Source organism: Wenzhouxiangella sp. 15190, from assembly GCF_003417465.1.
Taxonomy (GTDB): Bacteria; Pseudomonadota; Gammaproteobacteria; order Xanthomonadales; family Wenzhouxiangellaceae; genus Wenzhouxiangella.
The window spans coordinates 1-57,671 of record NZ_QVMV01000042.1; the positions used below are offsets into that span (position 1 = coordinate 1).

The 57,671-nt window shown below is 63.1% G+C and carries 47 protein-coding genes and 3 tRNA genes (1 of these 50 running past the window's edge); 14 read left to right on the forward strand and 36 right to left on the reverse strand.

Features of this window, described 5'->3' with window-relative positions; genetic code table 11:
- Positions 1–109: 109 nt before the first annotated feature.
- The 10 genes from DZK26_RS10725 to DZK26_RS10770 form a co-directional block, all read right to left on the reverse strand.
- Positions 110–185: transfer RNA gene (locus tag DZK26_RS10725), tRNA-Thr, on the reverse strand.
- A 13-nt stretch (positions 186–198) separates the two neighbouring features.
- Positions 199–272, reverse strand: a tRNA-Gly gene (locus DZK26_RS10730).
- 34 nt (positions 273–306) lie between these two features.
- Positions 307–391 (reverse strand) — tRNA-Tyr (locus DZK26_RS10735).
- Positions 392–558: 167 nt separating this feature from the next.
- Positions 559–1,503 (reverse strand): permease-like cell division protein FtsX, encoded by a 945-nt coding sequence (gene ftsX / locus DZK26_RS10740; protein ID WP_147306579.1) that lies wholly within the window; start codon positions 1,501–1,503, stop codon positions 559–561.
- Positions 1,500–2,183, reverse strand: a complete 684-nt coding sequence (gene ftsE / locus DZK26_RS10745) for a cell division ATP-binding protein FtsE (RefSeq protein WP_116896926.1) — start codon at positions 2,181–2,183, stop codon at positions 1,500–1,502. Before ftsE ends, ftsX begins: the two co-directional genes overlap by 4 nt.
- A 22-nt stretch (positions 2,184–2,205) precedes the next feature.
- On the reverse strand, positions 2,206–3,408 hold the full coding sequence (gspF, locus tag DZK26_RS10750) for a type II secretion system inner membrane protein GspF (protein WP_147306578.1): 1,203 nt from the start codon (positions 3,406–3,408) through the stop codon (positions 2,206–2,208).
- Between the two features lie 249 nt (positions 3,409–3,657).
- Positions 3,658–5,136, reverse strand: a complete 1,479-nt coding sequence (gene gspE, locus DZK26_RS10755; protein ID WP_116896916.1) for a type II secretion system ATPase GspE — start codon at positions 5,134–5,136, stop codon at positions 3,658–3,660.
- Positions 5,126–7,081 carry a secretin N-terminal domain-containing protein gene (locus tag DZK26_RS10760; RefSeq protein ID WP_116896915.1) on the reverse strand — a complete coding sequence of 652 codons (1,956 nt, stop codon included), beginning with the start codon at positions 7,079–7,081 and terminating at the stop codon, positions 5,126–5,128. The genes gspE and DZK26_RS10760 overlap by 11 nt, the downstream gene beginning before the upstream one ends.
- Positions 7,078–7,956 (reverse strand): type II secretion system protein N, encoded by an 879-nt coding sequence (locus tag DZK26_RS10765; protein ID WP_116896914.1) that lies wholly within the window; start codon positions 7,954–7,956, stop codon positions 7,078–7,080. The genes DZK26_RS10760 and DZK26_RS10765 overlap by 4 nt, the downstream gene beginning before the upstream one ends.
- A gap of 224 nt (positions 7,957–8,180) precedes the next feature.
- The gene (locus DZK26_RS10770; RefSeq protein WP_181918231.1) at positions 8,181–9,479 is read right to left on the reverse strand and encodes a DEAD/DEAH box helicase; all 1,299 of its coding nucleotides are present in this window, start codon (positions 9,477–9,479) and stop codon (positions 8,181–8,183) included.
- Between the two features lie 204 nt (positions 9,480–9,683).
- Between DZK26_RS10770 and trxA the strand changes: the two genes are divergently transcribed.
- The 3 genes from trxA to DZK26_RS10785 all read left to right on the forward strand — a co-directional run bounded on the left by trxA (position 9,684) and on the right by DZK26_RS10785 (position 12,554).
- Positions 9,684–10,010: a thioredoxin TrxA gene (trxA, locus tag DZK26_RS10775; protein WP_116896913.1), complete on the forward strand. Its 327-nt coding sequence runs from the start codon at positions 9,684–9,686 to the stop codon at positions 10,008–10,010.
- Between the two features lie 253 nt (positions 10,011–10,263).
- Entirely contained in the window at positions 10,264–11,520 is a 1,257-nt protein-coding gene (gene rho / locus DZK26_RS10780; RefSeq protein WP_116896912.1) for a transcription termination factor Rho, read from the forward strand.
- 329 nt (positions 11,521–11,849) lie between these two features.
- A complete protein-coding gene (locus DZK26_RS10785; protein WP_116896911.1) occupies positions 11,850–12,554 on the forward strand; it encodes a response regulator transcription factor in 705 nt (234 codons plus the stop codon).
- 211 nt (positions 12,555–12,765) lie between these two features.
- Here the strand turns inward: DZK26_RS10785 and idi are convergent, their stop codons facing one another.
- The 11 genes from idi to DZK26_RS10840 form a co-directional block, all read right to left on the reverse strand.
- Positions 12,766–13,359: an isopentenyl-diphosphate Delta-isomerase gene (gene idi, locus DZK26_RS10790; protein ID WP_220336975.1), complete on the reverse strand. Its 594-nt coding sequence runs from the start codon at positions 13,357–13,359 to the stop codon at positions 12,766–12,768.
- Positions 13,349–15,628, reverse strand: a complete 2,280-nt coding sequence (locus DZK26_RS10795) for a hydroxymethylglutaryl-CoA reductase, degradative (protein WP_116896910.1) — start codon at positions 15,626–15,628, stop codon at positions 13,349–13,351. The genes idi and DZK26_RS10795 overlap by 11 nt, the downstream gene beginning before the upstream one ends.
- 7 nt (positions 15,629–15,635) lie before the next feature.
- Positions 15,636–16,685, reverse strand: coding sequence for a mevalonate kinase (locus DZK26_RS10800; protein WP_181935622.1), 1,050 nt, complete (start codon positions 16,683–16,685; stop codon positions 15,636–15,638).
- 14 nt (positions 16,686–16,699) lie between these two features.
- Complete coding sequence (mvaD, locus tag DZK26_RS10805; RefSeq protein WP_116896908.1) at positions 16,700–17,671, reverse strand: diphosphomevalonate decarboxylase; 972 nt, start codon at positions 17,669–17,671, stop codon at positions 16,700–16,702.
- Between the two features lie 142 nt (positions 17,672–17,813).
- Positions 17,814–19,139, reverse strand: a complete 1,326-nt coding sequence (locus tag DZK26_RS10810; protein WP_116896907.1) for a HAMP domain-containing sensor histidine kinase — start codon at positions 19,137–19,139, stop codon at positions 17,814–17,816.
- Positions 19,136–20,164 (reverse strand): cyclopropane-fatty-acyl-phospholipid synthase family protein, encoded by a 1,029-nt coding sequence (locus DZK26_RS10815; protein ID WP_116896906.1) that lies wholly within the window; start codon positions 20,162–20,164, stop codon positions 19,136–19,138. The genes DZK26_RS10810 and DZK26_RS10815 overlap by 4 nt, the downstream gene beginning before the upstream one ends.
- On the reverse strand, positions 20,161–20,730 hold the full coding sequence (locus DZK26_RS10820; RefSeq protein ID WP_116896905.1) for a DUF2878 domain-containing protein: 570 nt from the start codon (positions 20,728–20,730) through the stop codon (positions 20,161–20,163). The genes DZK26_RS10815 and DZK26_RS10820 overlap by 4 nt, the downstream gene beginning before the upstream one ends.
- On the reverse strand, positions 20,727–22,013 hold the full coding sequence (locus DZK26_RS10825) for a cyclopropane-fatty-acyl-phospholipid synthase family protein (RefSeq protein WP_116896904.1): 1,287 nt from the start codon (positions 22,011–22,013) through the stop codon (positions 20,727–20,729). Before DZK26_RS10825 ends, DZK26_RS10820 begins: the two co-directional genes overlap by 4 nt.
- The gene (locus DZK26_RS10830; protein WP_116896903.1) at positions 22,010–22,759 is read right to left on the reverse strand and encodes a DUF1365 domain-containing protein; all 750 of its coding nucleotides are present in this window, start codon (positions 22,757–22,759) and stop codon (positions 22,010–22,012) included. The genes DZK26_RS10825 and DZK26_RS10830 overlap by 4 nt, the downstream gene beginning before the upstream one ends.
- Entirely contained in the window at positions 22,752–23,993 is a 1,242-nt protein-coding gene (locus tag DZK26_RS10835) for an NAD(P)/FAD-dependent oxidoreductase (RefSeq protein ID WP_116896902.1), read from the reverse strand. Before DZK26_RS10835 ends, DZK26_RS10830 begins: the two co-directional genes overlap by 8 nt.
- On the reverse strand, positions 23,990–24,901 hold the full coding sequence (locus DZK26_RS10840) for an acyl-CoA desaturase (protein ID WP_116896901.1): 912 nt from the start codon (positions 24,899–24,901) through the stop codon (positions 23,990–23,992). Before DZK26_RS10840 ends, DZK26_RS10835 begins: the two co-directional genes overlap by 4 nt.
- 197 nt (positions 24,902–25,098) lie before the next feature.
- On the opposite strand from DZK26_RS10840, the gene DZK26_RS10845 reads away from it, so the two are divergent.
- Together DZK26_RS10845 and DZK26_RS10850 are read left to right on the forward strand one after the other, a co-directional pair.
- Positions 25,099–25,596 (forward strand): nuclear transport factor 2 family protein, encoded by a 498-nt coding sequence (locus DZK26_RS10845; RefSeq protein ID WP_181918230.1) that lies wholly within the window; start codon positions 25,099–25,101, stop codon positions 25,594–25,596.
- Complete coding sequence (locus DZK26_RS10850; protein ID WP_116896899.1) at positions 25,593–26,114, forward strand: chalcone isomerase family protein; 522 nt, start codon at positions 25,593–25,595, stop codon at positions 26,112–26,114. Before DZK26_RS10845 ends, DZK26_RS10850 begins: the two co-directional genes overlap by 4 nt.
- Before the next feature lie 329 nt (positions 26,115–26,443).
- Here the strand turns inward: DZK26_RS10850 and DZK26_RS10855 are convergent, their stop codons facing one another.
- The 4 genes from DZK26_RS10855 to doeB2 are packed head-to-tail and all read right to left on the reverse strand — an operon-like array spanning position 26,444 to position 31,586.
- Complete coding sequence (locus DZK26_RS10855; protein ID WP_116896898.1) at positions 26,444–27,820, reverse strand: NAD-dependent succinate-semialdehyde dehydrogenase; 1,377 nt, start codon at positions 27,818–27,820, stop codon at positions 26,444–26,446.
- Positions 27,817–29,094 (reverse strand): ectoine hydrolase, encoded by a 1,278-nt coding sequence (gene doeA / locus DZK26_RS10860; RefSeq protein WP_116896897.1) that lies wholly within the window; start codon positions 29,092–29,094, stop codon positions 27,817–27,819. Before doeA ends, DZK26_RS10855 begins: the two co-directional genes overlap by 4 nt.
- A complete protein-coding gene (locus DZK26_RS10865; protein ID WP_116896896.1) occupies positions 29,091–30,359 on the reverse strand; it encodes an aspartate aminotransferase family protein in 1,269 nt (422 codons plus the stop codon). Before DZK26_RS10865 ends, doeA begins: the two co-directional genes overlap by 4 nt.
- A 54-nt stretch (positions 30,360–30,413) precedes the next feature.
- Complete coding sequence (doeB2, locus tag DZK26_RS10870; RefSeq protein WP_258870802.1) at positions 30,414–31,586, reverse strand: N(2)-acetyl-L-2,4-diaminobutanoate deacetylase DoeB2; 1,173 nt, start codon at positions 31,584–31,586, stop codon at positions 30,414–30,416.
- Between the two features lie 272 nt (positions 31,587–31,858).
- Between doeB2 and DZK26_RS10875 the strand changes: the two genes are divergently transcribed.
- Both DZK26_RS10875 and DZK26_RS10880 read left to right on the forward strand, forming a co-directional pair.
- A complete protein-coding gene (locus DZK26_RS10875) occupies positions 31,859–32,332 on the forward strand; it encodes a DUF4442 domain-containing protein (protein ID WP_258870801.1) in 474 nt (157 codons plus the stop codon).
- 218 nt (positions 32,333–32,550) lie between these two features.
- Positions 32,551–33,555 carry a class 1 fructose-bisphosphatase gene (locus DZK26_RS10880; RefSeq protein ID WP_116896894.1) on the forward strand — a complete coding sequence of 335 codons (1,005 nt, stop codon included), beginning with the start codon at positions 32,551–32,553 and terminating at the stop codon, positions 33,553–33,555.
- Here the strand turns inward: DZK26_RS10880 and DZK26_RS14185 are convergent.
- The 6 genes from DZK26_RS14185 to DZK26_RS10910 all read right to left on the reverse strand — a co-directional run bounded on the left by DZK26_RS14185 (position 33,546) and on the right by DZK26_RS10910 (position 41,058).
- A complete protein-coding gene (locus tag DZK26_RS14185; RefSeq protein ID WP_147306575.1) occupies positions 33,546–34,358 on the reverse strand; it encodes a hypothetical protein in 813 nt (270 codons plus the stop codon). The genes DZK26_RS10880 and DZK26_RS14185 overlap by 10 nt on opposite strands.
- 6 nt (positions 34,359–34,364) lie before the next feature.
- Positions 34,365–35,138, reverse strand: a complete 774-nt coding sequence (locus tag DZK26_RS10890; RefSeq protein WP_147306574.1) for a right-handed parallel beta-helix repeat-containing protein — start codon at positions 35,136–35,138, stop codon at positions 34,365–34,367.
- A gap of 177 nt (positions 35,139–35,315) precedes the next feature.
- Positions 35,316–36,770 carry a bifunctional 2-methylcitrate dehydratase/aconitate hydratase gene (locus tag DZK26_RS10895; RefSeq protein WP_116896891.1) on the reverse strand — a complete coding sequence of 485 codons (1,455 nt, stop codon included), beginning with the start codon at positions 36,768–36,770 and terminating at the stop codon, positions 35,316–35,318.
- Between the two features lie 231 nt (positions 36,771–37,001).
- Positions 37,002–38,639, reverse strand: coding sequence for a fatty acid CoA ligase family protein (locus DZK26_RS10900; RefSeq protein WP_116896890.1), 1,638 nt, complete (start codon positions 38,637–38,639; stop codon positions 37,002–37,004).
- Positions 38,640–38,968: 329 nt separating this feature from the next.
- Positions 38,969–39,856, reverse strand: a complete 888-nt coding sequence (locus DZK26_RS10905; protein WP_116896889.1) for an alpha/beta fold hydrolase — start codon at positions 39,854–39,856, stop codon at positions 38,969–38,971.
- Positions 39,857–40,041: 185 nt separating this feature from the next.
- Entirely contained in the window at positions 40,042–41,058 is a 1,017-nt protein-coding gene (locus DZK26_RS10910; protein ID WP_116896888.1) for a 3-oxoacyl-ACP synthase III, read from the reverse strand.
- A gap of 114 nt (positions 41,059–41,172) precedes the next feature.
- On the opposite strand from DZK26_RS10910, the gene DZK26_RS10915 reads away from it, so the two are divergent.
- A complete protein-coding gene (locus tag DZK26_RS10915; protein WP_220336973.1) occupies positions 41,173–42,468 on the forward strand; it encodes a flavohemoglobin expression-modulating QEGLA motif protein in 1,296 nt (431 codons plus the stop codon).
- A 372-nt stretch (positions 42,469–42,840) separates the two neighbouring features.
- Here the strand turns inward: DZK26_RS10915 and DZK26_RS10920 are convergent, their stop codons facing one another.
- Positions 42,841–46,173 (reverse strand): PAS-domain containing protein, encoded by a 3,333-nt coding sequence (locus DZK26_RS10920; protein WP_116896887.1) that lies wholly within the window; start codon positions 46,171–46,173, stop codon positions 42,841–42,843.
- A 266-nt stretch (positions 46,174–46,439) separates the two neighbouring features.
- A complete protein-coding gene (locus DZK26_RS10925; protein WP_116896886.1) occupies positions 46,440–48,824 on the reverse strand; it encodes a TonB-dependent receptor in 2,385 nt (794 codons plus the stop codon).
- A gap of 181 nt (positions 48,825–49,005) precedes the next feature.
- Between DZK26_RS10925 and DZK26_RS10930 the strand changes: the two genes are divergently transcribed.
- From DZK26_RS10930 to ubiB, 6 genes are all read left to right on the forward strand, one after another.
- Complete coding sequence (locus DZK26_RS10930; RefSeq protein WP_116896885.1) at positions 49,006–50,319, forward strand: GntP family permease; 1,314 nt, start codon at positions 49,006–49,008, stop codon at positions 50,317–50,319.
- A 321-nt stretch (positions 50,320–50,640) separates the two neighbouring features.
- Complete coding sequence (locus DZK26_RS10935) at positions 50,641–52,233, forward strand: AbgT family transporter (protein ID WP_116896884.1); 1,593 nt, start codon at positions 50,641–50,643, stop codon at positions 52,231–52,233.
- Complete coding sequence (locus tag DZK26_RS10940; protein WP_116896883.1) at positions 52,230–52,589, forward strand: gamma-butyrobetaine hydroxylase-like domain-containing protein; 360 nt, start codon at positions 52,230–52,232, stop codon at positions 52,587–52,589. Before DZK26_RS10935 ends, DZK26_RS10940 begins: the two co-directional genes overlap by 4 nt.
- 47 nt (positions 52,590–52,636) lie before the next feature.
- Positions 52,637–53,362, forward strand: coding sequence for a bifunctional demethylmenaquinone methyltransferase/2-methoxy-6-polyprenyl-1,4-benzoquinol methylase UbiE (ubiE, locus tag DZK26_RS10945; RefSeq protein ID WP_116896882.1), 726 nt, complete (start codon positions 52,637–52,639; stop codon positions 53,360–53,362).
- Positions 53,363–53,631: 269 nt separating this feature from the next.
- Positions 53,632–54,243 (forward strand): SCP2 domain-containing protein, encoded by a 612-nt coding sequence (locus DZK26_RS10950; protein ID WP_116896881.1) that lies wholly within the window; start codon positions 53,632–53,634, stop codon positions 54,241–54,243.
- Complete coding sequence (ubiB, locus tag DZK26_RS10955) at positions 54,240–55,883, forward strand: ubiquinone biosynthesis regulatory protein kinase UbiB (protein WP_116896880.1); 1,644 nt, start codon at positions 54,240–54,242, stop codon at positions 55,881–55,883. Before DZK26_RS10950 ends, ubiB begins: the two co-directional genes overlap by 4 nt.
- Here the strand turns inward: ubiB and DZK26_RS10960 are convergent.
- The 3 genes in view from DZK26_RS10960 to DZK26_RS10970 are tightly spaced (at most 48 nt apart) and all read right to left on the reverse strand, a layout consistent with a single transcriptional unit that may run on beyond the window.
- The gene (locus DZK26_RS10960; RefSeq protein WP_116896879.1) at positions 55,880–56,614 is read right to left on the reverse strand and encodes a creatininase family protein; all 735 of its coding nucleotides are present in this window, start codon (positions 56,612–56,614) and stop codon (positions 55,880–55,882) included. The genes ubiB and DZK26_RS10960 overlap by 4 nt on opposite strands.
- 48 nt (positions 56,615–56,662) lie before the next feature.
- Complete coding sequence (locus DZK26_RS10965) at positions 56,663–57,364, reverse strand: 4'-phosphopantetheinyl transferase superfamily protein (RefSeq protein ID WP_116896878.1); 702 nt, start codon at positions 57,362–57,364, stop codon at positions 56,663–56,665.
- A protein-coding gene (locus tag DZK26_RS10970) for a Nudix family hydrolase (RefSeq protein ID WP_181918229.1) crosses the window boundary here: on the reverse strand, positions 57,364–57,671 show its 3' end. 658 nt of this gene lie beyond the right edge of the window; only the last 308 of its 966 coding nucleotides appear in the window; its start codon lies off the right edge, out of view; its stop codon occupies positions 57,364–57,366. The genes DZK26_RS10965 and DZK26_RS10970 overlap by 1 nt, the downstream gene beginning before the upstream one ends.

The following is a 57,671-nucleotide window of genomic DNA, read 5'->3' on the forward strand; positions in this document are numbered from 1 at the left end:
AACGTGACCAATCGTGCCCACATTGACGTGCGGCTTGGTGCGTTCAAACTTTGCCTTGGACATGCCTCAACACTCCGTTTTGTTTTACTTTACAAGTTGTCGATGATCGTGGTGCCCACGACTGGACTCGAACCAGTGACCTCTCCCTTACCAAGGGAGTGCTCTACCGCCTGAGCTACGTGGGCGCTCAATAATTGCTGGAGCGGGTGATCGGAATCGAACCGACATCATCAGCTTGGAAGGCTGAGGTTCTACCGTTGAACTACACCCGCTCGGAATAACCGACTTCTTCCAAACCTCAAACTCTGGTGGAGGGGGCAGGATTCGAACCTGCGAAGGCTAAGCCAGCAGATTTACAGTCTGCCCTCGTTGACCGCTTGAGTACCCCTCCGGAAATCCTGCATCACGCCCGATCGGACGTTCCGACTACCCGACTTTCCAGACGAAGCCCGCAATTGTGTCCGATCCAGATTTACAAGTCAACCGCTTTGCACGATCAAAAGGCGCATACCCGGGCGCACGGCACCCCTCGGCGCGCCGGCCGAATGCGGACGATTTTCAAAGGCCTCTCAGGTGCCTGCTGACGGCAAGCCAGGAGCCGACAATACCCAGAATTCCGCTGCCCAGAATCAGGACTGCGATGATCTCCAGCGGCGGCGAGGCCAGGGCGAAATCACTGGCGTAGGCGCCGCTCAGGCGTCCGACCGGCCCGGAGAGCGCAAGCAGGGCGATTTCGATAAGCAGCCAGGCGGTCAGGCCACCGGCCAGGCCGTACCAGAATCCCGAGTAGAGGAAGGGTCGTCGCACGAAACCGTCTGTGGCGCCGACCAGTGACAGCACCCGGATTTCCTCGCGCCGGTTCTGGATATCCATCCGGATGGTGTTGCCGATGACGAACGCCACGGCCACGGCAAACAACACCCCCAGTACGATGGCCAGGCGTTCGAGCACGGCCAGAATGGCCTGCAGGCGCTCGAGCCACTGCAGGTCGATCACCACCTGGTCGACACCATCGGCTTCTTGCAGTCGTCGGGACAACGTCTCGGGATTCTGCCCGCTCTCCGGTGTGACCTCCAGCACCCAGGGAAGCGGATTGGTCTCGATCTGTTCGGATACGTCGTCCAGCCGAAGACGCCCGGTCAGTTCGGCCATGCCCGCCTGCGGGCTGATCGGATCGACGGCGACGATGCCCGGCCGCGCGCTCAGCTTCGAGGCCAACTGCATGGCGTCGCGTTCCTCGAGTTCGGCGTCGAGAAAGACCGAAATGGTGTCGAGCCGTTCCCAGCCATCGCTGATGCGTTCGGCATTTTCAAGCGTCATGTACAGCCCGGTCGGCAGACTCAGGGTAATCGCCAACACGACCACCGTCATCAGGCTGGCCACGGGATGGCGTACCAGAGCACCCAGCGAGGACAGCAGACTGTAGGCATGCCGCCGCGCCCAGGCCCGCAATCCACCCGGCCAGGGTACGCCGCCGGATTGACTGCCCCCGCGCCGGCTCACGAGACCGTCACCTGCTTCGCCGGCACGTCGTCGGCCAGTGTGCCGTCCTTGAGCACCAGCACCCGGCGCTGCAGGCGCCGAATCAAGTCCAGGTCATGGCTTGCGATCAACACGGTGGTACCGAGCTCATGGAGCGACACGAAGAACTGCATCAGCTCGGCGGAAAGCTCGGGGTCGAGGTTGCCGGTCGGTTCGTCGGCCAGCAACAGCGACGGCTTGGCGACGATCGCCCGGGCGATGCCGACACGTTGTTGCTGCCCGCCCGAGAGCATGGGCGGATACGAACGCTCCTTGTCGAGCAGACCGACCTTGTCGAGCGCCGCCCTGACCCGCCGCCGAATCTCCGGGTAGGCCACGCCGGCAATGACCAGCGGCAGTGCGACGTTGTCGAACACCCGACGATCACTGAGCAGCGCGTGCTCCTGGAAGACGATACCGATCTGCCTTCGCAGCCACGGAATCTGGCGGCGTGAAAGACGACCGACATTGCGCCCGTCGAACAGCACCCGTCCCCGGCTGGGACGTTCGAGCAACGCGATGAGCTTGAGCAGCGTGGACTTGCCGGCGCCGGAACGCCCGGTCAGGAACACCATTTCGCCGCGGCCCAGTTCGAAACTGATGTCCCCCAGCGCCTGGATGCCGCCGGGATAGCGCTTGGCGACCTGCTCGAAGCGGATCATGTGTTCACTCGTGACCATGGTCTCAGGAAAGCAGCTGGCTCATGGACATGATCGGCAGCATGATGGCGAGCACGATATAGAGCACCACCAGCCCGACGAGGAGGATCAGCGCCGGCTGAAGGACCGCCAGCAACAGCTGGCTCGCCGCCTGCAGTTCGCGCTCCTGCAGCCGGGCAGCCTGTTCGAGCATCGGGGCGAGTTCGCCGCTGCGCTCGCCACCGGCCAGCAGGCGACGGGCCATCGGCGGCAACCAGTCGAACTGCCCCAGGGCCCGCGTCAGCGACACGCCCTCGCGAACCTGGGCGCCGGCCGTGGCGACGTCAGCCCGGATCTGCCGGTTGCCGACCACTTCCCCGGCCACCCGCAGGGCATCGACCAGGGGCACCGTGCTGGCCACCAAAATAGCCAGGGTGCGCGTCAGCGTGGCGGTCTCCCGCGAGCGCGCCAGTCGACCGAGAACCGGCACGTTCAGCAGCCAGGCGTCAAATCGCTGGCGAATGCCCGGCTGCCTCAGCGCTACCACCGCACCGAAACCGAGCAAGACAAGAACGATCAGCAGCAGCCAGCCCCAGCCGGCGATGAAGTCCGACAGCCCGAGCAAGCTGCGAGTGAGCAGCGGCAACTCGCGCGAGGCCTGATCGAAAACGCCGACCACCCGCGGCACGACAAAACCGATCAGGCCCCAGACCACGGCGATGGCAATGACGGTCAGCACCACCGGGTAAACGAGCGCCAGCGAGAAGCTGCGCCGCATTTCCTCGCGCTGTTCGGCAAAGCCGGCGAGGCGATCGAGGACACCGTCGAGGGCGCCGGCCCGTTCGCCGGCGGCAACCGAAGCGCTGTAGAGCGGCGGAAACAGTCGCGGCTGTTCGGCCATGGCCGCCGACAGGCTCTGCCCCTCCATCACGCGCGCCCGGATGGCGCCGAGCTGGCGCCGCGAGCGGGACTGATCGGCCTGCTCGACCAGCACGGAAAGCGCTTCTTCCAGCGGCAGGCCGGCGGTCAGCAGCGTACTCAACTGACGCAGCAGCAGTGCGCGCTCCCGGCCCTGTCCGCCGAATCCGGCTCTGCCGGAACGCTGGCCCTCGTCGACTCCTTGCACTTCCAGCGGAATCAGCCCGCGCTCGCGCAGCTGCGCTCGCGCTGCGCGCGCACTGTCGGCCTGGACCACCCCGCGGGCGGTCGAGCCGGTATCGGTCAGTGCCTGGTATTCGTATGCTTGCATCAGGGTGTGCCGTCGGGTCGCGTGGTGCCGGGTGTGCAGTCCGTGGGGGCAGCTGGTTGCACAGCAGTCAGGTTCAGGCCGAAATTCGAAATCCGAAGCACCAAATTCGAAAAGTACGGCGAGCAACGGAATCGCCTCATCGAGGCGAGCGAGTCAATGTCTGGGATCGTTGAAATGGCAACCGTTTCGGTCATTCGAATTTCGAATTTGTTTCGTATTTGGTGCTTCGGATTTCGGATTTGACGTTCGTCAAGCCGTCCTCGTTACACGCAACACCTCCTCCAGCGAGGTCTTTCCCGCCAGCGCCTTGCGCCAGCCGTCGGCGAAGATCGACGGAGAAAGCTCGCGTGCCAGATCGTCCAGGGCCTGCTCCGAGGCGCCGTCGTGGATCAGTTTGCGCATGGCCTCGTTGACCGGCACCAGTTCGTAAATCCCTGTGCGGCCGTGATAGCCGGACTGGTCGGCCGGCAAGTCGTCCCCTGGCCGGTAAAGCGTGACCGGCTCGCCGGCATTCACGCCCAGGCGCTCGAGTTCGGCAACGTCGATCGTGTAGGCCTCGCGCGTAGCCGGATCGAGCACGCGCACGAGGCGCTGGGCCAGCACGCCGATCAGGCTGGAAGCCAGCAGGAAGGGCTCGACACCCATGTCGACCAGGCGTGCGATGGCGCCCACCGCCGTGTTGGTATGCAGGGTCGACAGCACCAGGTGGCCGGTCAGGCTGGCCTGTACCGCGATTCGCGCAGTCTCGAGATCCCGGATTTCGCCCACCATCACCACATCCGGATCCTGGCGCAGAATGGCGCGCAGGCCACGGGCGAAGGTCAGGTCCACCTTGGGATTGACCTGCGTCTGGCCGACACCGTCGAGATCGTATTCGATCGGATCCTCGACGGTCATGATATTGCGGCTGCGATCGTTGAGCCGCATCAGCGCGGCATACAACGTGGTCGACTTGCCCGAACCGGTCGGGCCGGTCACCAGCAGGATGCCGTGCGGGCGCTGGATCAGAGACTCCATCCGGTCGCGGGTGGCCTCGTCCATACCCAGTTCGGCCAGATCGAGCCGGCCGGCCTGCTTGTCGAGCAGCCTCAGCACCACGCGCTCGCCGTGGTTGGAAGGCAGCGTCGACACGCGAACATCGACCGGACGCCCGGCAATGCGCAGGCCGATGCGGCCGTCCTGCGGGACACGTTTTTCGGCGATGTCGAGGCGGGCCATGACCTTGATGCGCGAAACGATCAACCCGGCCAGGCCACGCGCCGGGGCCATCACCTCGCGCAGAACGCCGTCGACACGGAAACGGATCGACAGGCGCTCCTCGAAGGGTTCGAGATGGATGTCGGAAGCGCCCTCGCGAATGGCCTGGGTGAGCACACCGTTGATCAGGCGGATGATCGGGGCGTCGTCTTCGGATTCGAGGAGATCGGCCGGCTCCGGCAGATCCTCGGCCAGGCGCGCCAAGTCGAGTTCCTCGCCCAGATCCTCGGCGGCGTGCCGGGCCGAAGTGTCGTCGGCCTCGTAGAGCCCGGTTATCAGGCGGTCGAAATCCGCCTTCGACTGGCGCTCGATCTGAACCGGCCCGTCGAGCCGGCGGCGGACTTCCTGCACGGCAGCCACGTCGATCGGTTCGCGCACCACCAGCCGCGTCCGGCCCTGGCCGTCGCGTCCGGCCACCGTGACACCGCGCTTGCGCGCAAAGCCATAGGCCGGCCGGAACTCACTGGTCATCGCGACTCGAATCACCCGACTGGCCCGAGCCACTCGGTGTCTCCGGTGCAGCCTGCATGAACGCTTCGAGTTCGGGCAGCAGCGGCATCTGTTCCTTGCGCCCCAAACCATCGACCGACTCGCGCTGATCAAGCTGCAGGTCGCGGATCCGGGTGTATTTCGAACGTGTAATGCTGTCCATCAAGGCCTCGTCGTGCAGGATCTGCGGCCGGATGAACACCATCAGGTTGCGCTTGACCTTGCTGCTGGTTCGGTAGCGGAACAGCTCGCCGAGCAGGGGGATACGCCCCAGCCCCGGCACCTCTTCACGCCCCTCCTGCAGATCGTCGCTCATCAGACCACCCAGCACCAGGATCGAACCGTCGGGCACCATCACGCGCGTGGAGATCGTGCGCTTGTCGGTAATCAAATCGACCGCGCCGGTCGAGGGCGCCAGGGTCGAGACCTCCTGCGAGATGTTGAGCATGACGGCGTCACCCTCATTGATGTGCGGGGTAACGTTGAGCTTGACGCCGATTTCTTCACGGTTGATGGTCTGAAAGGGATTGACCTGGCCTTCGCTCGTCGACAGACCCTGACTGGAGAAACTGCCCGACAGGAACGGTACTTCCTGGCCGACGTTGATGCTCGCCTCGTGGTTGTCCAGGGTCACGATCGAGGGTGTGGACAGCACGTTGGTATTGGAATCGCTGGCCAGCGCCCGGGCCAGACCGCCGATCTCGAGCAACTCCATGCCGAGCAGGCTGGTCGTTCCGCCCACATAACCGAGATTCAGGCCGCGGCCGGGCAGCAGCATGTTGCCGTTCTCACCGCTGCCGAGACCGGCGCTGAGATTGATGATGTTGTTGCCGCCGGACTCGAAATTGGTTCCGCCGAAGAATCCGGAATCGCCCGACTCGAAAGCCTGCCACTGGATACCCAGTTCCCGGCTGGTGTCCACGGCCACTTCGGCGATGATCGCCTCGACCAGCACCTGGGCGCGACGGACGTCGAGTTGGTCGACGACCGACTCGATCGACCGGAAAGTCGAAGGCGGCGCCGTCACGACCAGGGCGTTGGTCTCGCCGTGGGCCTGAATGCGCGCCTTCGCCCCTTCCTCCGAATCGAGTTCCAGCATGCCTTCGAGTACCGGAACCAGGGTGTCGGCCGTGGCGTAGCGCAGGTAGATCACCCGCGTGCTGCCTTCGGACTCCAGCGGTGTATCCAGGTGGCTAATCAGGGTGCGCAAACGCAGGCGCCGGGCGGGGTCGCCGGAAAGCACGACGGTATTGCTGCGCTGGTCCGCCACCGCCGACTGCGCCCCGCCGTTGGCCGGGTAGATCTGGTTGATCAGTTGCACGACATCGGCGGCATCGGCATGCGACAGGGCAATCACCTCGACCTCCTGATCGATGGCCGCATCCAGTCGTTCGATGATGGTCTCGATGCGCCGGATGTTTGTGGCCCGGTCACTGACGATCAGGCTGTTCGAGCTTTCGTGGTGCACCATGTAGGCCGACTGCGGCAGCAACTGGCGCAGCAGTTGCGAGACCTCGCCGGCGTCGACGTGCTCGAGCTTGATGATGCGCGTGACCGGCTCGTCGCCGCCGCCGCGCATGTCGTCGACGGGAACGCGCCCGTCCTGGCGGGCATTGACGTCGGGTACCACCCGCACGGTCTCGTCATCGCCCACGGCGGCGTATCCGTGAACGCGCAGAATGGACTGGAAAACCTGCCAGACTTCCTCGTCGTCGAGCGATTGCGAGGAAATCACGGTGACCTGTCCGGATACCTGCGGATCGACGATGATCGAACGCCCGGTCATGTCGGCCACGGTCGTGATCAGGGCCCGGATGTCGGCGTCCTTGAAGTTGAGCACGTGGCCGTTATCTTCGGCCGCATCCTGCGCCAATGCCGGTAGCGACAGCGCCAGCAGGACGGCAGCCAGTCGAATTGATCGCATCATTTTGATTGCAGACTCCCCATGATTTGCTCGAGATCGGGCCGCAGCGTCATTTCCCGTTCGCCGCGACGCACCTTGATCGACACTTCCCCGCTCGACATGACGTCGGAGAACAGGCCCCGCACGGCCTGCGCCGACTCCAGCGGCTGGCCGTTGACCGCCAGAACGACGTCGTTGACTTCCAGGCCCAGGGCCTGGAACAGGCGGGCGTTGCGGCCGGGCCTGACCCGAAAACCGCCGCCGGAAACCGGCATGACCGAAATGGACTGGGCCAGCTCTCCGGCGTCCAGCCCGGCCGAGCGCGCAGCCTCGGGCAACGAGGCGACGCTGGCACCTTCCGGCGCGCTGAATCCGCGAATACCGGGCAGCTGCCGCGACGGCTCCTCGGCAACCTGTTCGGATCCGGACGTGCGGCTTGCCCGCCGGGCCCCGCTCGCGGCATCGGGATCCATGGCCAGCGTCTCGCGGCGACCGTCGCGCAGGATGATCACCCGGCGTGACTCGATGGCTTCCACTTCACCGCCTCCGGGCAGCTCGTCACCTGCGCGAAAGACATCCTCGCCCGACCCATCGATCGAGATGATGGCGTAACCCCGCTTGCCGGCCACGACACCTTTCAGGCGCAAGCGACTATCGGATACCGGAACCGGCTGCAGTGTTACCGCGGGCGAAGCGGAGCGGCCGAACAAATTCCAGCGAAACTCGCCGCTGGCACCGCCGACTTCGGGCAGCTGCGGAACCGGCAACGCCTGTGCCGATTCGACGGAAACACCGCCGAGCACCAGCCACATCGACCGCACCGCCAGCCAGACCACCGCCAGCGCCAGTACCGCGCTGCTCAGCATGGCCAGTCGCGATGACCAGGCGGGTGACATCATGGCGGACACGAACGATTCGGCTCCGGGGATTGCATCTGGCGGGAGATTAGCACAGACGGGGAGGACCGTTGTCTGGTTGGCTGGTTCGCTGGTTGGCTTGTTCGCTGGTTGAAGAAACGCAACTCCCCAAGCATGAGCGCACGTAGCCAAGCGTGTTCAGGGCCGACAGATCGTCCGTTGGGGATATGACCCCGATTACGCGGGTGGCAGTCGGGTATCCGGCCTCATCTCCTGTGACCCGAACCGCTGCCCCTGTTCGGTCCGCCCCGACCTCTTCCACCGCCGTGCCGGCCGCCGTGCTTCTTGCCGCTCTTCCTGGGCGGCGGCGCCGGGCGCTCGAGTTCGGGCAGATCGTCGGGATCGTGCTGCTCGACGGGCAGCTGCATTCCGATGTATTCCTCGACCTCGGGCAGGTGGAAGGCGTAGTCTTCGCAGGCGAAGCTGATGGCATCACCCGTTGCGCCCAGGCGGGCCGTGCGGCCGATGCGGTGGACGTAGTCGGCGGCTTCCTGCGGCATGTCGTAATTGATCACGTGGCTGACGTCGGGGATGTGCAGACCGCGTGCGGCCACATCGGTGGCGACCAGCACGTCGAGCTCGCCGTCGTGGAAGCGCTTGAGCAGGGTCTGGCGCTTTTTCTGCGGCACGCTTCCGGCCAGCATGGCGGCATTGAACCCGTTGGCCTTGAGCGTTCTCGCCACCCGGTCGGTCTGGTGGCGGGTGTTGACGAAGACCATTACGTGCCCGTCGACCATGCCCCGGAGCAGCTTGACCAGCAGCGGCAGCTTCTCGCTGTTGGACGGGTAGTAAACCACCTGGTGGACGCGGTCGCTGGTGACCTTCTCCTCCTCGAAACGGATGGTCTCTGCCTCGTTCATGTGCTCGTAGGCCAGCTCGGTGACCTTCAGCGGGAACGTGGCCGAAAACATCAGGGTCTGGCGCTTGTCGACCGGCGGCATCTTGCGGAATAAATAACGGATGTCGGCGATGAAGCCCAGATCGAACATCCGGTCGGCCTCGTCGAGCACGGCCACCTCGATCACCTTGAGGTTGTAGACGCCCTGCTTGAGGTAGTCGATCAGGCGCCCGGGCGTGCCGATCAGGATGTCGACGCCGGCGGCGATCTGTTCGCGCTGCTTGTGGTAGTCGACACCGCCGTAGGTCAGCACCGAACGCAGGCCGGTGTGCTTGCCCAGCAGCTCGGCGTCGCGATGGATCTGGATGGCCAGCTCACGTGTTGGCGCAATGATGATCGAGCGGGGATTCGGCCCGGGGCCGATCGAGTCGGGCGAGAGCAGGCGCTGGAAAACGGCCAGCAGGAAAGCGGCCGTCTTGCCGGTGCCGGTGCGGGCCTGGCCGGCCACGTCGCGCCCCGCCAGGGCCAGCGGCAGCGTTCTCTCCTGGATCGGCGTGCAATATTCGAAACCGGCATCGGCCAGGCCGCTCTGGATATCGGGGTGAAGCTCGAAGGAATCGAAACGGGTGTCGGTCAGCACCTGCTGGGCGCCAGTGTTTTCGGTCACGGAAATAATGTCGTCCTTGAAATTCTGAGTGATTGCCTTGAACTAGCGTGTGATCATGGATGGCTTCAGGCCATCGAGACCCGTTTTGATCGGGAATGTCAACACACAGGCGAGCATGGCATAGTATATTGTCAATCGTCCGTTCCTGCCGAGCCCGGACGCAAATCGCCGCCCCGACCCCCACCGCAAGGAGCAAATAGAGCCGTGAGCGACAACATCATCCATGTAACCGACAGTGATTTCGAGGACAACGTTCTCAAGGCCGACGGACCGGTCCTGGTCGACTACTGGGCCGAGTGGTGCGGGCCGTGCAAGATGATCGAGCCCATTCTGCACGAGTTGGCCGACGAATACGGCGACAAGCTCAAGATCGCCAAGCTCAACATCGACGAAAACCAGCAGGTCACCAGCCGCTACAAGATTCGCGGCATTCCGACCCTGATGATTTTCGAAAACGGCGAGCACCAGGGCACCAAAGTGGGCGCCTTGACCAAATCCGCGCTGAAGTCCTTCGTCGAAGAAACCATTTGAGGCGTTTGGCCCCGGGCCGGATGATCCGGCCAATTTGCGCGCCACGGCTGGACTCGGCCGCCGAATGGTGCTAACTTTACGGTCTATGGGCGGGTCACCGTCCGGCAGTTCCTGAATTCCCGTTACCCTTCCCGGACCTCCGGGACAATATGCGATAGAACCTGACCATGGTCCTTTTCCGGTCACCGCGACCGGCAAACCTCCCTGTTCGCCCGCGGTGTGCCCAAAGACTTCCGTTAAAGACACTCAAGCGATGAATCTGACCGAACTCAAGAAGAAATCCGCCAAAGATCTGGTCGAGATGGCCGAGGAACTCGGCATCGACAACATGGGGCGCTCGCGCAAGCACGACGTCATCTTTGCCATCCTCAAGGCCAAGGCCCAGAAAAAGGATGCCATCTACGGCGACGGCGTACTCGAGATCCTGCAAGACGGCTTCGGCTTCCTCCGATCGGCCGAGGCCTCCTACATGGCCGGGCCCGACGACATCTACGTCTCGCCCTCGCAGATCCGCCGCTTCAACCTGCGCACCGGTGACTACATCTCCGGCAAGATCCGCCCGCCCAAGTCCTCGGAACGCTACTTCGCCCTGCTCAAGGTCGAAGAGCTCAACTACGACAAGCCCGAGCACTCGAAGAACAAGATCCTGTTCGAGAATCTCACCCCGGAGTTCCCCAGGGAACAACTGCTGCTCGAGCGCGGCAACGGGTCCACCGAGGACATCACCGGGCGCATCGTCGACCTGATCGCCCCCATCGGAAAGGGCCAGCGCGGCCTGGTGGTCAGCCCGCCCAAGGCCGGCAAGACGATGATGCTGCAGAACATCGCCACGGCGATCCGGGCCAACAACCCGGAAACCCACATGATCATCCTGCTCATCGACGAGCGCCCCGAGGAAGTCACCGAGATGGAGCGCGGCGTCGACGCCGAGGTGATCTCGTCGACCTTCGACGAGCCGGCCACGCGCCACGTACAGGTCGCCGACATGGTCATCGAGCGGGCCAAGCGCCTGGTCGAGCACAAGCACGACGTGATCATCCTGCTCGACTCGATCACCCGCCTGGCGCGCGCCTACAACACGGTGGTGCCCTCTTCCGGCAAGGTACTTACCGGGGGCGTGGACGCCAATGCCCTGCAGCGGCCCAAGCGCTTCTTCGGCGCGGCGCGCAACATCGAGGACGGCGCCAGCCTGACCATCATCGCCACCGCCCTGGTCGACACCGGCTCGAAGATGGACGAGGTGATCTACGAGGAGTTCAAGGGTACCGGCAACATGGAGATCCACTTGAGCCGCCGGATCGCCGAGAAGCGCATCTACCCGGCAATCGACATCAACCGCTCCGGCACCCGCCGTGAAGAACTGATGATCGGCAACGACCAACTCCAGAAGACCTGGATTCTGCGCCGCATCCTCCATCCCATGGACGAAAGCCAGGCGATCGAGTTCATGCTCGACAAGCTCAAGGTCACCAAGACCAACGAAGAGTTCTTCAATTACATGAAGCGGTGAGGCCGCTTCCCGGATGAACGGCCGAATTGGCCGTTTCTGCCGGCTGGTAGGCCTGCGCGGCTAGATTCTGTTGGCTGGTTGGCTGGTTGGGCAGTCTGAATTGACACTGGTCGCCATTCCAGGTTTTTTCGTCACCGTCGGGGTTACGCGGCGAAGCCGCCCCGCAAAATCCGGCAGGTGCCGAACCAGCCAACAAGCGAACTAGCTAACCAGCGAACGTCCTCTACCGGCAAGCAACCCGAGAATTTCGCCAGGGCGCCCTCTCGTTCACTCCGCGTTGACATTTCCCGCCTAAACTTGCGCTTTCACAGATGTGAAGGAGCGAGAGAATGTCCGAAGCAGCCCTGCCCCAGCCAACCATTCTGCTGGTCGAAGACCACGACGACCTGGCCGCGACCATCGGCGCCTGGCTTGAAGACGCCGGCTTTGCCGTCGATTTTGCCGCCGACGGCGCGATTGCGTTGAACCTGGTCGGCGAAAACGATTACGACGCCATCGTGCTCGACCTGATGCTGCCGCGCATCAACGGGATACGCGTAGCGGAGAAGCTGCGCGACGACGGCGTGGCCACACCGATCCTGATGCTCACCGCCCGTGACCAGCTCGACGACAAGATCGAGGGTTTCAATGCTGGCGCCGACGACTACGTGGTCAAGCCATTCGAAACCGAAGAGCTGATCGCCCGTCTGCGCGCCCTGATCCGCCGAGCCCGCGGTGAGACCGCCGAGGGCCAACTCAAGGTCGGCGACCTGGTATTCGATCCGCGCCTGATGCGTGTGGAGCGTGCCGGTGAGCGCATCACCCTGTCACCGACGGCGATGCGCATCCTGAAAGTCCTGATGCGGGAATCACCCCGCGTGGTCAGCCGCGAGCAGATCGAGAACGAACTCTGGGGCGACACCCTGCCCGATTCCGACACGCTCAGAAGCCACGTCTACAACCTGCGCAAGGGCATCGACCGCCCGTTCGAGCACAAGTTGCTGCATACCGTGCAGGGGATGGGATTCAAGCTGGCGACGCCGGAAGATGCCTGACCGGTGGGGCGTCCGCTGTGCCGAGGCATTGGAAACCGGTGGAGGTGATAACCGCTTACACGACAGACTCCACCAAGAAAGCACCAAATCCGAAATTTCAAATCCCAAACAAATTCGAAATCTCAATTTTCGAATGACAGAAACGGCATTCGGTGCCATCGGCTTGGGACAGGGGCAACGGCGGCGTTAGGAGCCCCGCCCCTGCGGCTCGTTACTTCCCGGATTGGAGCAGCTCCGCCACGCGGTCCCAGTAGGCCTTCCGCAACTCGCGCCACTCCATCCGGAACCAGGGCGCCACGTCAGCTGCTTCGTCGGCAATCAAAGCATCCACTTCTTCCGGGGCCAGGAATCGCCAGCCGTCGATCTCGGTGGGATTGGGTCGCACGTCGCTTTCGGCCGTGCGGCCGATATAGACCCAGCAAAGCTCGTTTTCGGCACCCAGATCCCCGTAATTGGCCTGGTACTGGAACTTGTAGACGAACTCGAGTTCGGCCGTCACGCCCAGCTCTTCCCGGGTGCGTCTGACGGTCGCCTCGTCCATGTCCTCGCCGGCGCGCGGATGCGAGCAGCAGCTGTTGGCCCAGTAACCCGGCCACAGACGCTTCTCGCCGGCACGTTGCTGGACGAGCAACCGGCCCTGCGCGTCGAACAGGAAGACCGAAAAGGCGCGGTGCAGAATTCCCTCTCCGTCGTGACACGCGCCCTTCGAAAGTGTTCCGATCTCCCGGTCAGCCGCGTCGACGAGGATCAGCTCCTCGCTGTCGGACGAGACCACTCGTTCCGGGCCGGCCTGCTCAAGCGCCACCGATCGGCACCTCCAGCGCGTTGTAGCCGGCCTCACGAATGGCTCGGGCCACGCGCGCGCTTTCGCCGGGGCAGAGCGCGATGATTGAACCACCGCCACCGCCGCCGGTGAGCTTGGCACCGACGGCGCCGTTGTTGCGTGCGACCTGCAACAGTTCCTCGAGCTCCCAGCTGGAAACCTGCATGGCGTTGAGCAGCCCCTGGCAGACGTTCATCAGTTCACCGAGCGTGTCGTAGTCGCCGGTCTTGAGCGCATCCAGGCCGTTACCGGCCAGGGTGTCGATCTCGTCGAAGATGCGCTCGTAGAGATTCGGGTTCTTCTTCCAGGCCTCGCGCACTCTCGCGACCGTGCGCGCAGTCAGGCTTTCGACGCCGCTCATGCCGATGACGATCGGCAGCGGCTCGGCCACCTCGATCACCTCGCGCTGCGGCTGCTCGCCGTTGCGAAACAGCATGAACTCGCCCCAGGTGGCCAGCGTGTTGTCGATACCCGAGGGCGTACCGTGAGCCACCTTCTCGCACTCGAAGGCCAGCTCGTTGATGCGTTCGTCGCTCAAGCCCAGCGAGAAATGCGCGTCCATGGCGCGGATGACGGCCACCGCCAGCGCGGCGGAGCCGCCCAGCCCCATCGCCCGGGGCACGTTGGGAAAGACCTCGATGCGCATGCCGCGCCCGCTCAGGCCCAGGGCCTCGAGCACGCGCGCCATCGACCGGGCGAAGGACTGCGGATGCTTGGCGGTGAAGTCCAGGCGCTGCTCCACACCCCAGCGTGGAATGATCAGTTCCACGCCTTCGCGTGCGTCCTCGACCCGGGCCTGGATGGCCAGCGGAATGGGCGCGGCGATGGCGCGGCGGCCATAGACCACCGCGTGCTCGCCCAGGAGAATGATCTTGCCGTGCCCGGCGCCCAGCTTTTCGCCCTCGAGCGTCTCCTGTTCGTCTCGACGCTCGTCTTCACTTGCCTTGACAGTCGGAGGCTCGGTCTGCGAGCGCACCTCGGTGATAAGCTCCTCGGCCTTCCAGATCTTGATCTCGCCGGAGGCGATCAGCCGCTCGACCACCGTGTCGAACAGTTCCGGCGGCGTGCCGGCGGCGGTCGCCACGGAACGGGCATGCAGGGTCATGTGTCCTTGCTGGATGCCCTCGGTCACCAGCGCCCGAATGGCGGAGAAGTTCTGGGCCAGGCCGACGGCCCCCATGACCTCGGCCAGTTCCCTGGCCGATTCCACGCCGAGCAAGCGCATGTTCAGCGCCACGGTCGGATTGGTCTGCAGCGGGCCGCCGACCGTGCCGACCTTGATCGGAATCTCGAGTTCTCCGATCAGGTCGCCGTTTTCGTCCTTGAACCACTGCGTCAGCGAGGCATAGCGACCGCCGCGGGCGGCAAAGGCATGCGCACCGGATTCGATCGCACGCCAGTCGTTGCCGGTCGCCAGGGCCACGGCGTCGATGCCGTTCATGATGCCCTTGTTGTGGGTAGCCGCCCGGTAAGGGTCGATGCGGGCAAAATCGTTGGCCACGATGATGCCGTCGCGCACCTGCTCGCCGTCAAAGCCCTTGCCCGTGAGCTGGTCGACGGGGATTCGCACTCGCGCCTTGACCAGGGCGCGGTCGGTCAGGTTCGAGAGAATCCGCAGGAAGACCCGGCCATCGGCAATGGTCTCGACCAGCGAGGCGACGCCCTCGCACATGGTGTTGACCAGATTGGCGCCCATGGCGTCGCGAGTATCGACCAGCAGGTGAACCACCACCATGTCGCCGCCCGGCCCCTGCGAAGGATGGATGAACACTTCGAGGTCGCGTGCGCCGCCGCCGCGGGCGATCATCTTCGGGTGCAGGCTGTTGGCCAGGTTGAGAATCTCGGACTTGCGCTGCAGCAAGGCGGCCTTGGCGCGCGCGGGGTTGGCCACGTCGACGATCTGGACCTGGCCGATGAGCTGCGGCTCCGTGCTTTCGACCGCGAAGCCGCCGGACTCGCGTGCGAGTTTGGCCGCCGACGAGAGAGCGGCGACGATCGAGGGCTCCTCGACGACCAGCGGCACCACGTATTCCTTGTCGTTGATCAGGAAGTTCAGGCCCAGACCGACAGGCAGCCCCATGACGCCGATGACGTTTTCGATCATCTTGTCGGCCAGTTGCACCGACAGCGTGTGGCTGCCGGACTGCAGATCCTTGTAGTCGTCCGGACCGAGGAGACCGCGATCGCGTACGGTCCGCACCCGCTCGGGCACGGACATTTTGTAGAAACGGGGAATCCGGGATCGTTCCATCAGCTCATCACTCTGTTGTTACTCGAACGCCCTGTGCCGACGGCGGGAGACGCAATGTCTTCAAACCGGCCTGCCGGCAAAGATGACGCATGCGCGATCGAAACTTCGCGTCGAGCGAAGCGGCCATCCCGAGATCACCGCCGCCGGCGCCGCAGGGCTTGTAGACGCCGTTCAGCAACTCGGCCAGGCCACCCGCTATCCGGTGTTCGGCGGTCACGATCTCGCGGCCGACCAAATCATTCATTTTACCCATTATTTCGCCATAAGCCGACCAACAGGCCAGGATTTCTTCAACATCACCTTTTTCGACCGCGTCCAGGCCGGCGCCCGCCACAGTCTGCATCTCGCCAATAATTCGTCCGTGCTCGCGCGGCGAGTGCTGTCGCGATCGCCGCCAGGCCGTCAGCAACTCGCCCGTCGAGGCGGGCTCTCCCGCCCACACGAAGCAGGTCACGATCCCTTCCGGCAGCGAAAGCGGTCGAACCTCGATTTGCTCATCACGAATGCTGTAACCCAGCAGGCCGCCGCAAAGACTGGCGGCCAGGTCGATGCCGCTTCCGGCATTTTCCTGGGCCTCGCGCGCCGGCTGCAGCAATCGCGCGATGGTTTCGATCCGGGACTCTTGCCGATCCCCTTCAAGAAAGGCGGCGTGAAGCACGGCGTCGATGGCCACCGCTGTCGCCGCACTCGAGCCGAGACCGAGCTTCATCGGGGAGCGGCTGTCACCGTCGAACAATTCGGCCGTGTCCACACGCATCCGGAACGGCCCGGGCCGGCCACCGCGCTTGCCAATATCGGCAAGCACCGAGTCGATCAGGGCCGCCGTTCTTGCAAACGGTACCGGCACGGCGTCCTGCCAATTCAGTCGAGCGCCATTGCCGACCCTGAAATGAACCGGCGAGATTCCGAGCTGTGGTGCCTCGATCTGGCAGTCTGCACCCTTGCAACGCACCAGCTCCACGCGACAGCGGCGATCGACGGCCTGAACCAGGGCCGGCGCACCCTCGAGGACAGCGTACTCGCCCAGCAGGACGATCTTGCCCGGAGCTGTTGCCACCCAGCGCGTCATCGCTAAGCCACCGCGCCCGCGCCGGCGCCCAGTCCGGTGACCATGACGTCGTGTACACCCGGCTGCCCGCGAAGGACGTCGACCACCCGCTCGCCTTCACCGGGGAGACACACCGCCTTGACCTGCGGGCCGGCATCGACGGTGAAAAAGACGCCGACCCCGCCCGAACGCAACGCGCGCACGGCGTGCAGGCACGCCAGCGTGGCCGGATTCCAGTAGACCAGACCGGGCCGGGCGGCCAGCATGGATGCGTGCATTTTCAACGCACTGTGTTCACTCACTTCAGCCAGGGCTTCGAAGTCCCGCGCAACGATCGCGGCCCTGGCCGTCTCGAGATCGGCGGCCACCGTTTCCACCCAGGCCGGGTAGTAGGGGGAGGTTTGCATGGTGTGATTCATGCCGTCACGAGAACCCACCGCCTTGCTGCTCGACTCGGTGACGGCCACGACCACTTCCAGGGGCCACGCATCGGCCGCCAGCAGGGGATGCGCCACCGCGTCCGAGCCGTCCTCGAGTTCTCCGGCGTCCATCTCCACGAAACCGCCGAAAATCGAGCGGGCGGCCGACCCCGAACCCAGGCGGGCCAGCCCGGAGCGCCGGTCTTCGGAGATTTCCAGTTCGAAAGCCCGTGCGCCGGCGGTGACCAGCGCGGCGAAGCCGGACGCCGAAGACGCCAGACCGGCGCCGGTGGGGAAATTGTTGCAGCTGTCCACCCGGCAGGGCGTCGTCTCACCGGCCATCTCGCGCAACAAGTCGAGCATCGCGCCGACGCGACCGGGCGACTGCTCGACGCCGTCGAGAAAGAAACGGTCACTCCCGAGCGTGGGATCGGGTGTGACGGTCGTGCGCGTCTCGAGTCCGGCCAGGGTGATCGAAATCGACCCGGCCGCCGGCAGATTCAACTGCGGGTCGCGCTTGCCCCAGTATTTGACCAGCGCGATATTGGCCCCGGCCCGCGCAGTGGCTTGATTCATCTGGCTTTGGTGTGTGCGTAGCGCCAGGGGGCATGATAAGCGCTTGCGCCACACTATGGCAGTGGGGGAAGGTATCAGGTTTCAGGGTTCAGGGGTGGCTTCGGTCTGGTTTTCCTGAAACCTGAACCCTGAAACCTGAACCCTAGTTCCCACTGAACGGCTTGAATGTCGCCTGGGGGAATTCGACCCGAATCTCGGTCCCCGCCCCCAGTTCGCTGTCGGCATGCAGGTGCCAGCCGAAGCGATCACACAGGCGGCGCACGATCGACAGGCCCAGGCCGTAACCCTCGTTGGAGCGGTCGTGACCGCGGTAGAAGGGTTCGAACATGCGCTCCAGATCGGCTTCGCTCATACCGCAGCCGGAATCCTGGACGGTCACACCGTTGCGATCGATCAGCACGTGGACATGACCTTTTTCGGTGTAGCTGAGCGCGTTGCGTAGCAGGTTGGTGAAGACAATGGCCAGTACCCGCTCGGGCGCACTGATCTCGAGCAGGCCGTTGGCCCGCACGCTCGTCGCCACTTCCGGCCGGTCGATGGTCGAGGCAAACTGATCGAGCAAGTCGGCGAGGAGATCGTTGAGCACGACCGACGACCAGTTGAGCCGCGATTCGCTCTCACGCGCGAGGATCAGCAGGGTCTCGACCAGGGCTTCCATGTCGCGCACCGTGCGGTTCATACGGTCGACCGTCTTCGCCCGCGCTTCAGGGTCGGACTGCTTCGCGAGCAGGCCCAGGTTGGAACGCAGGACCGCCAGCGGGGTGCGCAGCTCATGGCTGGCGTTACGGGTAAAGTTGCGCTCGCGCTGGATGAAGGACTCCAGCCGGTGGATGAACTGATTGAAAGCGTTGATCAGCGCGAGCGTCTCGGTATCGGTCGCCTCGCCGAAATCCGCCTCGCTGAGCTCCTCGAGCTTTCCCGAACGGAAGTCATAATTGCGCACGGCATCGGCCAGCTGGACGACCGTGGAAACCGCCCGCCGCGACATCACGTAGCCCACCCAGGTGAGCAAATAGATCAACAACAGCACGCCGGTCAGCGGCGCGATACCGAAGTACCAGGCCAGCGAGGAAACCTGCATTTCGTCGAACACCAGATAAAGGCGATCCCCGTCCCGCTCCGAGACATGAACGACTGGACTCGAATCGTCCTGGCGGTGCCCTCGGCGGAAGCCGGGCTGTTCATCACGCAACCACGCCGGCACGGTCGATGTATCACTGTCCTCGGCCAGGTAGGCGGTCAGGTTATTGGTGTCCGGAAGCGGGAAATCGGCGTTGTCGCTATAGCGGTCCCAGAAATACTCCGCCTCGCCGTTGAGCGCTTCCTGCACCAGCACGCGCTCGACCACCCAGGCTGCGGCATAGACACCGAGTACGGTAGCGATGCTGATTGCCAGCACCTGCAGGAGAAAGACCCGCACCAGGCGGGTACGCAACCCGCCCGTCAGCACTCTATTAAACGGTTTCATGGCGCCTTTCGAAATCGGAAATGGCCGACCAGCCACTGCCGGCCGCGGTCGAATCCGAAAAGCTCCTCGCAGGCCATGAAGAAGATTCGCCAGCGCTGTTGCCAGATCGCCGCGTCTTCGCCGTATACCGCCTGCATGACCGCTCGAACCTCGCGCCCGTGCTCATCCAGATTGTCCAGCCAGCCTCGGGCGGTTCTGGCGTAATGCTCGCCCGAGTACAACCAGCGGCGTTCGATGACCACATCATCGGCGAAGTGTAACAGCGTGTCGGTTGCCGGCATCAGGCCGCCGGTGAAGAAGTAACGCCCCATCCAGTTGCCTTCACCCTCGGTTTCGAAAGGATAGGCCAGGAAGCGATGACAGAAGATGTGCACGAACAGCCTTGCGTCATCCTTCATCCATCCGGCAATGCGCTCGAGCAGCTGGCGATAGTTGCGCACATGCTCGAACATCTCGACCGATACGACCCGGTCGAACTGCTTGTCCAGCGTCAACTCGTTGACGTCACAGGTAATTACTTCGAGATTGTTCAGTCGGAGTTCGCGGGCTCGTGACTCGATATGCTCGCGCTGCGATGCCGAGTTTGACACCGCCGTGATCCGACTGGCCGGGTATTGCGCCGCCATCCAAAGGGTCAGCGATCCCCAGCCGCAACCGAGCTCGAGGAGCTCCTGTCCATCCGCCAGTTCGGCGTTGCGGCAAGTCTGATCGAGCATGGCGGTCTCGGCATCGTCCAGGTTGTCCACGCCCGGCGGCCAAAGCGCACTCGAGTACTTGAGCCGACGGCCGAGTACCTGCTGGTAGAAAGCGGCAGGTACTTCGTAATGCTGCTGATTCGCTGCGTCGGTTTCGATGGCAATGGCCGACTCGGCCAGCTCGTCCATCAGAGCCTGATAATGAATGGACTGGGCTTCCGGGTCGTCGACTTGTTCATCACGCAAACGCCGCTTGAGCAGTGCGCGAATACCGCGCCGGATGAGCCAGTCCGGGACAAGGCCTTTCTCGGCCAGTTCGATGGGCTTCATGGCGTTACGCTCCTTGAAGGCGTGTTGGTTGTCTCCGACCGATCCAGCCGACCGCCGGGGCGGCGGGCCAGCCAGAACAACGCGGGCAAAAGCAGCGCCCAGCTCAGGCCCGTGGCCAACACCACCTGCCAGGCCGGTGCCAGCCACTCGACTGCACCGAAGCGCGATCCGGCGTAGTAGGACATGGGTGAGCCAACCGCGCCCAGGAGGCCGATCAGCAGCAGCCGATGCTTGAACACGCTCATGGAGTGATTGAGAACAAGGGCCAGGGCCAGCCACAGCAAGAGAATCCAGAACGGCGCAAATCCGCTCGACGGCCAGGGCATGGCGTAGGCCAGCAGGCCCCATTGCACCCACAGGGTATCGAGCGCGAAACCGATACCCAGGCACAGGGCAATCATGCCCCAGTCATTGGGATGACGCCGCCGCGGATGCAGCTGCCAAAACACCAGGGCGGCGACCACCAATGGGCCGCTCCAGCCGGCAATACCCCAGGAGGCGCCCACCACACAGGCCGGCCAGCTCAACTGGAACAGGCCCTGGTTGATCCAGAAGTCGCGCTTCATGCCAGCAACTCGCTTCCGGCGGTCAGCCCGGCTTCGGATGCCGGCCGCCACTGGGGACCGGCGAGCAGCAGATGAACATCACTGATCGCTCGCTCGCGGAACCCGCCCTCACAGTAGGCCAGGTACCAGAGCCAGCGACGCCGGAAGGCCTCGTCAAAGCCCATCTCGCGGATAGCCTCCCATCGCACCTCGAAGCGCTCGCGCCATGCGGCGAGAGTGCGCGCATAGCTCGTCCCGAAATCGGCCAGCTCGACCAGTCCCAGACGGCTGGCACGCGCCATTGACTGCGTGATGGTGCTGACCGAGGGGATGAAGGCGCCGGGAAAGATGTAGCACTTGATGAAATCAACACCCTTCAACGCGCTGGCGTAACGATAATCCTCGATGGTGATGGCCTGGATCAGCGCCAACCCATCGGGCCGGAGCAGTTCGTCGATCTTCGCCAGGTAGGTGTCGAGATACTGGTGACCGACCGCTTCGATCATCTCGACCGAGACAATCTTGTCGAACTGCCCCTCCAGCATGCGGTAGTCGTTGGTCAGAAGCGTGATCCGATCTTCCAGGCCCGCTTTGTGCACTTTCTCGCGCGCCAGGTCGTACTGTTCACGTGAAATGGTGGTGGTCGTGACGCGACATCCGTAATGCTCGGCGGCGTGAATGGCCAGGCCACCCCAACCGGTACCGATCTCCAGCAGGTGGTCCTCAGGGCCGAGAGCGAGCTTGCGGCAGATCCGCTCGAGCTTGTTCAGCTGTGCCTGCTCGAGCGTTTCACCGTCTTCCAGGTACAGCGCACTGGAATACATCATGCGCTCGTCCAGCCAGGCTGCGAAAAAATCGTTGCCCAGATCGTAATGGGCGGCGATGTTGCGCCGGCTGCCCTTGAGGCTGTTGCGATTGAATGCATGCCAGAGACCAAGGGCGCCATTGGCCAGCCGCGCAGCCGCGGTTTCCATCTCGTCAAGCACGCGGCGATTGCGCGCGAGCACCTGAACGACGGCCACCGGATCCGGACTGTCCCAGAGCTGGGCCATCCAGGCCTCGGCTGCACCCACGCTACCGCCGCTGGCCATCAGGCGCCAGAAACGCAGGTCGCGAATAACCACCGTCGCCTTCAGTGCGTCGTCGGGATTACCCAGCGTGTACTCGCCGTCGACGTCCTCAATGGCCAGGCTGCCCTGCTCGATCGAGTCCAGGCGCGACAGCACCCGGGTGCGCAACCAGCGATCGAGGCCACCACCGGATCCGGCGTCGAGAGCGTCGAAGGTTCTGTCCGTATGCGTCATTGCGTCACCTTGTCCGGGTGAGAGTAAAAAGGTACCTTCTTGAGCCACAGGCGCAGGGCCTGCCAGTAGATCCCGGCGACAACCTTGAAGGTCATCAGCGGAAACTTCAGGGGCATCCGGCGCATCGTCGATGTCGTCATTGGTTCGAGGGCCAGCTGCATTCCGACGGCGAAGCATTCTCGGCCCGAGTCCTTCAGAACCATGTGAACGTCGAGCCGGTCGTGATCGATGCGGAATCGCCAGTCGTAGTGAATCGCCATCGGCATGAAGGGTGAGACGTGAAAGGACTTGTCAAACTCGAAACGGTACTCCGGCCCGGCCTGGCCCCGACAGTCGAGCACGTAGGCATGGCGTTCGTTCCAGGGCGTGTTGTGCACCTCGGCGACGATGGCCTGCAGGATTCCGTCCCGACCGAAACAGAAGTAGAAACTGACCGGGTTGAAACACAGACCCCACTGGCGCAGGTGCGCCAGCAGGAAGATTCGGCCACTCGGCTGACAACCGGTGACTTCGGCCACCCGTTCGAGCACGGCCTGTCGCAGCGGTCGATCGAGCGGCCGCAGGAAATCGCTCCGCCGAAAACTGACCAGGGTGAACCGGCCTACCGACCACAGGCGACTGCGCGCAAACACATTCTCGACGCGATCGATATCGATCAGCGTGTAGCTGGTGCGGTAGTCAAAACGGTGCGGCTTCGGAGTCAGGCGCCGGTGCCATACTTTTCCCGAGGCAATGGCGTTATCCATGGCGAGCCTCGATATCGTCGATCACGCGTCGGGCGCTGCGCGCGCCGTCCTCGTGGAACCCCCAGCCCCACCAGGCGCCGCAGAACCAGGTTCGGCGCAGGCCGTTGATATCGCGCCAGCGAGACTGGGCCGCCACCGCTTCCGGCGTGAACACGGGGTGGGCGTAATTTCGCCGCACGAGGATGCAGTCTGGATCGATCTTGTCGGTCTGATTGAGCGAGACGATGTAATGCTGCCGGCTGTCGATATTCTGCAGCTTGTTCATGTAATAGGACACCCGGCATTGGTCGTGCTCCCGATCATCGACACGGACATTCCAGGCCGCCCGCGCGGCCGGGTTGTCGGGCAGGACGGAAACGTCGGTGTGCAGCACGGTCTCGTTGGGCTGATAGTCGACTGCGTTGAGTACGCAGCGCTCCACCGGGCTGGCGTCGTCGAGCAGTTTCAGCGCCTGATCGGAATGACAGGCGAGAACGACCGCGTCGAAGCGGGCTTCGTCATCCGGGGTTCGGATTTGTACGCCGTCTTCGTTGCGCTCGACCGAGCGCACCGGCGTACCGGTTGAGAATCGCGCCGCGCAGCCGCCTGCTGCTTCGACGTAGCGGCGACTGCCGCCGCGAACCGTTTCCCATTGCGGACGTGTTCCCAACGTCAACATGGAGTGGTTATCCATAAAAGCCAGCAGATGCCTCATGGGGAATTGGGTGACGTCCCCGATTGGCGCCGACCACAGGGCCGAGGCCATGGGCAGCATGTGCCGGCTGGCGAACATTTCGCCCAGGTCGCTTTGTTCAAGCCATTCGCCGAGCGTCACGCGATCGTCGATTTCCTCGAGCAGCTGTGGTGCACGCCGGTAGAAGCGGGCGATGTCGAGCACCATGCCGTGAAAACGCGGACTGAACAGGTTGCGACGCTGGCAGTAGAGCCGTCGCAACGTGCTGGCGTTGTAAGCCAGGCCGGTCTGGGTATCGCTGACGCCGAAACTCATGTCGCTCGAATCCGACTCGACGCCGAGTTCTTCGAACCAGGCCGTCAGCAGGGGGTAGTGCGCCCGGTTGAAGACGATAAAGCCGGTATCAATGGAACGTGGCACACCCTCATCGTCCACGACCTGTGTATCCGCATGGCCGCCGAGCCTGTCCTCGGCCTCGAACACCGTCACCTCGTGACGCTGCGACAGATGCCAGGCGGCGTACAGCCCGGAAACCCCGGCGCCGACGATCGCGATCTTCATGACGGCACCCGCCGCGCCTCGCGGATTCGCCCCGGCACGAGCTTGAGCCCGCGCACGAGCCCGAACCAGCTCATCAGCTTGAGCAGATAGTAGCTGGCATCGACCTCCCACCAGTAGAAACCCTGACGCGCCGAGCCCGGAAAGTGGTGGTGATTGTTGTGCCAGCCTTCGCCGAGTGTGAATAGTGCCAGTATGAAATTGTTCCGGCTGTCGTCACGGGTGGCGTAGCGGCGACTGCCCCAGACGTGGGCGAGGGAGTTGATGGTCAGCGTCACGTGAATCAGTACCACGGTCGAGACGAAGTAACCCCAGACCAGGATCTGCCAACCGCTTGTCTCCAGGCCCGGGGCCCAACGATCGAGGCCTGCGCCCAGCAGGAAGAGAAGCAACGCGTAGATGAGCGGAACGATCAGGTCGTAGCGGTCCAGCCAGCGCAGTTCCGGATAGACGATCAGGTCCGGAATCTGCTCGGCACGCGTCTCGAAGTTCTCGCGGCAAAGGAACCAGCCCATGTGGCTCCACCAGAAACCGTGGCGAGGTGCATGCACATCATCGTCGGTATCGGCATGCTTGTGGTGATGGCGATGGTGGGCCGCCCACCACAACGGCCCACGCTGGGTGGCCGAAGCGCCGATCAGCGCAAAGAGGAACTGCACGGGCCGGCTGGTGCGGAAGGTCCGGTGCGAGAAATAGCGATGGTAGAAGGCAGTAATGGCGAACATGCGCAGAAAATAGCTGGCCAGAAAGACCACGATCGCGGTTGTCGACACGCCCACGACGAACACGCCCAGGCAGGCTAGGTGAAGACCGATGAATGGAATAATCCGGATCCAATCGACGCGACGGGAGTCTTCCACGCCGTCGCTCAGGCGCTGTCGGGAGTCGAACCAGGCGAAGAGTTGCTGCATTACAAAAGAGTGTCCACTTCCATTGAAAGCGGATTAGACGCCCCCGTTCATCAACCTGGTGTGAAAACGGCTCTTCACTCCCGGTGGACACGACCGGGCGCATCATCGCGCCCATGAATCAGCGACGAATCATTCAACGCTGCGCGGTGGCCGCAATCCTTCTGGCGGCCACGGCAGCTTGTGCCGGGAGCGGCTCGATGACGGACAAAAAAACGGTCGAGGCCTATCATGAGGCGCTTGAACAGAACCCCGGGCACACGGCATCCATCGACCAGGGCGTGGCCACATTCAGGCAAACCTTCGCGGATCTGACGCGCGAAGACCTGGCCGGAAGAATCGGTGAACTCTACGCCGACACCTTCTATTTCAACGACACGGTACACATTGCCCGCAAGCGATCCGAACTGGTCGATTACATGGCACGGACTGGCGAGAGCCTGGAGCAAAACCGTGTCGAGGTGCACAAGGTCATCCACGATGGGGCCGACGTCTACCTGCGCTGGGAAATGACATTCATCACCCGTGCCGTGGGCAAGCGCGTGGAGTCACACTCGATCGGCATGACCCACCTGCGCTTCGACGAGAACGGGCAAATCGTGTTGCACCAGGACTTCTGGGACAGCGCTAGCGCGATTTACGCACACCTGCCGATGGTCGGATTCTTCGTGCGACGCGCACAGAGAGCGATGCAATGAGGCCCAGCATCCCGGCTATCCTCTTGCTGGTTGCCGTTTCGAGCGCGACCCCTGCAGCAACATTGGAGCGCTGTTCCGAAGTGGAACTGAAGGTCATCGGCCTGTTCAGCGTCGGCACCGCAAGTCTGCACCTGGTCGACTGTAGCGATACCGGGCGCGTACTCGAAACCATCCCCAAGCAGTTTTCCCTGAAACTCGACCGGGACATGGCCGGCGAGGATCTGATCGAAAGCGCCAATGAATTGCTGGTCGAGAATCTCGATGATGTCGACGGCCCCGACGAGCTGCCCCAGGAACTGGCTTGCCTGGCCAATGCCTACGTCGACGCCGTGGAAGGCGAACGTTTCGACGTCGTCTACGAGCCCGGGAACCGCCTGGCGCTCTATCGCAACGACGAACTACTGACAGAATGCCCCGACCAGGGCCGCGGCCATGAATACTTCAAGATCTGGTTCGGCGAAGAACCCTTCAACCAACGAATGAAGAAACGCCTGCTCGAACGGGCTAATGGAAATTAAAAAGAAATTTAAAACCTTCCACAGATAAACACGGATTAACACAGATAAAAGAAACACTGCTATTCGATCGATTGAATGCCACCCCACCGCCATGCTTCGCGAGTCCGAAGTCGCTAGCGCCAATGGGCACCCAATGAAGAGTCTCGTAGCAGGTTTGCCGTTTAGGTCATTCGAATTTCGGTCATTCGAATTTGTTTGATATTTGGTGCTTGGAATTTGAGATTTTCAGCGCCGAATTGATCACCGCGCGAGAACAGGACCAAACCCCCTTCTTATCGGCACACCAGATCTGTGTTCATCTGTGTTTATCTGTGGACAATTTTCTTTTTTTAAGCCTTGACCGGCCCAACCCAGACTTGTTGTGCATTCACGAATTCTCGGATGCCGTGCGGCCCGAGTTCGCGGCCGATGCCGGAGCGCTTGACGCCACCCGAGGGCAGCCTCGGATCGGTTTTGACGATGCCGTTGACCGCAACCTGGCCGGTTTCGAGCCGGCTGGCCATGGCCACGCCGCGCTCCGTGCTCGTCCACACCGCCGCGGCCAGACCGTAGTCGGTATCGTTGGCCAGTTCGATGGCCTCGTCCTCACTGTCAACTTTCATCACGACGGCCACGGGACCAAAGGTTTCCTCGCAGGAAGCGGTCATCTCCGGGCCGACGCCAGTCAGCAACGTCACCGGGTAAAACCAGCCCTCGCCCTCGGGCAGTTCACCGCCGAGGGGGCAGTCCGCACCGGCCTCGATCGTCTTGCGCACTTGAGAGTGCAGGTTCTCGCGGAGATCCTCGCGCGCGATCGGGCCGATGTCGGTCGACTCCTCGGAAGGATCGCCCAGCTTCAGACGCGCCAGACGCTCGTGCAGCAGTTCGACGAAGTGGTCATGGACCGGTGATTCGACGATGATGCGCTTGGCCGCGATGCAACTCTGTCCGGCGTTGATGATGCGCGAGAGGCAAATGGTGTCGGCCGCCTTCTCCAGCTCGGCGTCGGCCAGCACGATGGCCGGGTCGGAACCGCCGAGTTCCAGCACCGAGTGCTTGATCTCGGCCGCCGCGGTCGAGGCGACGATTCCGCCGGCTCGCTCCGAACCGGTGAACGATACCGCCTGCACGCGCTTGTCCCGGATCACCCGCTCGACACGTTCGGTCTCCAGCGGCAGGTTGGCAAACAGGCCCGCCGGAGCACCGGCGCGCTCGAACAGCTTGCCGATCGCCTCGGCGCAGGCCGGTACGTTGGGATCGTGCTTCATCACGCAGGTATTGCCGGCCATCAGGGTCGGCGCAGCAAAGCGGAAGGCCAGCCAGAACGGCGCGTTCCAGGGCAGGATGCCCAGGATCACGCCCAGCGGCAGGTACTGCACGTAGCTCTCACTGGCATCCGAGGCGAGATACTCGGTCGCCAGGTATTCCTCGGCATGTCCAGCGTAGTGCTCGGCGCACCAGGCTGCCTTCTCGACCTCACCGCGGGCTTCGCGGATGGGCTTGCCCATCTCATCGGTCATCAGGCGGGCGAGGTTCTCGACATCCTCACGCATCAACCCGGCCACATTGTTCAATACCGTCGCCCGGTCGGAAAAGCTGGCCAGCTTCCACCCGGCAAACGCGGACTGAGCCCCGGCCAGACGCTGTTCCAGCGCGTCGTCCGACAGCGCCTCGACTTCGTACTGGGTCTTCCCGGTCGTTGGGTTGATCGAACGCAGTGTCGTCATTGTCGGCGAGCCTCCTTGATGTCCTTGATCGATTCACCACCCGAGTCGCTTTCGGCTCTCTTCTTCGGCGGCGCACTGGTCTTCGGGTGAGGCAGCTCCTGCGGCGCCTGGTCGGGCTTGACCACGAAGTTCTCGTCGAGATCGAAGAAGGACTTGCAGCCGTCGGCGGTGATGTAGATGGTGTCGGAGATTCCAACCGTCTTATCGCCATCCACGCCCCACATCCAGGGGATGATGTGGAACGTCATGCCTTCCTTGATCACGCGCGAGTCGCCCTGCTTGAGGCTCATGATGTAGCCTTCATCCCAGCTCGGCGGGAACGCGATGCCGATGGAGTAGCCAGAACGCGTAATCAAGCGTGCCCCCACTTCGTTGGCGGTAATGATGTTACGGATCAGGTTGTCGGCATCCGACACCGTCATACCCGGGCGGATCACGTTCTTGATCTCATGCAAGGCCTGCTTCATGCGGTCCTGGGCATGGGCCATCGAGGGCGAGAGCTCGCCCAGCACGACGGTGCGCATCATGGCCGTGTGATAGCGCCGATAGCAACCGCCGACTTCCAGAAACACGTGCTCACCCGGCTGGACCGTTCGTCCCTCCCAGGTGGCATGACCGATCATGCTGCGCGGCCCCGACGTGACATAGGGCATCACCGCGGGCGGTTCGCCGCCGGCGCGGAACATGGCGGAAGAAATGGCAGCACCGATATCGTTCTCGGTCACGCCGGCCTCTGTGGCCTCGAAGCCGGCCTTCATGCCGGCCTCAGTGGCTGCTGAAGCCCTGCGCATGATCTCGATTTCATGCTTTGACTTACAGACACGGCCTTCCTCGACGATGCCGAAGCAATCGAGCAGCTTGCCGTCCAGGAACGTTGTGAAAATACTGTCCTGATGATAGGCAGGAAGATAATAACTGTTACGTTCATAGCCGATGCACTTGCCGGTCAGGCCAAACTCGCGCAACGACTCGACCAGCATCTGGATGGCATCACCCGTGTCCGGATACGGACGCGTCTTCTCGACCCAGGTCCGGGCATGGACATTCGATTCCTCCATCATGCGCGTGATCATGAACGGCTCGTCTTCCAGCGGCACCACGAGGGCCTGGAAGAAGCTGTAACCCGTGGTCTGATAATCGGTGAGATACATCAGGTTTTCCGGGTCGGTGATCACCACCGCATCCAACAGGCGCTCGGCCATGCGCTCGCGCAACTCCTTGAGCCGGCGCTCGTACTCCTCGAAGGGAAAGGTCATGTCGTCACGCTGTCTCATGCCGCTGCCCTGTGTGCCTTGGCTACCGACTGCTCGAGGATGTCCAGACCTTGTTCCAGATCGGCCTCGGGGATGGTCAGCGGCGGAATCAGCTTGAGCACCCGCCCGCCGGTGCCGCAGGCGCCGATCAGCAGGCCGTTTTCGAATGCGGTCGACGCAATCTGCTTGGCCAGCTCGCCGTCACCGACATCGAGCGCCTGAATCATGCCGCGGCCGCGTACGGAAAAATCGCCGTTGCCGTGCTTGCCGGCGATGGATTCGATCCGCTCGCGCATGATCTCGCCATTGGCCTTGACGGCATTCATCAGTTCATCGTCATCGAAGTATTCCAGCGCCTCGACGCCGGCGACAAAGCTCAGGCCCTGCCCGCGGAAAGTACCGGTGTGCTCGCCCGGCGACCAGTGCTTGTCGTATTCCGGCTTGACCAGGTTCATCGCCAACGGCGTGCCGAAACCGCCGATCCCCTTGGCCAGGGTGATGATGTCCGGATCCAGGCCCATGTCATCGAAGCTGAAGTAGCTGCCGGTACGGCCGCAGCCGGCCTGGATATCATCATAGATCACCAGCGCGCCCAGGTCGCGGGCCAGGCCCTGCACGGCCTTCAGCCATTCTGGCCGGGCCACGTGCACGCCGCCTTCGGCCTGGATGGGCTCGATCACGAAAGCCGCCGGCGGCTCGAGACCGCTGGAGGAGTCCTCGTACATCGCACGCAACTGGTCGACCCAGGCCAGGCACTGTTCCAGTTCGACTTCGTCACTGCCGAAAGGCTGACGAACGACATGACCCAGCGGCACGCCGGCGGCGTTGCGGAAGTAGCTGTTCGCGGTGCAGGCCAGCGAGCCGAGCGTCATCCCGTGGAAGCCGTGTTCGTAAGCCACCACGCTGTGCCGACCGGTGACCTTGCGCGCCAGCTTCAGTGCGGTTTCGACCGCGTTGGTGCCGGTCGGGCCCATGAACTGAAGCTTGTGGTTCCAGCCGCGCGGCTTGACGATGGTCTCGACGAATTTCGCGATGAAATCGCGCTTGACGTCGGTGTACATGTCCAGGCTGTGGGCCACGCCGTCGCGCTCGATGAACTCGATCATGGCGCGCTTCATCCGCTCGTTGTTGTGGCCGAAGTTGAGCACCCCGGCGCCGGCGAAGAAATCGATGTAGCTCTTGCCGTTCTCGTCCGTCTGGCGCGCATTGGACGCCGACTTGAACACGGTCGGATACAAGCGGCAGTAGCCGCGAATGTCCGATTCCCACTGTTCGAATACCTGCATGTTGCACCTCCTCGGGTCTCTGTCCCGGCATCGTTTCGCCGGGCACTGACGTTGTTACTCCTCCACCGGGATGCCGGCGATCCGGGAATAAATGCGGCCGACCGTGTCGATCAGCCGGTCGTTGAAGTCGTATTTCGGGCTGTGGCAGGGATGATCGTGGCCCTGCCCGTCATCGGCGCCGATCAGCGCGAAGGCGCCGGGAATGGCCTTGAGGTAATAGCTGAAATCCTCCGAGGCCATGATCGGCGTCTTCAACGCTACCTCGAGCGCATCGTCGCCAAGCTCGCCGCAGATCGCCTGGCGATATTGCCCGGCCTCGGCCGGGTGATTGACCGTCGCGTCATAGCGCGGGTGGATACGCACATCGACCTCGACACCGTAAGCGGAACCGGTGTTCCGGGCGATGGTCTCGATCAGCTCGCCCATCAGTGCACGCGTGTCGGGATCACCCAGGCGGAAACTGCCGCCGAGCGTGGCGGATTCCGGAATCACGGTCGGCGCACCGTCGGCGCGGATACTCGTCACACTCAGCACCGTCGGTGCCTGCGGCGAGATCCGCCGACTGACCACCTGCTGAAGATCCATGACGATGTTCGATGCGGCCAGCACCGGGTCGCGGCACAGTTCCGGCTGGCTGGCGTGCCCGCCTCGCCCATGCACGCTGATTTCGAAGGTGCCGTTGCCGGCCATCACCGCCCCGTCCGGACAGACTGCCCGGCCGAATGGAATCGCCGGCCAGTTGTGCCAGCCGAAAATGGTGTCCACGCCCTCGAGCGCACCGTCATCGATCATTGCCCGGGCGCCGTGACCGCCCTCCTCTGCCGGCTGGAAGAGTAGCGTCACCGGGCCGGGCAGCCCGGATTCATGTGCCTTGAGCCACTGCGCGGCGGCATAGAGTGTGGCCGCGTGCCCGTCATGGCCACAGGCATGCATGCAGCCTTCCCGCGTGGAACACCATTCCACGCCCGACTCCTCGACAATGGGCAGGGCATCGATATCGCCACGCAGGGCCACATGCCGCCCGCTAGCCTCGGGTGCCAGCGTCGCCACCGTGCCGGTCCCGGCACAGGCCTGCCAGGCAATGCCCAGATCGTCCAGCCGGTCGCGAATCGATGCGGCGGTCTCGTCCTCGGACCAGGTGAGTTCGGGCGAAGCATGCAACGCCCGACGGAAGGCCACTGCCTCGTCGACCATCACCTGCCAGTTGTGCGTCGTACTCGTAGCCACGGCCCAAGCTCCCGAAAAAATCAACCCGGCGGGCACCGGGTTGATGGCAAAACCTGACATCGCCCGGACGCTCGTCTCGTCCGTCGATGGGTCTAGGCTAGACCCGCGGCCGATCCACTTGCAAGCACTTTCGTTTAGGCCCAAAACAGTTGCGCAGCAAGTATTTACCCGGCCTATCCACAATGATTGGGAGCGCCATAACCAGACAAGCGACAGACCGCACTCGGTCTTGCTATTCTTCCGCTCTGTTCCAGCGATCAACCAGGAATCGAGTGAAAGCCTCCACCCTGCGACTGCTGTTCAACCTGTATCCACCATATTGGGGCACGGGAATCCGGGTACGTGAGATCGCCGAGGACTACCGCCACGTCGTGGTCGAAATGAAACTGCGCTTCTACAACCGCAACTACGTGGGTACGCATTTCGGCGGCAGCCTGTCGGCGATGACCGATCCCTTCTACATGCTGATGGTGATGAACAACCTGGGAAACGGCCACATCGTCTGGGACAAGGCCGGCACCATCGAGTACCGCAAACCCGGAAAGGGGCGGGTCCGCGCCGAGTTCCGCATCGACCAGACACTGATCGACGAGATCCGGGAGGCCACGCAGGAGAGCCGCAAGTTCGAGCCGACGCTGGCGGTCGATATCGTCGACGAAGCCGGCGATGTAGTCGCCCATGTCACGCGCACGCTTCATATCCGCCAAAAGAAACAGGCCGGGGCAGACCAGCGCGAAACCGCCTGACCGGACGCCAGTCCCGCCCTGATGGTATGTGCCGAATCCCCCGATGCTGTGCAAGCAAAATAGAACGTGCCTGCCAGAAGGCCGTAAAAGGTTTACAAGACTGTGTCCCGGCAGCGGGCAAGCGATTTCCGGCAGTCGATTGACACCTTGGCCCCAACCGCCCCCAGGGCTAGAATGACGCGTTTTGGAATCGCACAGTCCCCCACGAGTCGTTCATCATGCGCATCGGCACCACACTGACCCACTACATCATCCGCAACCAGCGCGACATCGAAGGCGCCAGCGGCACCTTCACCGGCCTGCTCAACGACATCTGCGTGGCCTGCAAGAAGATCGCCGCGCTGGTCGACAAGGGCGCGCTGGTCAACGTCCTCGGCAGTGCCGAGAGCGAAAACGTTCAAGGGGAGGAGCAGAAGAAGCTCGATGTGATTTCCAACGAGATCATGATCGAGGCGCTCGAGCACAACGGACATATCGCCGCCCTGGCTTCCGAGGAGATGGAGGGCATCCATCCCATGAGCGCCGAGCGCCGCGGCCGCTATCTCCTGCTGTGCGATCCGCTCGACGGCTCGTCCAACATCGACGTCAACGTCTCGGTGGGCACGATCTTCTCGATCCTGCGCGCGCCCGACGACACGCAGGAGCCAACCGAGGCCGACTTCCTGCGACCGGGCGTCGAACAGGTCGCCGCCGGCTACTGCCTGTACGGCCCCTCGACCATGATGGTGCTGACCACCGGCGACGGGGTGAGCATGTTCACTCTCGACCGCGAATTCGGCGAATTCCTGCTCACGCGCGAGCACGTCACCATTCCGGAAGATACGAAGGAGTTCGCCATCAACGCTTCCAACCAGCGATTCTGGGACGAACCGATCCGGCGCTATATCGACGAGTGCCTGGCCGGCGAGGACGGCCCGAGGGGCAAGAATTTCAACATGCGCTGGGTCGCCTCGATGGTGGCCGAAGTCCACCGCATCCTCACCCGCGGCGGCATCTTCATGTACCCATGCGACAAGCGCATCCGCGCCCAGGGCAAGGCTGGCAAGTTGAGATTGATGTACGAGGCCAACCCCATGGCCATGATCGTCGAACAGGCCGGCGGCGCGGCCAGCACCGGCGAGCGGCGCATTCTCGACCTCGCCCCGGAAGAACTGCACCAGCGCGTGCCGGTGATTCTGGGCTCACGCAACGAAGTCGAGCGTGTAGCCGGCTATCACTCCTGAAAGCGATCGCTGAAGATGCCGTCAGGCGCTGGCTCGGCGGAGATGGCATTGAGGCCGGCGGTGACGGAGAGCGGTGCTTCACGGCTGCTGAGTTCGATGGCCGAAAGTCGGCCGTCGGAATCGCCCAGAAGCACATCGCCGGCAAAGTAGACCAGCCCGTCCAGCGTCTGCCCGCCAGAAGCCAGCGTCACCAGCCAGCGGCCGCCGGTGCCCTGGGTAATGCCGGTGACATCCGCGCTGGTTTCCAGACCAAGGTCAGCTTCGGAGGCCACGAGAAAGAACTCCGTTCCGTCATGCCCGATCAGGTCGCCGTCAGAGTAGGCCGTACCGCCGAGCTCAGCATGCACATCAATGGAAATCACCCATTGCCCACTTTCAACCCGATGGAGCGCATCGATCTTCACCCCGTCGGGAATCCCTTCCGCATCGGCGTCAAATGCCAGATTAAGACCGCTCGCATCACTGACGATAATATCGTTCGGACTGGCCACAAGCCCGCTTCCCAAGTCAACGTGATGCTGCAATACAAAATAAGAAGAATCGGCTTCAGCCACACTCACTCCGCTAATCGGCACACTGTCAGTAGGCGTCAATTCAGTCGAAATCGCACCGGTGCTGAGATCAAAGTTCATCACCTGATATGGGAAGCCCGTCTGGCCATTCATTTCTTGTATCGATTGGAAGGATAGATACCACTGACTGGCTAGACCGGCCATCACCGTTCCCGGGAGTGTCAACACGGAGCCGAAAAGGAGACTTAACACCGCAATTTTCAAACAACGTAAAAATAGAGTCATCTTCATAACGAATCAGCACTTTTCGCCAGCGCAAGAGTTATCGTCTGCAGACACCCCGCCATTGAATGCCCGTTCGAAACTGTTGCCGGTGACTAAGACGTTAGCTCCGAAATTGATGCCCACAAACTCTCCGGTTCCTTCGTTATTGGAGATGGTGTTGTTACGAATGACTCCACTGACAGCATTAGAACCAGTAATTCCTGCATTGCCATTAAAGCGCGCAATGGATCCTTCTACTAGATTCCCTTCACCCTTAAGCCGCACACCGTAATAAAGATTACTCTCGAATACGCAGTTGCGGGCAATTAGCCCCGTTTCATTAGCCCCTACCCCTGCTGTTGCACCGGATCTGGTGTTATCGGAGATGTGCAGGTTGGCCATCCTGCATCCGGTACAATCAACACCAATCTCGAAGCCCGATACCGATCCATTCTTTACGGACACTCCATCTGGGGCAATCACTCCCCGTTCCTGGGTAACTTCATTGCACTTGGTAACTGGTTCGCCACTGCACTCATTCGGACCAATAACAGCATACCCATTCAGATCAATCTCTACGGGACCCAGGCCGGAATTGACCAAAATACCGTGGCTATCTCCGACAGTGAGATTACTTGTCAATTTATAAACACCGGATGACATGATATTAACTGGAAAGCCGGGATCATCTCCGTCGAAGCAACCTTCTTCCACACATGCTTGATTGATTTCAAATGCACCATCCTGCGCGATTGAGAATAGTGGAACGGCAAGACCAAGACTTAGAAAAATTGCAAAACGAATCACGGTTTCTCCCTCTGTTTAACTAAACTCTGAACTTACACTACGCGAAAATGGATAAAACCATGACAATACTTGCGAAACCAGTCCTATTAGGCGCCAGATTGCCCAGCGCCGCATGGAACAGTGAATCCACGAAAAAGGCCGCCCGAAAGCGGCCTTTTTCGTGATCGTCCGACTCGATCAGTCGAGTGACCACAAGCTGGTGAACTCGGGTACCAGCGTGCCCTTGAGAGCGTCGAAGCGCTCGGTTGCCTTCATGATGGCGCCGGCCTGGCGGGCGGAGAGCTGGCCGGAGACGGCACGTTTGAACTTGTCCTCGAGCAGCGGAATGCCTTCCTCGCGGCGGCGGCGGTGGCCAACGGGATAGTCGATGGAGACCTTGTCGGTGCTCGAGCCATCCTTGAAGAACACCTGCACCGAGTTGCCGATGGCGCGCTTGTCCGGGTCCATGTATTCCTCGGAAAAGCGCTTGTTTTCCTTGACGGTCATCTTCTCGCGCAGTTCGTCAATACGCGGATCAGACGCAACCTCATCGGTATAGGAATCGGCGGTCAGCTCGCCGAAGATCAGCGGCACGGCGACCATGTACTGCAGGCAATGGTCGCGGTCGGCGTAGTTGTTGAGCGGGCCGGTCTTGTCGATGATGCGGCAGCCCGCCTCTTGCGTTTCAAGCTCGATCTTGTCGATCTCGTCAATACGATCCTTGACCTCGTCGTGCAGCTTGTAGGCACATTCCACGGCCGTCTGGGCATGGAACTCGGCCGGGAAGGAAATCTTGAACAGCACCTGCTCCATGACGTAACTACCGAGTTCCCGCTCGAGCACCAGGTCGTTACCCTTGAACAGCACGTCCTGGAAGCCCCAGCCCTTGGCGGTCAGCGCCGAGGGGTAGCCGATTTCGCCCTTGAGGGTGATCAGCGCCAGCTGAACGGCGCGGCGGCAGGCGTCGCCCGCGGCCCAGCTCTTGCGCGGGCCGGTGTTAGGGGCGTGGCGATAGGTACGCAGCGCACCACCATCGATCCAGGCCTGGCTGACGGCGTTGACCACATCATCACGGTCGCCGCCGAGCATCTTCGTGACCACCGCGGTGGACGCGACGCGCACCAGCAGCACGTGATCGAGGCCGACACGGTTGAAGCTGTTCTTGAGCGCCAGGATGCCCTGGATCTCGTGGGCCTTGATCATGGCCTCCAGCACCGCCTCGATCTTCAGCGCCTCGCCGCCTTCGGCGACGTTCCTGCGAGAAACGTAATCGGCCACGGCCAGGATCGCGCCCAGGTTATCGGAGGGATGTCCCCACTCGGCCGCCAACCAGGTGTCGTTGAAGTCGAGGTAGCGCACCAGCACGCCGATATTGAAGGCGGCCTGGACGGGATCGAGCTTGTAGGGCGTGCCGGGAACCCGCGAACCCTTGTCCAGCTCCATGCCCGGCACGACCGGGCCCAGCAGCTTGACGCACTCGGGGAACTTCAGCGCCAGCATCGAGCAGGCCAGGGAATCCTTGAGGCAGTAGTGCGCCGTCTCCCAGGCTTCACTGGAGGTGATGTCATAGTCGACGACGTAGTCGGCGATGTCCTGGATGAGCTGGTCCGGGTCCGGGCGCGTCGCCGAACGAATATCGATCTCGCCACTCATTTGGGTGAGGCTCCTGATAGATGTGGGTCAAACCGGTTATTTTAAGGCACTAACCCCGGGCAGACGGCGGTTTGACCCACAAATTCGAAATCCGAAGCACCAAATCCGAAACAGGCTCCGGTTTAGGTCAGCGGGAAACCCGACAGCCGGAACACTCTCATGGATCCTCGAGAGGTCGTTTCGAATTTCGAATTTCCTTCGAATTTGGTGCTTCGAATTTCGTATTTGCTTTTATTCCGCTGCCCACTCGGCCAGTTCGCGCCGGCGGATCTTGGCGTTGTGGCGGATATCGACGGGGAAGGCGTCCTTGAACAGTACGCGCCGGATTTCGCGCGATAGCCAGTCGCGGGAAAGCACTTCGCGCACGGCCCGCTCGACGGCGGCCTGGTCGGCGCCGGATTCAGGCTCGATGACGATCACCGGCTCCTGGCGGCCCTTTTCGCCGACGCCCACAAGGGCTGAGCGGAACACGCCCTCGACGGCGTTGACCGGGCCCTCGACGCACTCGGTGAACAGCGTACCCTCGGGGGTGACTACGCGCTCGGACTTGCGGCCGCAGAACCACAGGCGGCCCACGTCGTCCTGCCAGCCCAGGTCGCCCATGCGATGCCAGATTCGGCCCCGGCTGTCGGTCATTTTCGCTTCCCGGGTCTGCTGCTCACGCTTCCAGTAGGTATCGGTCACCGTGGGCCCGACCACGCAGATTTCGCCGATCTCGCCGTCGGGAACCTCGCCGGCGTACTCGGTCAGGTCGATCGGGTCGTCGGAGATCGGGATGATGCGCACCTCGTTGGCCGCCAGCGGCCGGCCGATACAGATGCCCTTGCCCGAGCGATTGCCGTCGGACAGTTCGCCGACGAGTTCACGGCCGGCCACGGTGGCCACCGGCAGGGCCTCGGTCGCCCCGTAGGGCGTATGGATGTCCGACCAGGGGTCCAGGGCACCGTGCATGCGCTCGATCACGCCCGGCGGCACCGGTGCGCCGGCCGACAGGGCCCGGCGCACGCCCGGAATCCGGATATTGTGTTTTTCCAGGTGGCGGCTGAGGGTGTTCATCAACGCCGGCGAGCCGAACAGGTGAGTCACGCCGTAGGTCTCGATCAGGCTGACCAGCATGTCCGGATCGGCCTGGGCCGGGCGGGTGAAGTCCATGATCGGAATCACCGAAGTCATTCCCAGCGCCGGGTCGAACAGGGCGAACGGCGGAAACGTCGGCAGGTCGACTTCCCCCGGGCTGATGCCGAAGGTCTCGCGCAGCAGCTCGACCTGGGCGGCGAACATGCGGTGGCGATAGATCACGCCCTTGGGAATGCCGGTCGAGCCGGAGGTGAACAGGATGGCCGCCTCGTCGTCGGCACCGACTTCCGGCGGATCGAAGTCCTCGAGCCGGGCCGAGAGCAGGTCGGCGTATTTCAGACCGAGCCAGAACGGGCGCGGCCCGACGGTGATAGTCTGCCGGATACTGCCGCGCGCCCAGCCCAGGACCATGCGCGCGACCTGGGCGCGGGTCACGCCGATAAACACCCCGGGCTCGGCCTCGGCCAGGCAGGTCTTGAGCGGTTTCAGGCCGATGCCCGGATCGATCAGCACCGGTACGGCCCCAGCCTTGAACAGGGCGAAGAACAGGGCAAAGAATTCCAGCGAGGGCGGCACCATGAAGGCCACGCGCGTGCCCTTGCCAATGCCCTTGGCCTGCAGCCCGGCGGCCAGGCGATCGGTCAACTCGTCGAGCTCGCGATACGTCCAGCGCCGGTCGACCCAGCCATCACCCGAGCGCTTGATGGGCAGGATCAACGCAATGGCCTCGGGCTGGGCCTCGGCCTGCCGGGTTAGCGCGTGGGCGATGTTGATGGGCTGTTCAGAGGCCATGAGTCAGCAAGAAATCAAAATCTATTTGTCCACAGATGAACACAGATAAACACAGATGAAAAACTGTGTTACTCGAGTGTTTGACTGTTGCCTTAGTGCCAGGCTTCCCACGTTGGGAGTTGCTAGCACCAATGAGCATCCAGCCAAGCATTTCGTAGCAGGTTGGCCGTTTCTGTCATTCGAATTTCGGTAATTGGAATTTGTTTGATATTTGGTGCTTGGAATTTGAGATTTTTGGCGCCGGATGAATGGTTGGGCGGACGAGTTGCCCAATTCCTGGTTATCGGCACACCAAATCTGTGTTCATCTGTGGACATAAACCTTTTCTTTTACTGGCCGAGAAACTGCCGAATACCCGCTACGACCCGCTCGGGGGCATCTTCGAGGACATAGTGGCCGGCATCCTCGAGATATTCGACCTCGGCCTGCGGCCAGAGCTTGCGCCACATGTCGAGCACGCGGTCGTCGAAGACGAAGTCCTTCGCGCCCCAGATGAACTTGATCGGGTTGTCGGCCAGGCGATCGAGATGTTTTTCGGTTTCGGCCAGTACCGGCCAGGCCTGGTCTGATTCTTTCAGTGGAATATCCTGCACGAAACGCAGCGTGGCCAGTCGGCGACTCGGGCTACCGCGATACGGGGCGGTCAGCCCGCGCGCCACTTCACGATCGAGCCTCGTGGCTGTAGCCAACCGCGTCGCCATTCCGGAGAAAGCGTTGAAGCGGTTGATCAGGAAACCGCCCGGGCCGGTGCGCGCGAATTTCAGCGCGAAGGGCAGCGGTTCGTCTTCCGGAATGGTGAATGCCCAGGTGTTGAGCAGCACGATGCGCCGTACACGCTCGGGATGCTGCACGGCCCAGGCCATGGCGATCGCCCCGCCCCAGTCGTGCACGACCAGATCGATCTTGCGGTCTGGTTCGACCTCGTCGAGCCAGTGCCCGAAATCCGCGACCCGGCTAGCCATGGTGAAATCGTAGCTGGACTCGTCGGGACGGTCCGACAGGCCCATGCCGACATGATCCGGCGCCAAGCAACGAAACTCGCCCTTCAACGCGGCGATGACATTGCGGTAATAGAACGACCAGGTCGGGTTGCCGTGCACCATCACCACCGGCTGCCCCTCCAGCGGCCCCTCGTCCACGTAATGCATGCGGTGGCCGGTGGATTGGGTGTGGTAGTGGGGCTCGTAAGGGAAGAGCGAGTCAGGAACGTTGTTCATTGACGGATATCCCGGTGGTTCCGATCAAGCAAATCCGAAATCCGAAGCACCAAATCCGAAACAAGCACGAAATTCGAAACATGGAAACCCGTGTAATGGAGCCGTTTCGAGTTTCGTGCTTCGTATTTGTTTCGGATTTCGATATTCGAATTTCGAATTTGCGCCCGAGCGCGCCTCGGGCGCTCTTACCAGACGACTTCGGCCATGCTGCAGTTCAAGCCTGAACCGATGCCCATCAGTGCGATGCGGTCACCGCGATTAACCCGACCGGCGTCGATGATCTTGCTCAGCACGGTCGGAATCGAGGCGGGGCCGACATTACCCAGCTTGGGGAAGATTCGGAAGATCTTCTCGGGCTCGACGCCGAAGGCACGTATGAAAGCCTCGGTATGCACCCGCGAGACCTGGTGGATAACGACATGATCGAGTTCGTTGGCCACCCAGCCGAGTACCTGGCGGGCGGTGGTATACGTGGCGCCGGCGAGCTTCATGCCCTCGCGCAAAAGGCTCTTGGCATCGGTCCACATCAGGTCGTCCCAACCGCGGCAAAGGTTGTTGAATTCGGTCGCCGCGCGCGAGACACCGCCCTTGTACTGGTGGCCGTCGGGCTCGAGGTCACCGCGCGACATGACCATCGCGGCCGCGCCACAACCCAGCGTCAGGCTGGCGAACTCGCTCTTGAACTGCTTGCGCGTCACGCCGGGCTCGAGCAGTCGGTTGATCGTGATCTCGCAGACCTCGCGGACATTCTCGGCGTTGACGATCAGCGCGTAGTCGATCTCGCCGCGATCGAGCATGTGCGCGGCGATATTCATGCCGTTGATGAACGCCAGGCAAGCGTTGCCGACATCGAAGCTCTCGCAGGTATTGGAAAGCTTCAGGTTGCTGTGGACCATACAGGCCGTCGACGGCTCCAGGAAGTCGCGCGTGACCGAGGTATTGATCAGGATACCGACCCGATCGCGGTCGATATCGGCGCGGGCCAGTGCCTTCTCGGCGGCCATCGTCGCCGCATCGGAAGGCTGCACACCTATGTCCCAGAAGCGGCGCTCCTCGATGCCGGCCACGTCGATGAGCGGGTTGCCTCGCATGCGAAGCTTCTGGAAAGTCGGCTCGAGCCGGTCGCGAATCTCGGCGCTGGTTACCATGTGCGGGGCGTCCACCGAGACGACCGACTTGATGGCGACATTGTCAAAAAGCATTGATCTTATCCTGGCCGCGAATTCGAGGCAGTTTCGTTGGATTAACACGCTATTATACCGTGAAATGTTCAACGGAACCTTCATTTGAATACTCGGGCCGGAGCACCGCTGGCTGTGCGCATAACCCGTGCCGCGACCGCGCTGCGTGAGGCCGAACAGCCCCTGCGCATCCTGGGCCTTCTGGCCTGGCCGCTGTCGGTACGCGACCACTTCCTCGACACCGGCGCACAAGAGCTCCCCCGGGTCGAGTACCCCGCAGTTGATACCAAAAGTGTCCGGCACGCCCTGGCCAGGGCGCGCCCCCTGATTGCCAAAAGCGGCCCGGCCCGCGAGTGGCTGGAGCGCATTGCCGAGCGCCTCGAACTGGCCAACCGGATGATCGAAGGCCTGGGCACGCCGGAGTTCTTCGCCGCCTCGCGCGAACTCTACGGCGCCCCGGACGAAGCCCTGCCCGACTCCACGGACAGTCCGCTGCAACTGGCTCGCCGGCTGCGGGGCATCATCGACCAGCTCGACCACATCGACCTGGGTACGCCGGCCGACGCCAGCGCCACGGACCAGGAAGTGGCCCGGCGCATGAGCGCAGCCGTGCTCCGCTTCTTCGGCGACGAGGCGCCGGACGTGGAGATCGTCGACACGCTTTCGGCCAACGCCACTGCCGGTGCCGACCGCATCAGAATCCGGTCCGGTGCCCGCTTTACCGACCGCGACGTCGACCAGCTCATCCACCACGAAGCCGGCATTCACGTCACCACCGCCCTCAATGGGAGAGCCCAGAGCGAGCTGCCCATCCTGGCCGCCAGCCATCCCGGCACCACGCGAACCCAGGAGGGCCTGGCCGTGTTCGCCGAGTTCATCACCGGCGGCATGGACATCGACCGCCTCGGCCGCCTGACCGACCGCGTACTCGCCATCCAGATGGCGGTCGACGGCGCCGATTTCATCGAGGTCTACCGGCACTTCCTGGAGCAGGGTGAGGCCGCGGCCGAAAGACAGAGTAATCGGCCGAACCCTCGTGCCCTTCAGTGCACCGCCTTCGAACAGACCCGGCGGGTTTTCCGGGGCGGGGTACTCACCGGCGGCGCGCCGTTCACCAAGGATGCCGTTTACCTCGACGGCCTGCTGCGGGTACATGATTTTCTGCGCTCGCTGGTGGCCGCCGGCCGCGTCGACATCCTGCAGCTGCTGTTCTGCGGCAAGCTCGCACTGGCCGACATTCCGGTCCTGTGCGAACTGGCCGAAATGGGCCTGCTCAAGGCTCCGAAGTTTCTGCCGCGCTGGGCCAGCGACCGTCGCTTCCTGGTCAGCTACCTGGCATATTCCGGCTTTCTGGGGCGCGTGCGAATCGGACGCGTGCACGAACGCTACGCCGAAGTATTGGCGACTGCGCCGGTGGCCAGGTTTTCCTAGGTTCCGTGGCCGAATCCGATTCGATCTGACATACGATCGGCTGGCTGAAGTACCAAATCACAAGTGCCAATTTTCAAACAATTTTCAATGTACGAAATTCCAATGACCTAATTCTCGACTCCGTCCAGATCACGGGACTTCCTGCTGTCTCCGTCCGGCTCGACTCCACCGGGCCTTGCAATGAGGTGCCTGTCCCTGTCTCAGGCGCGCAAGCCCGTGAATTCGGCGCCCCGCCCGTTTCGGTCATTGAACATTTGGTCCTTCGGAAATTGTTTGAGAATTGGTGCTTGGGATTTGGAACATTTCACCGTCGATCCACCACCCCAAGGCGAGGACTGACGGACTCCTATCGAGGGACTCCAGACCGTCAAGTCACCCTCCACGTCGCCGGCGCGGCATCATGCGCGTTATCAGTGAACGCAGGGCCAGCGGTCGAATCGGCTTGTGCAGAAACTCGCCACCGGCGCGGCGGGCGGCCTGCCGCACCTCGGCGGCATGGTCGGCACTGATCAGAATGGCCGGGCTGTCACAGCCGGTCTCGCGCAGTGAATCGAGCAGCTCGAGACCGGTATGTCCTTCGTCGAGATGGTAATCGACAACCAGCAGCTCCGGGTCGAACTGTCCGACGGCCGCCAGTGCCTGTTCGGCGTTGCTGGCCACCCGCACCTCGAATCCCCAGCCCGAAACCAGGGTGTCGAGCGAGCCCAGCATGGCCGCCTCGTTGTCGACGATCAGCACGCGACCGGTACCCGGTTCGCTGCGGTCGGCGCTTCGCGACGGCGCGCTTTGCACCGGTTCGGCGCGGGGAACCTGCACGCCGAAGACCGTGCCTCGACCCGGTTCACTGATCAATTCGATGTCGTGCCCGAGCAACCGGGCCATGCGCTCGGCGATCGCCAGTCCCAGCCCCAGGCCCGGCGCGTGCTGGCGATCACCCAGGCGACGGAACTCCTCGAAAATCACCGCCTGGTCGTCGGTCGTAATACCCGGCCCGGTATCCCAGATGCCGATCAGCACCTGGTCGCCCCGCCGCCGGCAGCCGATCAGGACCCGCCCGTGGCGTGTATAGCGCACGGCGTTGGACAGAAAATTCTGCAGGATGCGCCGTAACAACTGCGGGTCGGTTTCTACCCAGACCCGGGTGTCGACGCATTCCAGCCTCAGACCGCGCTCGCGGGCGAGCACTGTGAACTCGCCCTGCAGCTGGGAAAACAATTCGCCCAGGGGAAAACGGCTGCGCCGGGGTTCCATCCCGCCGGCATCCAGCCGCGAGATATCGAGCAGGCCCTCGATAAGATCCTCCGTGGCGCCCAGGGCACCGGAAATCTGGTCCAGCGACTTGCGCGATCGCTCGTCGTTGACTCGTCCCGACAGTGCATGGGTCAGCAGTTGCGCGGCATTGAGTGGCTGCACCAGATCGTGGCTGACCGCGGCCAGGAAGCGCGTCTTGGCCTCGCTGGCGCGCTCGGCGTCGACCTTGGCCTGCTCGAGTTCATGCGTCCGGTCCGCCACACGCTGTTCGAGCGTTTCATTGATGCGCCTGAGCTCTTCCTCGGCATTGCGGAAGGCGGTGACGTCGGTGAAGGTGGCCACGAACCCCCCGCCGGGCATGGGATTGCCGCGGATTTCGATGATGCGCCCGTCCGGCCAGGGCCGCTCGATGCGATGCCGCGTACCGGCACGCTTGTGGGCGATCCGCCGCTGGATCTTGCGCTCAATGTCCCCGCCTCCCATCAAGCCCGACTCGGCGTTGTGACGCAGGAGGTCGGCCACCGGCCGGCCGAGGCGGATCAATTCCTCGGGATAGTCGAACAGGGCCAGGTAGGCGCTGTTCCAGGCCACCAGGCGCATGTCCTGGTCGACGACGCATACACCTTGGCTCATGTTCTCGAGCGCGCCCGAAAGGACTTCGCGGCTGAATCGCGCCTGTTCGGCCGCCTGGCCGACCAGGTCGGCAACGGTATCCAGAGGTGCCGGTGTGCGACGGCGCGCGGCATCGAGCAGCAACCTCGCCGAGGCTGAACCGACCACGGCGGCCAGCTCGTGCTCCAGGCGGGCGGCCAGGCTGCGCGCATCACTGCGTTCGGCGAACAGGGTCGCCAACTGCTCTTCCGGCAGGAAACGCTCGGCCAGGCGATAGAGCATGTCCGGGCGCATCGGATCGTCCTCGGCAGTATCGCGCCCCGGTGCGGCGTCGAGCCGGACGCCGATCAGGGTCACCATCAGGTTGACCGCCAGGCTGGCGACCACGGCACGCGTCAGGGGCGAAAATCCGGCCATGCCGAACAGGTTCTCGGGCGCCAGCCAGGTCAGCCCCAGCGGGCCGGCACTCATCCAGTCGCCCTGGACGCCAAAACCGGTCAGCAGCAGCGGCAGGAACAGGACATACGCCCAGGCCGCCACGCCGAAGACGATGCCGGCCAGTATGGCCCGTGCGGACAGGCCGGGCCGGTAGACCGCCAGTATCACGGCCGGGCCGAGCTGGGCCAGGCCGGAAAAGGACAGCGCCCCGATATCGGCCAGGGCATCGGCCACGCCGATGGAGCGACTGTAGACGTAGGCCAGCAAAAGCACGACCACGATACCCAGCCGGCGCTGCTGGCGAACCGGAATACCCAGCTCGCTCACCCGGCCCCAGTGGCGGTTGAGCAAAGCCGGCGTCAACCAGTGGTTGCCGATCATGATCGACAAGGTCAGACTGGCCAGGATGACCATCGAGGTGGCCGCACTCAAACCGCCCAGGAAAGCCAGCAGCGCCAGCCCATTCTGGCCCTCGCCCAGCGGCAGCATCAGCACATAGAGATCAGGCGTGACCACGCCCTCGAGCAGTGCATTGCCCGCCCGTGCGAGCGGCAGAATGGGCAGGCTGATGAGGATCAAGAACAGCGGAAACAGCCAGCGCGCCACGCGCAGGTGACGCTCCTGACGGCACTCGACCACGCCGATGTGGAACTGGTGCGGCAGCGTGAACATGGCCAGCGCGCCGAGCAGGGTCAGGGTCAGAAAGGAGTCCAGGTTCGAGAATTCCGGCGACGGCGCACGTTCGGCGAACTCGGCCGGGCCGGAGAACAGCACGAACAGAACGAAGCCCCCCAGGGCCAGCATGGCGGTGAGCTTGAGCAGTGACTCGAAGCCCATGGCCAGTACAAGCCCCCGGTTGTGCTCCGTGGCCGCGGCGCGTCGCGTACCGAAGAGCATGGCGAACACCGCCATGATGAGTGCCGCGTAGAACGCCAGATCCTGCCAGGCGGCGGACTCCGCCGCCACGCGGCCATGAATGGCCTCGAAGCTCATCGCCACCGCCTGAAGCTGCAGCGAAATGTAGGGCACGAGGCCGATGACGGCCACTCCGGTCACTACCGCCGCCAGCATCGACGACTTGCCGAAGCGCGTGGCGATGAAGTCGGCAATGCTGGTGGCATTGGTCGCCTTGCTCAGCGCCACCAGTCGCCGCAGGAAGGGAAAGAAGACAACGAACAGCACGATGGTGCCGACGAAGGTCGGCGGAATGGGCCAGCCCGATTGAGCCGCCTGGGTGGTGGTGCCGTAGAACGTCCAGGCCGTGCAGTAGACCGCCAGGGACAAAGAGTAGACCACCGGCCACAGTTTCTGCCAGCGCGCTTGGGAACGCTCGCCGAACAGCGCGACGGCGAACAGCAGGCCCAGCCAGGCCAGCCCGGCGGCAACAAGCGTCAGCGTCGACACAGTTCTTTCCGCAAAGAAAGGGAGAAGTTCATGTGAAACAGTTTAAGGGCTCAGTCACAACGAATTTGCAGCACCTAACCCGTTTCGGTCATTCGAATTTCGATCATTAGAATTTTGTTTGAGATTTGGTGCTTGGTGCTTCGAATTTGTGATGCTCGATTCAACTCCCAAAAATAAAACCTTCGGGTACGTAGGATTGCCCCCCGAAAAAGAAGGGCCGGCAACCGCAGAACGGTTCCGGCCCAAAGAGGAGAGTCAAGCGAACGTCAGAAGTTTATGGTGCCCGTCAGCGTGACCGTGCGCGGCGGGCCGTAGAAGGCGTTCATCACACCCTCGAGACCCAGCGTCGACTCACTGCCGTCCGGCGTGGCGAACACGTAACCGGAGGTCTTGTACTGCTCGTCGCCGAGGTTGCGCCCGTGCAGGCCGATTTCGTAGCGCCCGTCGTTGCGCTCCCAGACCAGGTGCAGGTCGTAGAGCGAATAGGCTTCCTGGTCGAGGAACTGCGAGGGAATCTCGAACTGGTGTGTTTCGCCCCGGTAGGACCAGGCCCCGATAACAGAGAACAGTCCTTCACTACCGAATAGCGCCATAGGCGTTTCATAGCGCATGTTCCAGTGGCCGGTCCAGTCCGGCGTGTTCTGGAACACGCGCTCATCGGAAACATCCTCGAGCGCGGTATCGCCCGTGGCGGGGTCCGTGACCGAGGTAATGAACTCGTCGTACTCGGCATCGATGTAACCCAGGGTCAGCATGGTCGTAAGGGCATCACCCTGGGTGGCCAGGTTACTACCCAGCAGGGCGTTCAGTTCCAGCTCCACACCCTGGACGGTGGCTTCACCGGCATTGGTCGTGACACCGGCGAAGGTGTCGGAAACGCCGTCGCCGTCGGTATCGACCCCGATCGAACCGGGCACCTGGATATCGGTGTAGTCGCTGTAGAAGAACGCCAGACTGGTGTTGACGCGACCGTCGGCGAACGACGACTTGGCGCCGATCTCGTAGGTATCGACTGTTTCGGGCTCGAAGCGCATGAACTCGAAGACTTCGTCTTCACTGACCGTACCGTCACCATTGAAGTCCGGTGCTGCGGTGGTCAGTCCGCGCGGGTCAAAGCTGCCGCCCTTGAAGCCCTGGCTCCAGGAAACGTAGAGATTGTGCTGGTCGTTAGGCTGCCAGGCCAGGCTGGCGCGCGGCGTGAACTCCGAGAAAGTATCCGAGCCCCGGAAATCGGAATCGATCGAGAGAATGGTCGGGTCACCGCCAAAGTAGGAGGATCTGCCCAGCATGGTCTGACGCAGCACGCGCGAGGAGCGCTCATCTTCCGTGTAGCGTCCACCCACCGACAGCTCGAGTCCGGTATTCAGGTCAAACATGTTGGCCAGATCGAAGCTGGCATCGGCGAAGACCGACCAGGTTTCGGTATCGACGTCGCCCAGGGTGAAAGCATTGAGCTCGGGCAAACCGAGCAGCTCACCGGTCTGGAACAGACGCACATCGAACGGCCCGAAGGCGTTGGCATCCAGGTAGTAGAAACCAGCGACACCGCTGACGTTATCGCCGGTGAAGTTGAGCTGGAACTCCTGGCTGAACTGCTCGTTGTCATAGATCGTGGCCACATCCAGGTCGACCGGCGGCAACGCCTCGAAGTCGATCTGATTGATGGTCTCGTCAGCGCGCCAGGCAGTGATGCTCTTGAACAGCCAGCTGGGGTTGATGTCGTACTCGACCAGCAGGCTCAGTCCTTCCTGCTCGGTCTCGTTCTCACCCCGCATGCCGCCGCGGGAATCGTAGACATCGTCGAGCACGGGGGCGCCAGAGAACAGGCCCGGGATCAGGCGATGGCCGCCCACCGGATTGGAATCATCCTTGTAGTAGTCGCCCGACAGGCGCATGAACAGGTTGTCGCCCGGCGTCCACTCCATGCTGGCGCGGGCGGCCATGACTTCCTTGTTGTAGTTCTCGAGGCCCGTCGTCAGGTTCTTGCCGAAACCGTCGCGATTGAACGTGGCCAAGGCACCACCGATGGCGAGCGTATCGCCGATCGGCGTCTCGCCCTTGACCACCAGGTCGGCCTGGGAGTAACTGCCCACGCTGGCACGAACGCTGGCCGAAGGCTCTCGGCCCAGGCGCTTGGTCACGTATTTGACCGCACCGCCGATGGTGTTGCGACCATAGAGGGTGCCCTGGGGACCGCGCAGCACTTCGACCCGCTCCACGTCATAGATGTCGAGCACGGCCCCCTGCGGACGGTTGAGGTAGACATCGTCAATGTAGACGCCGACTCCGGCCTCGAAACCGGCGACCGGATCCTGCTGGCCGACACCGCGGATGAAAGCGGTTAGCGTGTTGCTGGTACCCCTGGAGACTTCCATGGTCGTATTGGGTACGACCTGATTGAGATAGGTAATGTCCTGGGCGCCGGACTCTTCCAGGTTCTCACCCGAAAGTGCAGTCACAGAAATCGGCACGTCCTGCAGGCGCTCAGTGCGGCGCCGGGCCGTCACCTGGATGTGTTCGAGCTCGGAGGACTGCTCCGAGTCCTCCTCTTCAGTAACGTCGGAGGATTCGTCCTGCGCATAAACGCTGCAGGTCATCGCCAGGCCCATGGCAACGGCGAGGCTCAGTTGTGACAGCTTCAGTGATTTCATTTCCACTCCCTATAATCGAAGGCTTGCTCGCAGATTCATGCCGCTTCCGCGAACTGCGAAGCGACCGACACGGCTTGCAGACTAGACAAGCTGCCCGGCCATGTAACTTGTACCTTGGTACAGTTACGCACCGCGACGGGCCTTGCCAACATGGCCGCGAATTCATGCGGAAGCATCCATCATGCTCAGCCTGATCGGCCTGTTGGGCGGCCTCGCTCTATTGATCGTACTCGTCATGCGCGGCATGAGCCTGTTCGTGGCCACCCCCCTGTGCGCCCTGCTGGTCGCATTGACCAGCAATATCGCCTTGCTGCCGCCGCTGGCCGCGGAAGGCCAGGCCGACCTGATCACCCAGTACATGGACGGCTTCACCGGCTTCATCGCCTCCTGGTTTTTCGTCTTTCTGCTGGGGTCGCTGTTCGGCAAGATGATGGAATCATCCGGCGGCGCCGAATCGGTCGCCCACTGGATCATTCGCCGCCTGGGCACGAAACAGGCCGCGCTGGCCGTCGTGCTGGCCTGCGCCGTGCTGACCTACGGCGGGGTGAGCCTGTTCGTGGTCGCTTTCTCGGTCTACCCGATGGCGCTGGCCCTCTTCCGCGACGCCGATCTGCCGCGGCGCTTCATTCCGGCTACCCTGGCCTTCGGCTCGGTGACCTTCACCATGACCTCGGCCGGATCACCCGAAATCCAGAACTGGATTCCGATCGAGCATCTGGGCACCGGCCCGCTGGCGGCCTGGCAGGCCAGCCTGGTGGTCGCCATCTTCATGGCCACCACCGGTTATGTCTGGTTGCAGTGGATGCTCAAGCGCGCCGTCGAGCGCGGCGAGTCGTTTGAAGAGCGCGAAGTCGACCCCGAGAGCGGACGCGACGATCTGCCCAATCCCATAGTCGCCCTGGTTCCCCTGATCCTGGTCCTCGGATTCTCCTTCACCTTGCACGACCGCCTGGGTATTTCCGCACTGATCGTCGCGCTGCTGGCCGGCTGCATCGGTGCGGCGGCCATCAACCTGCGCCATCTGCATCAGCCAGGACTGGCACTGACCGAAGGCGGCGTGGGCGCATTGGTCGCCATCGGCAACACGGCTGCCGTGGTCGGCTTCGGCACGGTCGCCAAGGTATCGCCCGCGTTCGACGCCGCGGTGGTCTGGGTCACCGGATTGCCGGGCAACGGCCTGGTCAGCGCCGCCATCGCCGTTTCGGCGATCGCCGCCATGACCGGCTCGGCCTCCGGCGGCCAGGCCATCGCCCTGCCTATCCTGGGACCGCACTACGTCGACGCCGGCGTCGATCCCGACCAGTTGCATCGGGTCGTCTCGATTTCCTCGGGCGCGCTCGATTCGCTGCCGCACAACGGCTACGTGGTCACCACCATCCGCGCCATCTGCAACGAAACCCATTCGGGCGCCTACCCGGCCATGGGGGCACTGACCGTGCTGATCCCGGTCGCCGGCCTGATCCTCTGCCTGGGGCTGTTCGCGCTGGGGCTTTGAAGACTTAAAGTGTGAAGTTTTAAGTGTGAAGTTTTAAGTGTGAAGTGTGAAGTGGCGGGCGTTAGGTCGGTGGTTCAGGTTTTATATCTCGAGGCTTGCGATCGGCACGGCTCGTGTTAGGTGTTAGGCGTTATCGCAAAGCCATCTCATTGATTCTTAACACTTTACACTTAACACTTCACACTCAGCGTGTAACGCTGTCTCCCCGGCCCAGCCACCCCCCGAGCGCTCCCTCGGCAGCAGACAGCCGGCGGGCCCGTGCGCTATCATGCCGGGTCGCTGCCACGGCGGCATTCCGGACCAAACGCAGGGACTGACATCGTGAGCAATTACGACAACTCGGCGGCCGCGACCGCCCGGCGAAACTGGTTTACCCGCTTTCTGGACGTCGTCGAGTGGCTCGGCAATCTCCTGCCTCACCCGGTCACCCTGTTCGCCATCCTCGCGACCGCCATGGTCTTCCTGTCGGGCTTTTTCGGCTGGATCGGGCTGAGCGTCGAAGATCCCCGGCCCAGCGCGGGCGCCGGCGCCACCATCGAGGCCGTCAGCCTGCTCAACCCCGAGGGCCTGCGACGAATCCTGGGCGGCCTGGTCGACAACTTCGTCAACTTCGCCCCGCTCGGTGTGGTGCTGGTCGCCATGCTCGGTGTCGGCGTGGCCGAGAAGTCGGGTCTGCTGTCGGCGATGGTGCGCGGCATCGTTCTGTCGGCACCGAAGCACGTGGTCACCGTGGCGGTCGTCTTCGCCGGCGTGCTATCGAACACCGCCTCGGAAATGGGCTATGTCGTGCTGGTTCCGCTTGGCGGCGCCATCTTCCTGGCCCTGGGCCGGCATCCCCTGGCCGGCATGGCCGCGGCTTTCGCCGGGGTATCGGGCGGCTACAGCGCCAACCTCCTGCTCGGCACCATCGACCCGTTGCTGGCCGGTATCACCGAGGAAGCCGCCCAGCTCATTGATCCGGGCTACACCGTGTACGCCACCGCCAGTTGGTATTTCATGATCGTGTCGACCTTCATGATCACCATCATCGGCTCACTGGTGACCACCTTCATCGTCGAGCCCAAGCTGGGCGAGTACGACGACTCCAATGCCGATCCCTCGGTACTCGACGACAGCCAGATGAAGCCGCTTACCGGCTCGGAGAAAAAGGGCCTGGGCACCGCCCTGTTCACCACCGTCGCCTTGCTGGGATTGATCGCCCTGCTGGTCGTACCGGAAAACGGCATTCTGCGCGACCCGGACGCCGGCGGAGGCTTCCTCGAATCCTCCGGCCCGTTCTTCGATTCGATCGTCGCCTGGATCTTCATCTTCTTCCTGGTTGTCGGCTTCGCCTACGGCAAGGTCGTGGGCACGATGAGGAACGACCGTGATGTCATCGACGGCATGTCTTCGGCCATCTCGACCCTCGGCCTCTACGTCGTGCTGGTGTTCTTTGCCGCCCAGTTCGTGGCCTTCTTCGGCTGGTCCAACCTCGGTCTGATCACGGCCGTGACCGGCGCGGAGTTCCTGCAGAACATCGGCCTGACCGGACCGCTGGTGTTCGTGCTGTTCATCATCATGTGCGGCATCGTCAACCTGTCTCTGGGTTCGGCCTCGGCGCAGTGGGCGGTCACCGCCCCGATTTTCGTGCCCATGCTGATGTTTATCGGTTACTCACCAGAGGTCATCCAGACCGCCTACCGCATCGGCGATTCGACCACCAACATCATCACCCCGATGATGAGCTACTTCGGGCTGATCCTGGCCTGGGCGACACGCTACGACAAGAAGTTCGGCATCGGCACCCTGATCGCCACCATGCTGCCCTACTCGATCTTCTACTTCATAGGCTGGAGCCTGCTGTTCCTGCTTTGGGTATTCGGTCTCGATCTGCCGGTCGGCCCGGGTTCGCCCACCTACTACGAAGCGCCATGACCGACCGACAGCCGCTAGAACTGCGCTACGAGCGCGCCAGGCGCGTGCTGGTGGTGGCCTTCGACGATGGCGAGCAGTTCGAACTGCCGGCGGAGTACCTGCGAACCCACTCGCCCTCGGCCGAGGTGCGCGGCCACGGCCTGTCGGAACCGAAACTGTTGACCGGCAAGAAAGACGTCGACATCACCGCGATCGAGCCGGTCGGCAGCTACGCCGTGCAGATCCGCTTCGACGACGGTCACGATACCGGCATCTATTCATGGTCTTTCCTTTATGATCTGGGCAGGAACATGGACGCCAACCTGGCCCGCTACCGGAGTCGCCTGAGTGACGCCGGCCTGGACGAGGATCGCTGACTCCTGAATCCTGACTCCTCGCCCTGAATCACAACGAGCACGAACAGATGACCGACTTTGGCTACCGCGACGTATCACCCGAGGAGAAGACGCAGTTGGTCGATCGCGTCTTCTCTTCGGTGGCGAAGCGCTACGACTTGATGAACGACCTGATGAGCCTGGGCATTCACCGGCTCTGGAAGCGGCACTTCGTGGCGACCTGCGGCATTCGAGCGGGCCACAAACTGCTCGACCTGGCCGGGGGAACCGGCGACATTGCGAAACTCGCACGCGAGCGCGGTGCCGATGTGATCGTTGCCGACATCAATCGAGAAATGCTCGCCACCGGCCGCTCGCGGATGGACGCCAAGGGCCTGGTCGGGGGCCTGGAGTGGTTGCAGGTCAATGCCGAGGCCCTGCCTTTCGCCGCCAACCATTTCGACCACCTCACCATCGCCTTCGGCCTGCGCAACGTAACCTGGCGCGACACGGCCCTGGCCGAAATGTACCGGGTACTCAGGCCCGGCGGCCGGGTGCATATCCTGGAATTCTCGAAAGTCGGCCTGCCGGCACTGGCGAAGGTCTACGACACATGGTCGTTCCAGGTGCTGCCGCGTCTGGGGGCACAGATTGCCGGCGATGCCGAAAGCTACCAGTACCTGGCCGAGTCGATCCGCCGCTTTCCCGATCAGCCCACCCTGGCCGAGCAGATGCGCGAGGCCGGCTTCGAGCGGGTGGATTGGTCGAACCTTTCCGGCGGCATCTGTGCGATTCACCGTGGCGCCAAAGTCTAAACTAATGAGATCCTTGATCAGCAGGCCTTCAGAGTTTCGGATGCGTTCGCCTGGAAGGCGTGTCGGCGAAGGCATAGTGGCGCTACGTCGAGCCGACACAACGCAGCAGGCGGACGCATCCGAATCTCCCGGAGGGCTTGCACTGAAGCGTCCGTGGACTGCGTTCTCGACACTTGATGTAGAGTGGCTACACCGGCGCGTCGACGCCTTGGCACGAACGCTTCAGAGCAAGCTGAATGCCTGCTGATCAAGGATCTCATTAGTTAGGGATGAGCCGCTACCTCACACCGCTGCCGAGCATGCTGGCCGCTGGCATCGAGCAGGCGATCGCACGCGCCGCCGCACTCGACGACAAGGCCCCGCAGCGACTCGCCCCGCTAAAGGACAAGGTCGTTCGGCTGAAACTCAAGGGCCTGGGGATCGACCTGTATTTCCGCGGCCACGAAGACACCCTGGGCGTAAGCGCCGAGGACGACACACCGCCCGATACCAGCATCAGCGGCACGCCGGTGGCCCTGCTGGCCATGGCCGTGCCGGACTGGCGCGCCCCCGGCAGCGGGGTACGGATCGAGGGCGAGGCCGGCACCGGCCAGGCCTTCGAAAAGCTGCTCAAGCAGCTCGACCCCGACTGGGAGTCGATGTTCGTCGAACGCTTCGGCCCGGTCGTGGGCCACCAGCTCTGGCGCATGCTCACCGACGCGCGCGCCGGCGCCCGGCATGTCTCGAACACCGCGGCCGATCAGGCCGCGCGCTTCCTGCGCGAGGAATCGGGCCTGCTCGTCATGCGCGAGGAGGTCGACGATTTCGTGCACCAAGTCGACGAATTGCGGGAAGCGGTCGATCGGCTCGAAGCGCGCCTGCGCCGCCGGAGCCGCACATGATCTCGCGCATGCTTCGAATGACCAGCATCGCGCTGACCCTGGCGCGCTATCGGCTCGACGAGTTGCTGGTGGCCCTGCCGCCGCTCCGGTTCGCCCGCGCGGTCCGCCTGCTGCCGTGGGGCCGGCGCGGCGTGCGCGACCTGCCACGGGGCAGGCGCTTGCGGAGGGCGCTGCAGGAACTCGGACCGATTTATGTCAAGTTCGGCCAGATCCTTTCGACGCGGCGTGACCTGTTGCCCCACGATATCGCCGAGGAACTGGCCGGGCTGCAGGACGACGTGCCGCCCTTCCCCGCCGAGATGGCCCGTGCCGCGGTCGCGTCCGAACTGGGCAAGCCGGTCGACGAACTGTTCGCCGAATTCGAGAACGAAGCGCTGGCATCGGCCTCCATCGCCCAGGTTCACGGCGCCCGGCTCGAAGGCGGCGAGCGGGTGGTTGTCAAGATCGTGCGACCCGGCATCGAACGCCAGATCCGCAAGGATCTCGAACTGCTGCATGCTCTGGCGCGGTTGACGCGTCGCTACCATCCCGAGGGCGATCGCATTCGCCCGGACGATATCGTGAGCGAATTCGAGCGCGTCATCGAACGCGAACTCGACATGCAGGCCGAGGCGGCCAACGCCTCCCTGCTTCGGCACAATTTCGAGCACTCGGCCGACCTCTACATCCCGGCCATCCACTGGCGCTACACGGCTTCGAGTGTACTGGTCATGGAACGCGTCGATGGCGTCCCGGTCAAGGACATCGCTGAACTGGAACGCCGCGGCGTCGACCTCGAACGGCTGGCCCAGCGCGGCATCCGGGTGTTCTACACCCAGGCCTTCCGCGACAATCTGTTCCATGCCGACATGCATCCGGGCAACATCCTCATCGACACCACCGATCCGGCCGATCCCACCTATATCGCGCTGGATTTCGGTATCGTCGAGAGCCTGCCCGAGGCCGATCTGCATTATCTCGGCGAGAACTTCATGGCCCTGTTCAACCGCGACTACCGGCGCGTTGCCGAGTTGCACGTCGAGGCCGGCTGGCTGCCATCCGATACCCGCATCGACGAACTCGAGGCGGCGATACGCACGGTCGGCGAACCCAACTTCACCCGACCACTCGAGGAAGTGTCCTTCGCCGAGCTGATCATCGCCCTGTTCTCGGTCGCGCGGCGTTTCAAGCTCACCCTGCAGCCCCAACTGGTGATGTTTCAGAAAACCCTGCTCAATATCGAGGGCATGGCCCGCTCGCTGTTTCCAAGACTCAACATGTGGGATATCGCCAAACCCGAGCTGGAAGCGATCCTCGCCGAGCGCTACGGCCTGCCGCGCACCGCGCGCCGCCTCGCACGCGAGCTTCCGAACTGGCTGTCCCGCTCTCCCGAGATTCCCGGACTGGTCCACGATTACCTCGAGCGGGCCGGTTCCGGCCAGTTGCGCACCCGCATCGATTCGGAAGACCTCGAAAAGCTGGCCAGCGAACTGGGCCGCCAGAACCGACGTCTTCCGGGAGCCGTTTTCGCCGCCGGCCTGCTCGTCTCCGGCGCCGTGCTGGCCGGGTACCAGGTCGCCCCGCTGTGGGAAGGCTATTCCCTCCCGGCGGGCCTGGCTATTCTCGGCGGTCTTGTCCTCGGCTGGCGCACCTGGCGCTAGGAAGCAAGAAAATTCCGATAGTCCTCGAGGGCATCGGCCAGGCCGGCCTCGTAGAAACGCTCGCCGTGTTCGGGTGTGGCGAGATGCGGTTCCGAACCGATTCGGCCGTCGGGAAAGTGTTTTCGATAGTCGGCGGCATCGCGAATTGGCCCGTACGGTGCACGCAGCGGATCCAGTTTGTCGCGCCGCTCGGCCTCCGGGTGGGCATACCAGGTCAGCGCGATTTCGGAGGCGGTGGCGTGGCTGCCTTCGGCGTCTCCGTAGAGTTCACGGGCCAGTGCCTGGACACGCTTCCCGGCGAACCAGTTGCCCATTTTCATTTTCAGACCGGACGGCGTCTGCGCGAAACTAGCATCGGCCCAGATCTCGGCGAACGCGGCATTGACCGTGGCGATGTTGCCGCCGTGGCCGTTGAGGAAGTAGAAATGCGTGAAGCCGTGAACGGCCAGGGAATTGACAACATCGCGCACGACGGCGAGCAAGGTTGAAGGCCTTAGCGTGATGGAGCCGGGAAAACCGAGGTGATGCTGCGCCATACCGATGCTCAAGGTCGGTCCGACCAGGATTCCGGCTTCGGCCAGGCCGCCGGCGATGGTCTCGGGGCAGATGGCGTCGGTGCCGATCAGGCCGGTCGGTCCGTGCTGCTCGGTCGAACCGATGGGCATGACGATGCCGGTCGAGTGCTCGAGATAGGCCTCGACTTCGGGCCAGGTCGTTCGCTGAAGAAACATGTTCGACTCCCTTTCGATCGTTGCTCGTAAATTCAGGTCAGTGGATGCTCAAGTGGTGATGCGACGGATCACGGGTTCGGCAGGGCCCCGGGTGGCCGAGAGATGGCTGACCAGACCGTCGGGCAGCGAGAGAGATCTCAGCACCATGTCGCCGGCATTGTCCCAGTCGGCGGGCAGGCGGTGGATGGCAGGCGGCTGCCAGTCCAGCACCATTTCTCCGAGGCAACCGGCCAGACCGCAACCGCGCGCCTTGACCAGAGATTCGCGCGCCGTCCACTGCTTCAGAAACTGCCTGGACCGGAAGGGTTCATCCAGTCCGCTGATCCATTCCCCTTCCTCGGGCGAAAGGAAACGACGCGCCAGCAAAGAAGACTTCGGCAGCAGGCGTTCGGTTTCGATATCGATACCCACGGCAACGCCATCGGCAATTGCCACCGCCAGCCATTCACCGGAATGCGACGCATTGAAACGCAGCCGGCTGTCCGCATGCTCACCGGCGAGCATGGGCTTGCCGCGGTCACTCCGGACCAACTGGACGGACTTGCCCGGGCAGCCCAGGTAGGCGGCCAGTAAAAGACGAAGGAAGAACTGCTGCTGCACGCGCTGGCGCATGATGCGCTCACGGCGGGTATCGCCGCGTGGCCCGGTATCCAGCGGCATCTCGGTAAGCCGGGTCAGCCAGACGTCCACCGTGCCGGGGTCTGGCATGGACCGCGACCGGATGGGTAATTGAACCGTTTCGATCGACATTACCCGAAGGCCCGGATACCGGCCACGCCGAAGCCGCCGTGCTCGCGCGATTGCTCGAGGTCGCCGGGCGCGACGCCGCCGAGGGCGTAAACCGGTAGCGGCGAAGAGTGACACAGGCGCTCGAAGCCTTCCCAGCCCAGGGCAGTCGCTCGCGGATGGCCGAGCGTGGTTCGCACCTGCGACAGCGTCACGAAATCCAGCCCCAGTTCACCCGCGCGCACCAGCCCCGCGTCGTCGTGACAAGACGCCGCCACCAGGTAATCTCCGGACAGGGGGCGAGCCGTCACTCTGTCGAGCCCGGCGGCAT

What these genes read in the sequence shown, in the direction of transcription:
- ftsE (WP_116896926.1), bottom strand. Translation starts at nt 2,183, where the DNA reads ATGATCCGCTTCGAGCAGGTCGCCAAGCGCTATCCCGGCGGCATCCAG.
- gspF (WP_147306578.1), bottom strand. Translation starts at nt 3,408, where the DNA reads ATGCAAGCATACGAATACCAGGCACTGACCGATACCGGCTCGACCGCC.
- gspE (WP_116896916.1), bottom strand. Translation starts at nt 5,136, where the DNA reads ATGACCAGTGAGTTCCGGCCGGCCTATGGCTTTGCGCGCAAGCGCGGT.
- DZK26_RS10760 (WP_116896915.1), bottom strand. Translation starts at nt 7,081, where the DNA reads ATGATGCGATCAATTCGACTGGCTGCCGTCCTGCTGGCGCTGTCGCTA.
- DZK26_RS10765 (WP_116896914.1), bottom strand. Translation starts at nt 7,956, where the DNA reads ATGATGTCACCCGCCTGGTCATCGCGACTGGCCATGCTGAGCAGCGCG.
- rho (WP_116896912.1), top strand. Translation starts at nt 10,264, where the DNA reads ATGAATCTGACCGAACTCAAGAAGAAATCCGCCAAAGATCTGGTCGAG.
- DZK26_RS10785 (WP_116896911.1), top strand. Translation starts at nt 11,850, where the DNA reads ATGTCCGAAGCAGCCCTGCCCCAGCCAACCATTCTGCTGGTCGAAGAC.
- DZK26_RS10795 (WP_116896910.1), bottom strand. Translation starts at nt 15,628, where the DNA reads ATGGAACGATCCCGGATTCCCCGTTTCTACAAAATGTCCGTGCCCGAG.
- mvaD (WP_116896908.1), bottom strand. Translation starts at nt 17,671, where the DNA reads ATGAATCAAGCCACTGCGCGGGCCGGGGCCAATATCGCGCTGGTCAAA.
- DZK26_RS10810 (WP_116896907.1), bottom strand. Translation starts at nt 19,139, where the DNA reads ATGAAACCGTTTAATAGAGTGCTGACGGGCGGGTTGCGTACCCGCCTG.
- DZK26_RS10815 (WP_116896906.1), bottom strand. Translation starts at nt 20,164, where the DNA reads ATGAAGCCCATCGAACTGGCCGAGAAAGGCCTTGTCCCGGACTGGCTC.
- DZK26_RS10820 (WP_116896905.1), bottom strand. Translation starts at nt 20,730, where the DNA reads ATGAAGCGCGACTTCTGGATCAACCAGGGCCTGTTCCAGTTGAGCTGG.
- DZK26_RS10825 (WP_116896904.1), bottom strand. Translation starts at nt 22,013, where the DNA reads ATGACGCATACGGACAGAACCTTCGACGCTCTCGACGCCGGATCCGGT.
- DZK26_RS10830 (WP_116896903.1), bottom strand. Translation starts at nt 22,759, where the DNA reads ATGGATAACGCCATTGCCTCGGGAAAAGTATGGCACCGGCGCCTGACT.
- DZK26_RS10835 (WP_116896902.1), bottom strand. Translation starts at nt 23,993, where the DNA reads ATGAAGATCGCGATCGTCGGCGCCGGGGTTTCCGGGCTGTACGCCGCC.
- DZK26_RS10840 (WP_116896901.1), bottom strand. Translation starts at nt 24,901, where the DNA reads ATGCAGCAACTCTTCGCCTGGTTCGACTCCCGACAGCGCCTGAGCGAC.
- DZK26_RS10845 (WP_181918230.1), top strand. Translation starts at nt 25,099, where the DNA reads ATGACGGACAAAAAAACGGTCGAGGCCTATCATGAGGCGCTTGAACAG.
- DZK26_RS10850 (WP_116896899.1), top strand. Translation starts at nt 25,593, where the DNA reads ATGAGGCCCAGCATCCCGGCTATCCTCTTGCTGGTTGCCGTTTCGAGC.
- DZK26_RS10855 (WP_116896898.1), bottom strand. Translation starts at nt 27,820, where the DNA reads ATGACGACACTGCGTTCGATCAACCCAACGACCGGGAAGACCCAGTAC.
- doeA (WP_116896897.1), bottom strand. Translation starts at nt 29,094, where the DNA reads ATGAGACAGCGTGACGACATGACCTTTCCCTTCGAGGAGTACGAGCGC.
- DZK26_RS10865 (WP_116896896.1), bottom strand. Translation starts at nt 30,359, where the DNA reads ATGCAGGTATTCGAACAGTGGGAATCGGACATTCGCGGCTACTGCCGC.
- DZK26_RS10880 (WP_116896894.1), top strand. Translation starts at nt 32,551, where the DNA reads ATGCGCATCGGCACCACACTGACCCACTACATCATCCGCAACCAGCGC.
- DZK26_RS14185 (WP_147306575.1), bottom strand. Translation starts at nt 34,358, where the DNA reads ATGAAGATGACTCTATTTTTACGTTGTTTGAAAATTGCGGTGTTAAGT.
- DZK26_RS10895 (WP_116896891.1), bottom strand. Translation starts at nt 36,770, where the DNA reads ATGAGTGGCGAGATCGATATTCGTTCGGCGACGCGCCCGGACCCGGAC.
- DZK26_RS10900 (WP_116896890.1), bottom strand. Translation starts at nt 38,639, where the DNA reads ATGGCCTCTGAACAGCCCATCAACATCGCCCACGCGCTAACCCGGCAG.
- DZK26_RS10905 (WP_116896889.1), bottom strand. Translation starts at nt 39,856, where the DNA reads ATGAACAACGTTCCTGACTCGCTCTTCCCTTACGAGCCCCACTACCAC.
- DZK26_RS10910 (WP_116896888.1), bottom strand. Translation starts at nt 41,058, where the DNA reads ATGCTTTTTGACAATGTCGCCATCAAGTCGGTCGTCTCGGTGGACGCC.
- DZK26_RS10925 (WP_116896886.1), bottom strand. Translation starts at nt 48,824, where the DNA reads ATGAAATCACTGAAGCTGTCACAACTGAGCCTCGCCGTTGCCATGGGC.
- DZK26_RS10930 (WP_116896885.1), top strand. Translation starts at nt 49,006, where the DNA reads ATGCTCAGCCTGATCGGCCTGTTGGGCGGCCTCGCTCTATTGATCGTA.
- DZK26_RS10940 (WP_116896883.1), top strand. Translation starts at nt 52,230, where the DNA reads ATGACCGACCGACAGCCGCTAGAACTGCGCTACGAGCGCGCCAGGCGC.
- ubiE (WP_116896882.1), top strand. Translation starts at nt 52,637, where the DNA reads ATGACCGACTTTGGCTACCGCGACGTATCACCCGAGGAGAAGACGCAG.
- DZK26_RS10950 (WP_116896881.1), top strand. Translation starts at nt 53,632, where the DNA reads ATGAGCCGCTACCTCACACCGCTGCCGAGCATGCTGGCCGCTGGCATC.
- ubiB (WP_116896880.1), top strand. Translation starts at nt 54,240, where the DNA reads ATGATCTCGCGCATGCTTCGAATGACCAGCATCGCGCTGACCCTGGCG.
- DZK26_RS10960 (WP_116896879.1), bottom strand. Translation starts at nt 56,614, where the DNA reads ATGTTTCTTCAGCGAACGACCTGGCCCGAAGTCGAGGCCTATCTCGAG.
- DZK26_RS10965 (WP_116896878.1), bottom strand. Translation starts at nt 57,364, where the DNA reads ATGTCGATCGAAACGGTTCAATTACCCATCCGGTCGCGGTCCATGCCA.